This window comes from Enterobacter sp. Cy-643 (assembly GCF_011752815.1).
Lineage (GTDB): Bacteria > Pseudomonadota > Gammaproteobacteria > Enterobacterales > Enterobacteriaceae > Cedecea.
In genome coordinates, this window is the sequence record NZ_VWWV01000002.1 from 916,299 (window position 1) to 973,969 (window position 57,671).

A 57,671-nucleotide genomic window follows, 5' to 3' on the forward strand; every position below is an offset into this window, starting at 1 on the left:
ATATTACTCAGCACAATGTGCTGAAAGCCATGGGGGTACAATATGGTCAGGGGTACCTGTATGGGAAGCCTGTGCCACTGGATGAATTCATTGCCCAACTACAAGGGCCTGGTATGGAACTGTAAGCCACAGACCCGATAAGGGGACTAACGGAGGTTTGTATTCAATACTGATTGCCGTTCAGGCTAATTAAAAGCACATAAAACTAACGTTTTATGTGCTTTTTTTGACGCAGATTATTCAGTAAATGTTACGGTAACACTTTCTTCTGCTTCATATTCAGGCATGAGGGCCGTGATGGTAGTATTTTCTGCCACAGTGTTAGTGAGCGACACCACAACATATCCGCTGCTGTCTGTTTTTTGGACCGCAGGGCTGGTTAATACGGCCTGAGACGATGCACTTTCCGTCTTTAAAATCACATAGGCACCAGCAACGGGTACATTGTTGTTTTTAATATTAACATTCAAGCTATTGACCGCTCTCCCATCAGCGACTGCATTATCATGCAGTACCGCGGAAGAAACAACAACGCCGCTGGTTGATTCAATTCCAGCCCCGTGGAACGTCATATTCAGTTCATTACGCGCAGTTTCATTATCACGGCGCGCAACCGCAATAATTTCGACGTCATTTAGCTCATGGCGCGTGACGCCCACACGACACATGCCACCCTCATCGGTGACCAGGTAAGCAAAAGTATCACCGTCATCAAAAACACCTGCGGTGGCGTCACGGATGACCAGCGTCACGTCGGCGTTCTGAAGCAGTTTATTCCCACGATAGACAACGGCGGTTAATGTACCGCGTTTGCCACCGGCTGGAATAGTGGTATCAATCAGTTCAACACTCAGTGAATCATCATATTTAGCGTTCATAAAAGCACCTTAAATTAAATGTTAGCGGTACAATCAGAGCTTAGGTTTATTGCTATCTACTAAAAATCAACAAAAGTCATCTCTACAAGCTGGTAAGTACCTGAGCTTTGTGGGGTAGTCACCACTACATTCGCCCCCGACACGGCTTTATCGCTGAGAATATTCACATGGGCGGAGTTATCTGAATTGAGCGTAATTTCGACGTTTTCTCCGGCATTATATCCAGCCACTTTTAAAGGCGCTGGGACAGAAACGCGGATAGAGGTGATAGGCTGCCGGTAAAGGGCATGATTCTCATCCATCATATAATCCGACTCGGCTTCCATCAGCAGATAGATGCTGCACGGGGAAACCCCATCCGCCAGCGCCCCCGTGGTATTGGCAATAGCCAGAATACGGCCATCACCGATCTTATAATCGTTAAAGATCATATAGCCGGTTACCGTTTCGCTGACATCATCCATATTCTGGATCATGATATTAACCAGACCGGTAGCCGTAGACTGCACCCGAAAACGTTGAATACCGGATGTGGTCATGGTGAACTCATGGGTATTTGTCCCGCTTTCCAGAATAGTGGCGCTGGTCGGGCAGGAGATGCTGACACGGGTACCGGCTGCAGCCTTAATGTAGCCATAGTTCGCGGATGAAACGTGAATAGAATTATAATCATAGGCAGGAGATCCGCTGGTAGCACGGAATTCAATGCTGCCGGCTTTGCTCATTAGTATTTCGTTCATAGAAAAACCTCTTTATTTCTGATAATAAAATTCACACGACGATTCTCTGCCAGCCATAATGCTGACAGTGAATCCCCACGGATATCTAAGTCTTAATTAAATACCTAATCAAATTTCATATTCAATTTTACGGATGGTGCTCGACTAGCAACAACACCGCCAATATTATCTATTGTTAGCGTAACTGTTTCCTTTACTGTATTGCGAATAAAAATAGTGTGACTCGCCCCAGGCGGTAAATTTGAGCCCCCAATATTAGAATCCATACCGCGATCACCTATTTTTGCAGTACTACTTGATGATTCATACTCGAGATGAACTCTTGATTCAATATCATTGTTAGCGCTATCCGCTAACTTAATATAAACTTCATGATAACTTTTCCCATCAGCAGGGATATCTCCTGAAGTGTTCAGTGATGCAGTGAAGTATTGAGCATAAAGAAATTTAATATTATTAATGGTACAGCTGGCATCCCCTAATTCCCTCACAGCAACAATACTGTAGGTTGAGCCACTTCTTATTGCATAATTAGCCCGACAGGAGACTTCGCACTGGCCGCGCTCATCCGTTACCGCACTGGTTTGAGTCAAAAACAGATGACTGGACTGTGAGGTAAAATTAATAACCTCTCCCACGGCAGGCTCGCCATTCCTGAGAAGAGTAAAAAGCACGGTGTTATAACGACCACTCATTTCCATATTTGAGGCATAAGAGTCGTTTTTCGTTATTGTGCCTGATAGCACATATTTGACCGGATCCGGCACAACCGCTACCTCAGTGAAAAAGAGTGGTGCAGAAATTTTCACCTGAGCATCGTCCTGCAATGTGGCAACCAGCGACACCGCTTCCGGAGTCGTATTTGCCACATAAGCCACTACCAAACCATTGTGGTCTGTGATTTCTGAGCGACTTCTGAGAATGGCGTTGCCCGAAGCACTTTGCACAACAAAGTTAATTGTTTGCCCGGCAACAGCGCCTCCGGACTGATTAGTCAATGTAAACGAAATATAATTTACACTTTCCCCGTCAGCCTCCACCCCGTTTCTGAGAATATTGTAGCTAAGGGAATATTCTGTTTTGGCAAATGTTACTGAGGCTGTGGCGGTGATATTACTATCCTCCACCAGTGTGGCCGTGATACCCACGCTGCCAACGGCGGTATTGGTCACATTGACCTGTGCCTGGCCGGCCGCATCCGTGATGGCCGTCACCGTGCTTAATTGGGCGCTGCCGCCGCTCAGGCTGAAACGGAGTTCCTTACCTGCCACAGGTTTATTCTGGTCATTCACCAGGGTGAACAGAACGGTATTCACCGAGAGGCCATCATTCGCCGCATTATCGCGTATCACCTGACCGTGCAGCTGCAGATTTTTATCATCGCCGCCTTCCACCTCACCAAATACCATCGTGACCGAGCCGCTGGAGGTCACCCCACCCACATAGCAGGTGGCCAGCACCGTCACCTCTCCCGTCCGGATGCTGGTCACCGGCACCGTGCATGTCCCCAGAATATTGGTGGTGCCGGTATACACGGTGCTGCCGTCGCTGAAGCTGGCGCCGGTTCCCGAGGTAATAAGGAAAGTGATATTGATACCGCTTAACAGGCTCCCGGCCTGCGAAACGCGGGCCGTAATCACATTGGTCGCCACCCCGTTCGCATCCGCCCCTGAAGTGGTGCTCAGCGCCAGGTCCGCTCTGACCGATACGTCTTCAGAGGCGCTATCGGTACTTATCGTATTTTCTGACATAGTAAATCATCCTTTGGTATTGATTTAAATTTCGACAGAACATTGTCACGGATTTATTCCGATAATATCTGTCGACTAAATTCTGACTCTTTCACGGTTAAAACATGAATAGTGTTCTATTCACTGCCAGCCACAATACTGACAGTGAATTCCCACGGATATTTCATTCTTAATTCAATGCCTAACCAAATTTCATATTCAATTTTACGGACGGTGCTCTACCAGCAACAACACCGTCAGTATTATTTATTGTTAGCGTAACTGTTTCCTTTACTGTATTGCGAATATAAATAGTGTGACTCGCCCCAGCCGGCAACCTTGAGCCGCCAATATTAGAACTAATAACGCTATCACCTATTTTTGCAGTACTACTTGATGATTTATACTCGAGAGAAACTATTGAGAAAACATCATTGTTATCGCTATGAGCTAATTTAATATAAACTTCATGATAACTTTTCCCATCAGCAGGGATATCTCCTGAAGTTTTCAGTGATGCACTGAAGAATTGAGCATAAAGGAACTTAATATTCTCAACGATACAGCTGGTACCCCCTGACTTTCTGGCAGCAATAATGGTGTAGATTGAACCACTCCTATATATTGCATAATCTGCCCGGCAGGAGACTTCGCACTGGCCGCGCTCATCCGTTACCGCACTGGTTTGAGTCAAAAACAGATGACTGGACTGTGAGGTAAAATTAATAACCTCCCCCACGGCAGGCTCGCCATTCCTGAGAAGAGTAAAAAGCACGGTGTTATAACGACCACTCATTTCCATATTTGAGGCATAAGAGTCGTTTTTCGTTATTGTGCCTGATAGCACATATTTGACCGGATCCGGCACAACCGCTACCTCAGTGAAAAAGAGTGGTGCAGAAATTTTCACCTGAGCATCGTCCTGCAATGTGGCAACCAGCGACACCGCTTCCGGAGTCGTATTTGCCACATAAGCCACTACCAAACCATTGTGGTCTGTGATTTCTGAGCGACTTCTGAGAATGGCGTTGCCCGAAGCACTTTGCACAACAAAGTTAATTGTTTGCCCGGCAACAGCGCCTCCGGACTGATTAGTCAATGTAAACGAAATATAATTTACACTTTCCCCGTCAGCCTCCACCCCGTTTCTGAGAATATTGTAGCTAAGGGAATATTCTGTTTTGATAAATGTTACTGAGGCAGTGGCGGTGATAGTGGCATCCTCAACCAGTGTGGCCGTGATGTCCACACTCCCAACGGCAGTGCTGGTCACATTGACCTGCGCCTGACCGGCCGCATCCGTGATGGCCGTCACCGTGCTTAATTGGGCGCTGCCGCCGCTCAGGCCGAAGCGGAGTTCCTTATTTGCCACAGGTTTATTCTGATCGTTTAACAGGGTGAAGCGGACAGTATTCACCGAGAGGCCATCGTTCACCGCTTCGTCGCGTATCACCTGACCGTGCAGCTGCAGATTTTTATCATCACCGCCTTCCACCTCACCAAATACCATCGTGACCGAGCCGCTGGAGGTCACCCCGCCCACATAGCAGGTGGCCAGCACCGTCACCTCTCCCGTCCGGATGCTGGTCACCGGCACCGTGCATGTCCCCAGAATATTGGTGGTGCCGGTATACACGGTGCTGCCGTCGCTGAAGCTGGCGCCGGTTCCCGAGGTAATAAGGAAAGTGATATTGATACCGCTTAACAGGCTCCCGGCCTGCGAAACGCGGGCCGTAATCACATTGGTCGCCACCCCGTTCGCATCTGCCCCGGAAGTGGTGCTCAGCGTCAGGTCAGCTCTGAGCGATATGTCTTCAGAGGCGCTATCGGTACTTATCGTATTTTTCGACATAGTAATCCCCTTCTTTGAATTTATTTAAAATCAGTAAATGACATATTGACCGTCTGGTAAGTGCCCGAGCTTTGCGGAGAGGTAATAATGACCGCCGCCGAGTCAACGGCCACATCGCTCACGATGTTGACCTGCGCGGAATGATCGGCATTAAGCATCAGCTCAACGCTTTCTCCCGGCCCATGACCCGCCACCTTCAGCGGAAGTGGAACGCTTACCCGTAAAGAAGTTATAGGCTGGCGAGATAAATCATCAGCCGTGGGCTGGTCGTCTGACTGTTCGGCCATCATCAGATAAATACTGCAGGGGGAGACGCCATCCGGAAGGGCACCGCTGGTATTTGCGATGGCGAGGATCTTACCTTCACCCAAACGGTAATTACTGAATGTCATGGTGCCAGTCACGCTCTCGGATGGGTTATCCAGATTCTGCACAAAGACGGTGACCCCTCCCACGGAGGTGGACTGCACCCGAATAGATTTTACGCCGCTCACGCCCATGACGGTGCTGTACGAGGTCGAACCGCTTTCCAGAATAACCGCCCCCTTAGGGCAGGAAACCATCAGCCGGGTACCCGCCGACGCTCTGATGAAACCGTAGTTGCAAGGAGAGACGTGGATAGCGCCGTAATCATAGACTGGCGCACCGTGCGTACTTCTGAAGGCCAGCTCTTTGGGTTTTGCGCCTGATTCAACAATCATGACGCTTTCCGTCAGCGAGACGGACGTTCCCGCAAGGGTCTTGACTGAGTACCCGGCATAGAGGAAGCCAGAATCGCCCACGGCGATGGCCACCCTTCCCGGCACGGCAACAATTTGCGCCTCAATACGGCTCACGGTAAAGGTCTGCTGATAGCTCGCCGCAGCAACATCAGCGCCGGTCTTATCTTTGCCGCTTAACGTCAGCGCGATCTCGTCCCCCATCACCATTGAGTCGTACAAAATACTGATATTCAGTACGCCGTCTGCCTCAATAACGTCAGTTTCAATGGTGCTGTCGTCCGCCTGCGGGAAGGATGGGGCCGGAAGAAAAACAATGCTGGCCAGGTTAATAAAGGACGAGCCGGTATAAGACACTTTGCGCGCCCCGGATGGAGTCCTGACGCGGTACCAGGCATCCAGCCGCCCCATGTAGATAGCCTGGGCAATATCCCGTGAAAGCGTGAGATAAATGACGCCAGTCTGAACGTCGGCCACGGTAACGGTATGGTCCATACTGCCGCTGGCGGCAGGCACGCTGGCATTATCGGTATCAAACCCCTGCCATAGCAGGGTCAAAACGTCGCCTGCGGCCATCCCGCTGTAGCCATTAATATGGACGCGAATGCCCCCGGTAACTTCGTGCTGGGTTAGCCAGCCATCAACCGCATCGGTAAAATGGGGTTTTTCCAAAAAGCTCACGTCGCCATCAAGCATCACTTCAGCATCAAACGACAGGGCTACGCTCCCGTTGGACGCGCGAGTTACGCGGTAAAATGCCATTGCCCGGGCGCTTTCCGGCAGGAAAATCTTAGATTCAGGGATAAGGGTAATATACCCTGAGCTAATATCAGCATTCACAACCGTATGGCTGGCGCTAAAATTAGCCTCAGGGATCACTTCATTATTAGCGTTGAACAGCAGGTAATTGAGTTCGACAATATCGCCTGCCCGAATTCCATTATAAGCAGGAACCTGGATATGTGTTCCTTCATTGGCTAATACGCTGTCCAGGGATAACACATTGTTAACCGCGTCGGTAAAGACCGGCGGGATTAAGGTTCTTGTTCCATCCCGGCTGACTATAGCCGTCGTTTTAGATGATGTGGATGCATTACCAACGACGTCCATCGCGGTATAATAAACAGAATAAACCCCATCCGGAATTTGTGCCTGGGGGACCGCAAACAAACAGTTTTGATTTATAATGCCCGGGTCAACAATTTTGGCCATTGTAACGAGTGTATCAAAATAAATAACAATTTGATCGCCCAGCGCCATATTGCTATAGGCCGGAACCATAACATAAACAGAACCCTGATCCAGATCATCAGCATCGATGATCCCATTATTATTCATCTGCGGCAGCCAGGGCGCACGCAGATCTCTGTTTAGTCTCATCGTATTCTCCCCAGAATTGGGATACTGACACCGGCAGTAAAATACCGGTGTCAAATTTTCTGTTTATTTATTTTTTGGTCGGCGGGATAACGTCTACGTAGTATGTTTTTTCAGTAGAGGCATGAAGTTTTTGGTCTTTTTCAATCACCATTTCATAAGAGATCTTGATGGTCCCCTCGCCCAGGGCATACAGCAGATCTCGCAGGGCATTTCCTTCATCATTGTAATCATCATTCAGAACGATAATGGAATTCTCTGCCCCTTCAGGATCTACCGGGAATGAAAACACGCGACTGGCCGCAGGAATCTCTACCGCACCGCGATAAGATTTCCAGTAAATATTACAAATAGAGTCTTCACGAGCCGCAGCATTCACAACCTTACCTTCATATAATCCATCAAGCTGGACCTCGACCCCAGTGGCGGCCAGGGCGACGTTAATGGTTTGGTTGTTGCTTTCCGCACGGGGGATAGAGACTGGCGGCAGGTCGACAATCGTGGCCGATGAGCTATCCCTGACGACTTCGAGTTCAACAATATTTGAGAATGAAGAGTTTCCGGAATTATCGGTAATATAAAAGGCGCTCGCATGGGTGCCTGAAGTCAGGTATGACTCCGGAACAGAGACGGCAATACTATTGATAGTAGAGCTCTGTTCCGACTGTTTGAGTACGGCATTATCGCCAAAATGAAATCCGACGACGTTACCCACTTCAGGTGAGGCAATTGGCACAATGGCAAAAACCCCCGCGGCAACGTCCGCTTCAGTTACTCTGCCATCCGTTGCGATGGGGAAAGTGTGATTTCTTAGCGTCGGGGACACCATGAAGACAGCCTCTGTCTTACTCACCGATGCTTCCCCGTCGGTTTCGATTTTAGAGACTGTGATCCTGGCAACCTGCGGCACACCTGCTTTAAATTTGATTTTTGCAGTTGCGGCACCTTCGTAATTGGTTTCAAGGGTGATTTTGTTAGAATCACTGCCTACCCAGGTACCCACTGCGGTTTCAACTTCCATGCGCACAGTCACTTCCCGCTGCGGTAGCAATGATTCGGCATCGACCACGCGAGCCGTCACTCCAAACGGAATTTCACTCCAGGTATTTGCCCATGTTGAACTTTCAAACGAAACACCAATAAGATTGGCCATTCGAATCTCCTCACTATTATTTAGGGATAAGTTACAAACAAAATACCATTCCCGGAAAAGCTACCGGTATTTACCGGCGTGCCTTCCAGCTGGCTGGTTAAAACGATTGTGTTATTAAGATCGCCATCAAATACACTTCCCAAAGGCGTGCCATCATTCGTGGTTAAAACAGCAAACATGCCATTTGACAACGGAATCTTAGCGCTCCCTTTAAGCCTCAAAATAAACTGAATTCTGTCTGTGCACTCAACGACCAGTGATTTGGAAATTTTCTTCCCAATAGCGTCCTGAACCGTCAGTGAGCCATAATCAAACTCAAGTGTTTTTGTATCTAATGCACACCACTGATCCACGGGTGGAGTACCAATACACTGGGCTTCACCCACATTCGGGAATTTCCTGTTAACCCAGCTGGCGTTAGTTTGCTGCGGAACTGCGGCGATCATTACACATTCGGAGCCAACATTGGCCCCGCTGTGATTCACCGTATAGCTGCCAGATTCACCGTATCTTTCGATCCATTTTGCACCTAAACAGCTCAGCCGTAACTGCGAGTCAGGGCAGGTACTAGCACTGACGTTAAGTGGGTTTGCCATCGAACCAGTAACAAGCGTTCCTGAGGTGGAACTATGCCGGTGTAAAATACCGATATATCTTTCACCAAAATCATCCAGGCTATCATCAACATCAATAACCCCCCAGGTTCCGACGTAATTTACAGAAGTGGGACTAACAACTTCGACTTTAGTATCTAAAACAATAGGCCATTTGAACGCTAAGGCACTGGTTGAATAAACATTGAACAACAATAAAAAAAACAATGAGTGATATGTTTTTTTATATTTAATGAATGACATTTCATTGCCTGCTTATCAGTGACTAACATTAATCGTGGGGAGAAACCATAGATATAATGGATGAATATGCTCTCACCCGTTCATCCCCTCTGGTCGTCGAGAAATAAGTCTAATTCAATTATGAGCTAAATCCACAAAGAATAGTTTACAGACCCAATATCGATATTTTGAGGATTCAACATAAAAATGCAGCGAACGAAACAGATAAAAACCCCCATAAAAACACAGATAACAGCAAATAATTCTGATTAAAAATTCATTCCAGAGTTAACAACCACCAATAGTGACGAAACAAAAAACACCCCTTAGTTAACAATAGGTTAAATCATATCATTTGGTTTACATTGTATAACGCCCGCCCCTCTTTATTCCGTTAAAAACACCTCAGGCACCATCCATGATACGGTCATATTTACGGACAATGGTGGTCACTGCCGGCCGTCGGCTGGCTGAATATAACGGTTAGCCCGCTTATGAATAGCTGAATAACCTGATACCGGGAAAACACCAGCTGATGAGGGTTCATGAAAATAATATGAAACCGCAATAGTCTATTCACAGACAATTGAATTAACAGGCCAGCACGCTCATTTATTTCGTGAAAATTTAAGCGATATTAATTGGTAATGTTTCGTTCAGAACGGAAACAGATAAACGCCAGCCATCAGACACAACATACAGCTATATTGATTAATCTGTGCTCCAGAGCCCCCCATACCATTTAATGGCATGGGGGTTTACAGCCCAGGTGAAAATCTCATACAAACATTATCATGATAAAAATTTAATATTAACACTTTGATTGCTAGCTGCTAAAAACTATTTTATTCCGTGCAACAAGATTATCATTATCAGCATAGGCACTCACCACTACAGATTCAGCCACGGTATTATAGACATACAGAGTAGCCATGCCGGTATCATCTGTAATAATAGTTCGTTTGGATGGATAAGCGGTGACGCTGTTCAGGACAATAGATATTTCTTTGTTGGCATTTATATCCCGGGCACTCTTTTTCAAGAAGTAGACAATTTCCCAGTACTCAACCCCATCGGCACTAACCTGAAGCGTGTTGTTAAGCACGTAGCCACTCAGGCCAGACAATTCCGACGATTTGGTGAATGATATGCCTGTTATTGCCTGGACAACGTTCTCCCCATAAATCTCAGCTGAGATAAAATAATCGCCTTCAGCCAAAGCGGTACAGCTAACCGCAGCTACGCCATCGGAATCAGTCAATACAAACCTGTCACGTAATGTTAAACCTGTTGAAGGTAAAAACTGAACTAATTTGTTAGTCACGGGCTTATTTAAAGCATTGTTAATTTTTAACTGCACTTTATTTTGACTGGTGCCATCGGCGGCAGATTTATTAACTAGCGTGGTTACCTGTATATTATACAACTCTTCTACCTGAGAGAATTTCAGGGTGTCACTTGTTGAATTAAATGCGTCACTAATGGCTGGCGCGGCAACAATAAGAACATCCTCAGCTACAGTGTTAGTTATTTTAAGCAAAAAATTGCCATTACTGTCCGTCTCAGCATAGGGCGAAGGCAAGGTCGCATTACCAGAAGGGCTGTATACTGAGAAATGAATAAACTGGCCAGGACAAGGGACCTCATTACGCGTCACAGCAAATAAAATAGCATTGTAATCGGTACCGTTAGCAGGAGAGTTATTAACGTGAATTGCAGAGGTAAGTTTCATTACGCTCTCATTATCTGCACGGCTGACTATGTTATTCATCATTACACCTCTTCAGTGAAATTAATATAAGCCGCAACCCAACGCTGCGGCTTAAGAACAGATTAGTTAATGCCTAAATCAACAATAACCAGGGTAAATGACAGGGAAGCAAAAGTAGATAGCTGATAATAAGTGTTAGTCGCCGTAGCCGTGCCGGCGTTAGTACACTTAACCATTCCTCCGTCGTAATTGAAGTCATTGAATAACGCAAAGCTCGGATCGTTAATTATCTGACAGGCAGTTGTACCCTGAACAAAATTGTACCCGCTCTTACATTCGTGCTGTTTAACGGTACCTTTACTGCTGGTGCTTAACAGCAACTGATAGCTGTGGTTCTTAATGAACGAATAATTATTTTCAGTGAATGCATCCAGACCATAGTAGCCGCTTCCTTTTAATGTCCCGGAGGCGACAAACGGAGCTGCTTTAAAATCTACCACGGTGACATCACTGATACCCTCGGCATCCGTGGTGGCAGTTACCGTTACGCTTTCAGCCACGGAGCTGTACACCCTTAGGGTCGCCAGGCCGTTTTCATCCGTGACTAATTTTTTAGAGGAGACATGAGCATTCTGGCTGCTGAGAGTGATATAAATATTCTGCCCTTCCAGAATATTCCTGCTGTTTGTTTTGGTAAGGCTGTACAGGATCTGGCAATAATCGCTATCATCCTGGCCATTATTAAAATCGCCAGCTTCAGCATTGTTTCGCGTAACAACCCCTTTCAGCCCTTTCAGATACTCAGAATTAGAAAATACGATCCCTTCAACGATACAGCTGATATCTGAATGTGAATACAATATTGCTTTCAGCGTGTAGCTGGCGGCAGCTAATGCAGTACAGTGGACGACGGCCTGGCCGGTAATATCAACCGAAACATAGAGAGTGTCGACAGACAGCCCCTGTCCTGGCAGCAGCTGCAAAACCTGCCCCGTGGCTGGCTTACCTGTAGCGGTCTCTGTAACCGAGAAGGTGACCGTGTTTTGGTTAGTTCCATCGGCATAGGCATCATTCTTGCTAACCACCCCGGTAATGGTATACAGAGGCACAACTTCTTCGAAAGTTAGCCTGACCGGTTTGGCCTCCACGCCTAACAGCGCCGCTGCAGCGCTGATAGTCACCGATTCTGCCACAGTATTGGTAACTGTTACGGTAGCGCTGCCGTAGGCATCAGTCACCAGAAGCGATGGCTCTACAATGGCGCTGCCGGTTGCGTTAACAAAAATATACTGCCCTGCGACAGGGGTCGTCCCCGCTTTAAGAGCGTAAACCAGGGTGATACTTTTCTGACCATCAGCCGGAGCGGTGTCAGAGCCAAGGACGGTGGCTGTGAGGGTGTATGTATCTTCAGATATTTCCTCAAAGTAACTCTCAGTTTCTGCCGTGAGATAGCTGGAAAACAGGCAGACGGCCTGGACTTTTACGTTCCCCGGCGCGCTGCTTTTCAGCTCTACAACACACTCACCTTTAGAATCAGTAGTTGCAATAGCCGTTTTACTATCGTTTGCAAAGGAAGCATTGTCTGCCGTTATAATAAATGTAACCTGGACAGCCGCAACAGGGGTCTCACCATTCATTAATGAAGCAGTAATACGGTTAGTATCTGAATTATTTGAAGACGCTCCAGATGTTGAACTCAAGCTAAAGTTAATGGAGTTTAATTTAGAGCTTTCCATTATTATATCCTCTAAGATTTTTAGTCACAGCATACTGGCTATGCCAGTATGCTGGCGTCGATTAACTAGGCAGAAAGATCATTAATAGTCACACTGTATGCCGCCCCCGCACTCATATAATAATAATTGCGGAAATAAGCAGTTGTACCCGCTCGGGTACAGGTGAAAGTACCAGTGCCGCTAAAGTGATGAGCTACCGAGAAACCGGCTCCTACCGTTGGGATCCCCCCTGCGTAATAAGTACAGGTCCCGTTAACATAAACATAGTTCGCAGAGCAGTTGTACTGACTACCAGTTATAGCGGCAATAATTTGATAAGTTCGCCCTGCTTTAAATTCATAATTAGTAATAAATTCATTCAGGCCATGATATCTTGTGGCACTGGCAGTTCCGGTGAATGTCATATTCTTATTTTCAGCCACGAACTCAATGATAGTCCGCTCGCTTAAGCTTTCATTGGCGGTATAAGCACTTACCACTACTGATTCATCCACGGTGTTATAAACGCGCAGTGTGGCGATGCCGGCATAGTCGGTGATAATGGTTCGGGCAGAAGGGAAAGCGGTAATACTGTTAAGCTGAATCTCGATCTTCTGATTCTCAATAACGTCACGCGTACTTTTCTTCGTTAGACGGTACTGAATTTCACAGTAATCGACACCATCGTCAAGGGCTTCATTTTTCAGGATTACACCGGTAAGCGAATCCAACTCTGCCGACTGAACAAAGGTAATGTTTCCAACGGTGTGAAGTACATTCTCACCGTAAAGTACAGCCGTGATACTGTAGCTACTAGCCAGCAAGGCCGAACATCCCAGCGTTACGGTACCGTTACTGTCAGTGGTCGCAAAGGTGTCCTGCAGGGAGAGGTTTGTGCTCGGAATAAACTGCAAGAGTTTCCCGGAGACAGGCTTATTCAAGCCATCCAGCACCTGGAAAAGAACTTTATTCTGGCTAACGCCATCAGCCGCGGTACCGTTCACAGTAATCAGTGAAGTAATGGTATACGCCGTATCAACCTCCACAAAGTTTATCTGTGATGCGACAGACGCAAATAACGAAATGGCTGATGCCGCAGTAACCAGTACCGTTTCAGCCGTGGTATTCGTAATATCAAGAATATAGCTGCCGTTGCTATCAGTCTGGCCGAAGGCTGCAGACAACTTTGCCCCGCCAGAAGTGCTGAAAGCGGTAAAGGTGAGAAACTGGCCGGGAACAGGCACATTGCCCTGCTTCAGGCTATATACGATTCTGTTAGCCGTCACGCCATCAGCCCGAGAATTATCAACCTGTACTGATTCGGTCAGGGTGATGACATCTGCCTTTTCTAAAAATTCACTATTTACATTAGCCATATGAACTTCCTCCACTAAGCATGTACCGTTAACATTAACTAAGCCACTTACTTCACTGCGTAAAGAAACAGTGCAAGTACCCAATGCATTTGTCTTTGCTGCAATAGTTTGAGAACCATTGCTAAATGATGCCCCCGTCACTGAGGTACTGAACAATACGTCGACACCATATTGATGCAAACCATCTGCCATGACATGGGCCGTAATTTCATTTGTATCAATATTATTAGCAAATGCTCCCGCTGTAGACGTTAGCGTAAACTCCACATTTGCTAGCCTTTTATTTGACATAAATAATTCCTTATTGATAGCCTTCATCATAAAAATGAAAGCCAATCAATTATCGATGTATTAATAAAAACTCAGATTGATGACTAGTTAAAACCACTGAATGACAAGTCCACTACTTCATATACATCATCACTATCTTTTGATGTGATAATTACGCTGGCTGAAATAACATCCTGAAGGGATAAAATATTGATCTGGGCTGAACCATCCAGATGTAATGGAACGATAACACTTTCGCCCATACCATAACCCTCAACGTACAGCGGGTACGGCACACTCACCGTAAGCGATGAAATTATAGCTGTACTGTAGGTGTTGTGGCCGGTGGTATCTATCTTGATATAAATACTGCACGGTGTTAATCCATCTGATAATGCATTCGTTGTATTAGCAATAGCATTAACTCTGCCTTGCCCAACTTTATAATTACTAAAGAAAAGGGGATAATCAAATTTCTCAGCACTGTTAATAACATTATATATCTGGAGATTAATATTACCAAGAATAACAGATTGCACTCTAAAGCGTTGCACACCGGAGGCATCAATTGTGAAAGTGAAACTACTATTTCCACTCTCAAGTATCGTAGCCCCTGCAGAGCAAGTTACGTTGTAGGTGTTACCCACCGGAGCTTTAATAAATCCATAGTTAAATGGAGTCACGTTTATCGCACTGCTGTCGTAAACAGGTGAGTTACGGGTTCCTCTTAAGATAAACTCTTGCTTGGGCACGTTCGCTATTAATGCGCTTTGCACATAGGATGAATATTCTCCCGCGGCACTACTGAGAACGCTATAGCGAGCCTCAAGTGTCCCATTGTTACCGACGGCTAAGGCGATATTCTGAGGTGCATTAACTGACTGAGAACCAGCCTGTACGGCTGTAAAAGTGTTCTCATAATCGGCACCGGGCACACTCTCTCCGCTTTCATCAGCCCCATTAATGGTTAATGCTATTTGATCCCCTGGAGAAATAAGCGTGTAGGGTAACAATATTTTTACGGCGTTGTCGGTAACAATATCATTGTATTGAATGATGTTATCTATTGCCTGAGTAAAAATGGGGGCTGGCAGAAGTATTTCACTGAGCAAGTCAATGAATACAGATCCCGTGTACGAGACATGGTAAATACCATTTTGGTCTGTAACTTTATAATAAACATCAAGCAAACCTTGCTCAATGCGCTCGGCTATATAAGCTGACAAAATAATATTTACAACATTATTCCCTACATCACTTGCCGAGACGAAGTATGGCAACCTGCCAGTTATAACCTGTTGACCAGAGTTATCGTACCCGCTCCAGATAAAGGTAATTTCATCCCCGGCAGCCATGTCAGCATAGGCGTTAATATATATTCTGATCCCCTGAGAAATGGTTTGCTTCGTTAACCAACCGTTTATAGCATCCTTAAATATTGGTTTTTCGAGAAAATTGACTTCACCATTCAGCACGACACTGGATTCAAATGAAAGTGCATGACTTCCGTCCGAGCTGCGCGTTACCCGGTAGAACGCAACCGCACGGATACCATCAGGCAGGAAAATTTTGGATTCAGGTATTAATGTCTGGTAACCCGCGAGGAGGTCGGCATACACCACCGTATGCATTTCACTAAAACTAGCTTCTGAAATAAGCTCCCCAACGGTATCGTAGAGTAAATAATTCAGCTCTACGCTATCACCAACCTCCATGCCATTATAAGACGGGACATGAACATGCGTGCCCTCGTTTTGCAATACGGTTTCATGTAAGAGCACGCCATCTGTGGCATCTAAAAATTCAGGTTGCTCAAGTGTGCGAGTACCATCCCGACTGACAATAGCTATTGTTTTGGATGAAGTTGAAGGATTCTGAGCAACATCCGTGGCCGTGTAATACACAAAATAAATACCATCAGGGACCTGGTCTTCTGGAATTAAAAACTCTATATTTTTACCCACTGTCTCAGCGGTGACCACCCGAGCCATAGAGTAGAGCGTATCAAAATGAATAACAATTTGATCGCCCAGCGCCATATTGCTGTAGGCCGGAACCAGGACGTACACGTAGCCATCAACAAGATCATCACCGTCAATAATCCCATTATTGTTCATCTGCGGCAGCCAGGGTGCACGCAGATCTCTATTCCGTATCATCTTGATCTCCCCAATATTGGAATGCTGACACCGGCAGAAGCGCCGGCGCCAGGTTTTCCTTTTATTTATTTTTTGGTCGGTGGGACGACATCCACGTAGTATGTTTTTTCAGTAGAGGCATGAAGTTTTTGGTCTTTTTCAATCACCATTTCATAAGAGATCTTGATGGTCCCCTCGCCCAGGGCATAAAGCAGATCTCGCAGGGCATTTCCTTCATCATTGTAATCATCATCCAGAACGATAATGGAATTCTCTGCCCCTTCAGGATCTACCGGGAATGAAAACACGCGACTGGCCGCAGGAATCTCTACCGCACCGCGATAAGATTTCCAGTAAATATTACATATGGAGTCTTCACGAGCCGCAGCATTCACAACCTTACCTTCATATAATCCATCAAGCTGGACCTCGACCCCAGTGGCGGCCAGGGCGACGTTAATGGTGAGGTTATTACTATCCGCACGGGGGATAGAGACTGGCGGCAGGTCGACAATCGTGGCCGATGAGCTATCCCTGACGACTTCGAGTTCAACAATATTTGAGAATGAAGAGTTGCCGGAATTATCGGTAATATAAAAGGCGCTCGCATGGGTGCCTGAAGTCAGGTATGACTCCGGAACAGAAACGGCAATACTATTGATAGCAGAGCTTTGTTCCGACTGTTTGAGTACGGCATTATCGCCAAAATGAAATCCGACGACGTTACCCACTTCAGGTGAGGCAATTGGCACAATGGCATAAACGCCCGCGGCAACGTCGGCTTCAGTCACTCTGCCATCCGTTGCGATGGGGAAAGTATGGTTTCTTAAGGTCGGGGACACCATAAAGACAGAATCTGTCTTAGTCACCGATGCCTGCCCGCTGGTTTCGATTTTAGAGACCTTGATGCTGACAACCTGCGGCACGCCTGCTTTAAATTTGATTTTTGCAGTTGCGGCACCTTCGTAGTTGGTTTCAAGGTTAATGATGTTAGAGTTACTCCCAATCCAAACGCCTACTGCGGTATCGACTTCCATGCGGACGGCTATTTCACGCTGCGGCAGCAAAGACTCGGCATCAACCACGCGAGCCGTCACTCCAAACGGAATTTCACTCCAGGTATTTGCCCATGTTGAGCTTTCAAAAGAAATACCAATAAGATCTGCCATTATAATCTCCTTACTATTTATTAATGGATATATTAAAAACGCCACCCCGGAAAATCACTATTATTTACCGGCATGCCTTCCAGCTGGCTGATTAAAAAAATGGCGCGTTCAATGCCACCATCAAATCCCCCCTGGAGTGGCATCTTTAGTTGTTTAAACAGTGTCCAGACCATTTGAATACACTGGCGCTGGTTAAATGAACACTGGTTTATAACAAAATCAATAATCAGTCTGTTTTTATCTTTAATGAATGCGACGTCATTGCCTGCTTATCAGTGGCCAATATTAACAATCTGGTGGAATCACAACCCTATGAGATGAATAAACCCATATCATTAATCCCCTCTGGTCGACGAGAAATAAGTTTAATCCAATTATAAGTTAAAGCCACATAGAATAGCTCAGCACAACAAAATCGATATTTTTAGGCTTTAGCATAACCCCCCCTCTGCACAAATGGTTGCAAACACCATAAAGCAGAAAGAATTCAGTAAATAACTCTGCAGTAGAACTTATCTCAGAATTAACAACCACCAGAATTGATGGTATATAAAACAATCATTGGTTAACAACAAGTTAAATACACCTCTTTTGCTTTATATAATATAGTGCCTGACAGTCTTTACTTACTTAAAGACTTTTCAGACACCATTCGTGACACTTTTCATTTTTTTTACAGTCGACAACATTATTTTTTTCCAACTTCATCAAATAATGTCGTGCGGTATAGATAGATAAGTTACATTTATCTGCAATTTCTTTCGTATTTAATACTCTACCGCCTGAGTCAAGCAGACAATCAGCCACGGCATTGAAAGCGTGCTGATTTCTTATGGAACAATCTGAGACATAGTTCTTTCTCCAACTGTCTCTATCTATCTTCCGTGAAACCAAATTTTTTAAGGCTGAATCTGACATGGTCGTTCTCACGTTTCTTATTGCTGCTGAATGACCATTATTCTATTCCTTAATAGCCTCAATCAGTGCCTTGCATCGTCAATAATCAAAAATACAGAACAATATATCGTAAATTCACTATACATACACAACAATCATATTGAAGACGGCGTAATGTTTGATAGCATCATTTTTTTTAATATACTTCCAAACATAGAGTTCCAACTGGATGTTGCAAGTATGTTTTATATATTAAACGGTGATGTAAAATTTAAACCTGAGGACGGAATGATTTGGAAGGAAAAAAACTCAGGAGCCGATGACCCTTTGACACTGACATTAACCGAGTGCCGTTTACTTGAATTTCTTATCAAGGAAAAAGGCCGGGTTGTTTCCAGAAATGAAATTTTTGAAGAGGTATGGGAGAAGTGGGGACTTGAAGGTTCTAATAATAGTCTCAATCATTTCATATCCCGTTTAAGAAAAGTTTTGGCTGCCTGTGAGTTACCTGATGGCTGCATCCAGACTATTCCCAGAATCGGCTTTATGCTGACGGATGAAATCAACATTAAGATGGTGGAAGAAGCTCAACCTAAGGCCAGTGAAATGTCGCCATCTCCCGGCGAAACTGAAATTCTTTCAAGGTCAAAGCTTAAAATTTGGCTAATCCCCGCCTTCACAGCCATATTATCTTTAGCGGTAGTGGCCTTAAGGAATGAGGATCCTGTACCCATTAGAACAGCCTTGATTGGACATATTCTGAACTGCGATGTCAAATCCCTGACACCATCTCTGGATATAAGTAAGCAGTCGTTGCTTAAAAACACAGAAATGATGGCGGCCGCAGTTGGGCTAAACTGTAACTTACCGGGTACAATTTTTGTATTTCTTGACAAAAAATCGATTTTCTCTGAGAGAGGAGTGATTTTTCTTTCTCATTGTACAGGCAAAGAAAATGAAATCACTGATTGCTCAAACTTCATGGATGGCAATTGGAACGGGGTCCAGTAATGAACAAAACATCTCAATACATTGTTGCCAGCATAATTTCCGTCTTAATGATCATTGCGGCTACAGCATACGTTTACTATAAAAAAAATCTTGCCCCCGATCTTACCTGCACCTCTTACTTTCAAAAAACCAACAACACCCCACCACACACTTTCTCTCTGGCCGCCAGCTATGACTTCTCTTTCAAACATGATGGATCAGGCATTATCTCCGCTGGAGGTGATATCGTTTTTGATAATACAAATCACTCTCTCAATCGCCGCGCGTCAGTTAAAATAAGACCCGTACAGGATGGGATATGGCAAATAATATCTATAAAGGAAATGAAGCTGGCTGGAGACACAACGCCTGATGAAGTCTATTTAAAATATTTTTATGATCAGGGGAAAAATTCAGGCCGATATTTTTCGATCAAAAAACTAAATGAGAAATACTGGCTTATTGGGAGCCTTCGCTACCCGGCATTCATGTGCAAAAATGAACGGGAGTAAAAGCAATTAAATACGAATACCAGATCATATGATAACGTGCTCACTGGTATTCCGCTTTGAGGATGGCCTTCGCGGTGAAAGGGCCTTCCGTCAATTCAACACCTTCCCGCTGGACCAGAACGGCCTCAACTTTAGGCAATACAGTTCCGTTAATATTGATTGCGGTCAGCAGCGGAAATGCCTTGCCATCAGCATAGAGTTTTATACCCAAATCGCTTTTTTCTGCCGTTTGTAAGGTGGCGTTGTCGCTATCAAAATCAACGGCCAGACCGGTGACCTTAAGGGTCAGTTGCCATGCGTCATTATATGCATCGCAAGTTAGATCCAATACTATTTCCTGCCGATACTGCCCGCTGGCGACTTTTTTGACCCCAATACTATTACCAAAGTCCACATTAATAACTTCGTTGTTATTTAAACGGCAAGGGGGCGGGGCAATAACCGTTCCAACGATCTCGATGTTATTATCGGCCCCCAGACTCACTGAGGACATAAGAAGCAAAGGCACAGATAAAAAAAGTTTAAAAAAATATTTGATACCGTGAATTGACTTAGTCAGGTACATTTTTCTCTCCAGCAATTACGGGTAGGCAATCTCTAAGGTTAGCGGCGATCTAAATGCGCCAGTTGGCACTGTGGATGTCAGAACACCCAGCCTGGCGACCATATTGATGTATCCTTTCGCCAGATATTGCTCCTCCATCAGAGACCAATCGTTTGGTTTGAGATAGGGATTCGACACGCTATCCAGGTGAATCGCAACCCCCAACCCATCGAGACCGGTCTGAAAATACTGCAATGGAGACTGCGCTGCTGGAGTGCCTGATATTCGCAAATTTAATTTTTGAGCAGCGTTACTCCCGCAGTCCACATCAACTTTAAAAGCTTTGGTTTGGTTCTGTACCCGAGTCGATAAGATCTCCTCGAAATCTACTATCACCGTCGAGTTACCGTTCACAATGCAGGGCTCATCTTCAATTAAAATACCTTTAAAGGTTACCTCTGTATCCCCTCTCGCGGGCAATACAAGACTGCATACAAAAAAAACAAGAGTGCCTGTTAGCCATTGCTTCATCTTGAACTCTCTCATTGGTATTCGAAAACCATAGTGGCGAAACCATTAAATGCTCCGGCGCTTAACTGGCTGGCATCATTGGTGACGGGTACAGCATAGAGTGATGGTTGTGCCGGATAATAAAAATTGATGAATTCACCAGGAATTAACGCTTCCGTGCCCTTGTAAAGCTTGATTCCCAAATTGGGGTAGTTTGTTTTTAATATGTCAGCAGTCCAGGCGGTTTCGCCCCTTATAGCTAACCTGATCGCATAACTCGAGAGGCTTTTACAAGTCAGGTTGTATTTTATTTCCTCTCGGAAATTGATGCCATCTATCTGCCGGGTGACAACGCTATCACCAAAATCTACGGTGATAGTATTTCCATCGGCAACGGTACACTCTGGAGCATCCACCAATATTCCGGTAATGGTGACAATCGTCTGATCGCCCTCTTCTGCTGCAAAAACCGCAAACGATAGCAGGGTGCTCAGCAACAGGCCTCTATTAAAAAAACGACAATAAAAACGCATCACATCACCCTTGCCTGAAAGCCGTAGTCACTGGTTTGTGTCCAACCTGTTTTGGTGCTTCAACAGATCCAGCTTTACAGACAGAATGTTGGCAGGTGAATGTCAGCAATCGTTGGCTGCCATAATCGTTCACAAACATTAATACCGGCGTGGTGCCTAGTTCATCAGCCGGAATTGCCAGGGGCGTCTTGCTTTTCGGCTCAACCATCACAGGTTGAAAATTGCTCATGCCATGCGTCCCGGTCGACTGGCGGGCTTCGACAAAAGTAAAATAATAAGGCGTGGGGTTAACTATTTCGTATTGATTCCCCTGCCTGTTTAAAGTCAAAGTCATTGTGCCTGGCACTGCGTCTGCCATCACATCCACTTTAAGCGCTGCCGGACGATAAAAAATCTTCATCCGGATTTGCATGGCCAGCATCAGGCTATTTTTTTTATCGCTCTTGGGCGGTATTTCACGCAAATTTAAGTAGAACACGCTTTCGCGGTCTTTAGGCAGTTGAGAAACTTCCGGTAATGCCTGAACGCGTACTGCAGTTTTAGACCCGGCCTCAACGCGCTGCATCGGGGGAAGCACCATCAAAGGGCCAGATAATTTTTTTTCCTGTTCATCTTCTATCCATCCCTGGGCCAGGTACGGATCTTGTGTATTACGGTTTGCAATGGTCAGACTTACAGACTTATCGCCTTCATTAAAAATAAGACGTGAACGATCTACTGATAATGCAGCCTGAGCACTAACTGGAATAAGTAAATTTAGTACTAAAAGCGCAAACAGTTTTAGAGCTAGCAACATTCTTAGGTTCATTAAATCCCCCTTGTTGGGTTCCGTTCATGTCGTTTCTGTTTGGTAGACAATTACTTTGATTCCGAGCCGGGGCAAGCTGCCTAAATTTTGAATTCAGCACCAGCAGTAGCCTCAACCGAATCAATAAAACGACCAGATTGTCGGCGTCCATCTTTTTCATCAACCGTACTTTAATAGCACTTTCCTGTTTATCTGCACGCCGTGGTGCAACCCCGATAAGTAAACGGCTTAACAAATATATTTCATTTTTTGTAAAATTTAATGAAACATGCCCCCTGGAAACACAAGTTTTCAGGTAGTTATCATGGCAGTGTTTTAAATATATTTTCATCGACGGAACGGATAAATTAGCATCGACCAGAAAAACCGGCAACCCATCTAATAACCCTGACAAAGCACTTAATTGTCGCTTTCCGCCTACAATCAGAGTGATTTTGTTTCCAAATTCTGGTCGAAAACTCCACGCCATCAGATGCCGCATATCTGGAAAATAAAGCGCGTGTACGTCTTTATTTATCCATGCGCCAGTATTTCTCAAATCGACCAGAACACTTTCGATCCCAACCTTAAAATAATGATTTATCACGCGTTTATCCGTTTCCAGTACAATGCTTTCCCTTTGATGCCTGACTCTCGATTACTGTCCACCCTGCCTTTCTCTTGTAGCTCCAATAGACGTAAACGAGCCCGATATACACTTATATCTAACTTGTCAGCGACCTCACGCGTACTCACCCATTCTTGCCCCGTATGGTGTAATAGCGCCAGTAACGTTAAACACTGCTGAGTCTGTTGATGAAGTATTACGCTGTCTTTACGCATGTCTATTCCTCCTATATATCATGGGCGAACTCCATGGTGCATTAGGATATTCACTCTGCACGACAGGGGAATGACATAAATGCGGTCTTTTTATTCCCCCACCTGAACTGTTTATCCCCGGATTATTTAGCTGACAAACTATTACCCTGGTATAACTTTCATTTCGCGCGGCTTGAAATTATATAAACATAATTCGCTGTACTTTGCCCCCTGCCAAATTTAGGTGGTTGTCTTTAATGTCATAAAAAACATGGCTATTTCTGAGTTATTTTTTAGTGCTATAGCTGGATCTCATTCAGCAATGTCATCAAAAATGTGACAGGTTTTTTATTTCTATAAATAAATCACAAAACTAATTTCAGCCATAAATCCTATTGACTATCCCACCTTATTAATACCTCCCCCTTCGCCAGCCATCCGGGAGACAATTTTGAATGTCGAGCTGATGCGCGGCTATTCATAACGCATGACAAATTCCACAATGGAATAGAATTCACCTGGCTGTACAGGCCCTTCATTTGTGGCCTGTATGCTCGCAAGCCACGTCAATTGATTGGTGCCGGCAGATAACGGGACGGGTTTTTGTTCATCGCCCGGAATAACCGTGTTGCCCTCAGAATCCGTCAACGACAGGCCAATACCCGATGCACCGCCGGTCACCGCAAAGAGAGCGCTATTGGTGGCAACATTCTCGCCGTTAAATTTTACAAATACCTGGCTCCCCAGCGACAGATCGCACTCGCTCAGCTGGATATGAAATAACACCGGTTCTGTCTGGCCGTTGTCCATAATGTTTTTCGCCGCCAGCTCGCCAAAATCGACCGTCAGCCCCTCATCCCCAACCTGTACCCGGCAGGGGGTACTCACCAGTGTGCCGCTGAATTCAACATCGGTTTCAGCTCTCAGCGGCAAGGCGGTCATCATGCTGATTAATGCGACGATGACGTGACGTGAGATTTGACTCTCCTCAAGCAATGATGAAATTGTATGGTAATGAAATAATTTTCTTTTTTTCATTTTTCACACCTCCGATTGAATATATCGTGCTTTTCACTTCATTGGCGCTACGCTATTTTTACCTATTGATTACTCCGAAACACCCTTACCCTGCATATTGATTTAAATCCGCTGCCCGGCAGACCGTTCCCTCACAGCTAAATGGCATTTCCGCTCTGCCACCAAAGTCATTGAGGCTTATAATCCAGGGCTGTGAGGATATATTGCTACGGAAAACCTCACTGCTTTTAGGTGCAATCATCACGGGCTTTATGCCATTCGGGATAAGCTGTTTCTTGCCGCCGGTTATTCCCATAATGGTCATGTAATACGGCGTTGGGTTTTCTACCCGGTAACCGCCGGCAACCTTGTGCAGTATAAGTTTGTCATCCTGCCTGCTGTAACGAACCGGCATAATCCCTGCCGGACGATAGAACAATTTAATTTTGGTTTGTAAGGCGACCTGCAAAACATTTGGACGGTCGCTTTTAGGTGGAATCTCACGAAGATTGAACCAGAACAATGTTTCCCGATCCTGGGGTAAACTTTTAGCCGAAGGCAACGCAGAGACCCGAATGACACTTTTCTCACCCGCTTCTACCCTCTGTAATGGCGGCGTTACGTTCAGGTAATCGGTCAACTTTTGTCCCTGCTCATTTTCCAGCCAAGCCTGAGCCAAATAGGGTTTCTTCTGGCTCTCATTGCTGATATTTAAAGCCATGCTATTTTCAGAACCGGGAAATATAGCCCGGGTTCTGTCCAGTGCAATGGCGGCCTGTGATGGTGTATTACTGCCGAGGAACAATATCCCGGCAGCTAACATCATCGCTCCAGTTCTTTTCATCATGTTGTTCATTACTTTTCGATATATTCATCAGTAAATAAAAATCAGGTTTTTACGCCCGAGCGTGATTGCAGCTTCTTCCTACTAATCTTTAGTGGCCTGGCACGGCAATAAGACCTGCTTCATATCCAGATTTGCCGGCAGGCTCACGTTACACTGAGGCTTACCTTCCCAGTGGAGACTCAGATGCTGACCGGGGCTAACGCCTGAGATCCAGGCCAGGCCCCCCTCACTCACCATTCCAAGTTCTCGCCCTTTTTCATCGCGCACGCTGGCCCCAAAAGGCGGATGTGAGCCATCGGACAGGGCAATAATGGCCACCAGCTTGCTTCCTTTCAGAACGTTAAAGCGTCGATATCCAATTGCCCCTTCGGTCAACGCAGCCTCGGCCACGGGTGAACCGCCCATTTCGACATCATCAGACAGGCGGTTAACGTCTATCCGGGTTGAAGTTCGGTAGTAGCTCGGAACAGAAGGTTCCACGGCAATACCAAATATATTTGTTTTCCCATTTCGCCCCACCGGAATATCAGCTACGCCATCGGTGCTAACCATCATGCGGGTTCCTCCCCGGAAACTACTGCCGTGCAGTGCTACGCCCCTGCCCGTCGCGGTTATTCCCCCGTTGACAGACAGACCCAGTGAGGTATAGGCACTTTCTCTCCAGCCAATATTGGCCGTAACATCTCCGGACGATCCGTAATGGTTATACAGCCCCGTTCCCTGAGCCGTTAAATGTTCGCCGTTGCCGCTGGCTGTGCCGGCGCTAAGGCGATAGCTGTCGTTATTCTCCAGGCGCTGATACCAGCTGGCGTTCTGGCTGAAATCACCATTATTCAAATTGCCGTTGTAGCTTATCGCTCCTCGCCCGAAGGGAATGTTCAGGCTCAACCAGATGGCGTCATCCTTTTTTCCCTCATATTCGCTACGGCTGGCAGAAAGAGAGAGTGAGGTATTAACCAGACGCCCAATATCGAAATAGCGGTTGAGAGAAAGGCTGTAGCGATCGTTATCCGCTTTGTCCCAATATGTCTCATGCGACCAATTCAGATAGGCCGTTAATCTCATGTCCGTAAATGACTTACTCGCCGTTACGGTATAGAGATCTCTGTGGTTTCCTCGCTTCCCATATGCATTGTTGTAGTTTCGGTAGCTTAGAAAATCCGACATGCTGATATAATCACGCTCTGCGAATCGATATCCCGCAAAGGTCACATCGCTATTGAACTCATCAAAGTGCTTGGAATAACTCACCCGGTAAGCTCGTCCCTGCAAAGTATCGTCCTGCGGTAGTCTGGCAATGGACTGAGTTATATCGGCTGAAATCGCACCAAAATGATAAAGATCTCGCCCAAGCCCGATAGCAATACTGTTGTAATCGGAAGAAAAAATACCCCCACCGTACAATGACCAGGTGTTACTGAGTCCCCATGAAATCTCGGCGGTACCAAACAGCGATCCGTCAATGTGGCGACCATAATCTGAAGGCCGTCCAACGGCGAGCTTGTAACGTACCTGACCCGCTCTGGTCAGGTACGGAATACTGGACATAGTGGTTTGAAATGTTTGTACCGAGCCATCCTGCTCTTCAATCCTGACATCAAGCGTCCCATTGATTGCGCTGCCCAGGTCCTGGATGCGGAAAGGCCCTGCCGGAACCGTTGTTTCATAAACTATCCGCCCCTGCTGGCTGACCGTTACTTTTGCATTTGTTTTAGCAATCCCGCTCACTTCAGGCGCATACCCACGTAATTTCGGCGGAAGCTGGCTTTCATCACTCACCAAAGACAAACCTGTGTAGCGCCATGAATCAAACAGATCGGAACTGAGGTAATCTTCACCAACCGTCATCTTTGCCATGAGATTGGGTAATGCCCGAAAAGCGTATATTCTGGTCCAGTCAAAATTTCGCTGGGTACTATTCGCCTCGCCTGTCGTGTGATCGTAATTTCCCTGCCAGTCACCGCGCAGTCGCCACGCGCCCGCATTGGCACCCGCGGTCCCGTTAGAGCTTACGCTTTGAGTCTGGTGCCCATGAACTGGCCGCTGGTTAATGGCATTAATGCTGTAGTCCAGCAATATGCCCGGAATCCCCTCTTCCCAGCGGGAAGGTGGCAACCAGCTCTCATCCTGATATTCCAGCCAGGCCTGGGGGATGGTGATGTATAACGCAGAGGTTCCAAGATCCCCCCGCAATACCACTCCCTCCAGCGCTGAAAAATCAGCACAAAGTCCTTGCGTGTCAAATTTGACCTTTTCCAATGCACTGACTTTTAAACCCAACAAAGCAATTTGCTCCTGGGTCAAACAGGTTTCTACCCTCGGTTTTTCATTTGGGCTATATTGGCTTTTTTCCCGAAAGATAATCTCCTGCTCTGAAATTTTTTTCCCGTTTAAAACCAGCTCGAGCCTGTAACGCCCCGGCATGACGTAACCAGCCTGAGAGAATCGAGATAAATCAATATTATTTCTGTCCTCAGCATCCAAAACATCTGTATTAAACTCAACGGCAATTGCTGAAGAAAAAAAGCTCTGTATGAACAAAACAACAATAACACCAAGAAATCTTTCCCGAATTACAATTGATTTATCCATTTAATTTGCCTGTAAAAACCCTCATCAAATCTGAATGTTGCTGTACACGCATAATTTATTCAGAAAATAAATGATTTTTTGAGTGTAAAAATCTAAAAAATACTGCACGCCAAAAACCGCTAGCGTGCAGATAAAAACTAAGAGCGATTAATCGTACTGCATGGTGAAGTTAGTTGAAGCATAGAACTCACCAGGAACCGCAACGGCACCTGCAAGTCCCTGCAACCATGCGGAGAACAGCAGGGTGTTATCACCTTCGGTTAAGTTTTGAACGAAGGTTTTTTTACCGAGTTCAATCTGAGCGCCTGTAGCAGCCCCAATACCAACCCCAGCACCAGTGGTGCCAATGATACCCAGTAATTTAGAACCTGTTGGGCTCTCACCGTTAAAGGTGATGCTCACGGTGTTAGCCTTATCTTCATCCAGAGTACAGTTTTCAAGCTTAATATTGAAAGCCTGCGCTTTTGAACGGCCTTCGCTCGCCAGCTGATTAACTGTAATCTGGCCTAGATCAACTTCCTGCTCGCTGCTATCCGGGTTAATTGAACAAGCTGCATCAATAATTGAACCAATAAATTTAACTTCGCCTTTCCCTTCGTCGGCGGCCTGGGCGCCCATGGTGAACAACCCCATAGAAAGGGCAATAATTGATGCAATTTTATTAACTTTCATTAATCTAAACCTATATTTAAAATAAATGTAAAAGCCTGCCGGTCAATATTGTTATCAATAATGACGTGCAAGCGCCGTGCCGATTTTCGTCGACAATATATCCCTAATCGTATTTTCTCCGATTTCCCCGGAGCACAGTAATTATTGTCAAACAGTTCGAAACAGGAAAGGCATCCAGGAAAGTTCTGAGATAATCGATTTTATATTCTAAAATAATAATAATCACAGACTAAAAAAATCGCAGAAAACGATCATTTCATATATTGCAGGACATTATGCTAAAACAACAAAAAATATAAGAATTAAAATCCAACTTGAAATGTAAAACAAAAGTAAATTTTTTAAGTCTGTTGTGTAGCAAAATTTAAAGGCAGATCGCAGATATGGCTCCTGCCGTTGATATTTATATTGAAATGCATCTGGTTAACAGCCCTCTCTTCACACAGATAACAAATTGAAATAACTCATTTATTTTTCATGGCGAGACCATAAGATAGATAGCGATCGATAAATAAACATTCATCGTCAGGATAGGTATAACACTGATGATGATGACAGTTATAAAACTCAGATAATTAATTTTATTTTAAGCTATCGCGATAGCAGCCCAAGATTTACCCCTAATCGGCCCCAGAAGTCTAACTATTCTGATTTAAGGTAATTTTTCCCGCTATATGCTAATACAGACTGCCCACACGCGAGAACATTATGAGCGACCACAGCATCTTTGCCGAACAACAACCAGAAGCCTCGATCTCCCAGGCTAAATACTTCTGCCGAGAATGTATAAAGTGCTGGTTTGCGTGGCGCTGGAAAACGTTTCGTTTGTTAAGTGGCGCATGCCCTGGGCCTCATAAAAGCGCCGGGCACCTTCGTTCCCTTCCAGAACCTGTAGCCAGAGATAATGCTGTTCTCGCCGTTGCGCCAGCCGAAGCATTTCTTCGAAAATCAGCTTGCCGTAGTTTTTCCCCGTCTCACCTGGGGCAAGGTAGAGCTTATTAAGCAGGGCGCCGGAAAACGAATGCGCTGGCACCGGCAGGTTCCAGCTGATTTTGGCAAATCCCACCGGCTTTTCTACCTCAGCAATAAACCAGCTGACCTCAGGGCAGGCCAGGCTCTCGGCCAGCGTCTGTGGAGCGTATTCCTCGTCAATAAAAGCCTGAAGCTCCTCAGCAGAAACCCAGTGTCGCTCAAAGTGATGGCGATAACTTTCGCTCCCCAACATCCCTAAGAGCGGCACATCTTCCAGCCTTGCTTTACGTATTTTCATACTCATGCCCTTCCCCCAACAAAGAAGATTTTTGCCATCAAAATTTGAATTTAAGCGATAGCGTCTAATAACTTAACCTTAAAGTAGAGCTCCGCGAAACTTTTCACCTGGAGCTTACTCATTGCTGAACGCTTATGGAGGCTAATCTGCCGAATCGTTATGCTGAGAGAGGCTGCAATCATGGCGGGTTTATAGCCTTTTAACAAAAAGCGAATAACATTTATTTCATCGCAGTCTAAACGGCAGTACGGACAGGAAGGGACGATACGCTGCCTTTTAGGATACAGTATTTTCGCAATGGCTGAGTTGATTTTTCCGCCGATCGTATAACAATCATCGCTCAACGAAATAAAATAGATTTCTTCCCTGTACCAAATATCCTGAAGGAAAGTCTTCGCCCGGTCGGAACAAAATATGATCGACGGCGAAGGTATTCTGTGCCGAAACACGCTGTTATAAAGCGCGTGGGCGTTATTTTCTGTAAAAATAAAAAACGGGATAAAACGCTGCCCGGCGATCCAGATACCCCATTCGGTGTAGTCGAGATGCATTCTTTCTAGCAGCGTTAACAATCCGTCCAGATAAAAACATTCCTTTGCAACGATTCTCATATCCGTCATCACCTCAACCCATAAAAAGCATTCGGGCAGGCGCTAACCTGCCCGAATTTAAGGGCTTAGAAATTGTATTTCATACCAAACATCGCCGCAGTGTCGCTGTAGCCCGCATCCCCTATCTGCACGCCGACATTGCCCCACAGATTCACCCGGGCGCTGATCTGCCCCTCGACCCCAACTTTGGCTTCTGCAATATTGGTCGCGCCATTCTGGCCGATGCGAACCTCATCAAGGGTTGTCGCAAAACTGCGCGTGTTGTGCAGCCAGTTCAGCTCAACAAAGGGCTGGAACTCACGCTGCTTGTGGTCATCGCGTGCGTGGTGGCTTTTGAGCCAGGTTTTAACCCCTAAGCGGGTCAGCACATTCCCGTCCCCTTCCTGGCGGACGCGGGTGCCATTCTCTTCCTGATGCTTGTCTGCACGAACGCCCATCCAGACCGCCTGGGCGTGTGGCTGCACAAACCATTCGTTGACGGTACCCTGGCTGCCCCAAAACTGGCCCAGTTTCCAGGCATAACCTGCTTCCAGCGAGGCGGTTATCCCATGCGACTTATAGGCTTCCGTCGCAAGGCTATCGCCCTTCACTTCGTTATTAAACCAGCCGTACTGAAGCCAGCTGTCCAGCCATGCGCCGGTGCGATCCTCTTCGTTAGCGTACCAGGTGCCATAGCCGCCAATGCTGTAGCCGTCCACCGTGCCTTTCGAGCGATAGCCGCTGGATCTATTCTCCGTCGTGCTGCTGTTTTTCCCGTAACCCGCCATAACCCCGACATGCCAGCGGTCGGTGCCGTCCGTGCTCCAGCGGGCCACGTCGCCACCCATCTGCGTCAGGTAACGGTTACTTTGTGTTTTTAGCTGCCCGCTGCCATCGCGCCAGACATTGTGGCCGCCAACCTGGCGTAGCCAAAGACTGGTCACCTCCCGCTGGCCGGTTAACGCATCAATAAATTGCGTCTCTCCGAGTCGGTTATGCAGGGTCATGATAAACAGGTTATTCGCTGCCGCGAGGTTAGCCGTATAGCTCCCGCCCTCGGGTCGAACGATCGGATCGACTTTCGGTTCGGGTGCCGGTTCGGGTGTAGGTGCAGGATCTGGCCCAGGTGTAGGTTCAGGATCCGGCTCGGGTGTAGGTTCGGGATCCACCGGGGTAAGCTGGCTGGTGAGATACCAGCTGTCGTTTTTTCGAACCAGATCGTAGTCGTAGGCTCCCGCAACAATACGGCCCGCCTTCACGAAGCTGCCTTGGGACGTTCCCTGCACATCAACCAGTTCGATGCCTTCCACGGTACTGGCCCCGTGTCCCCCCAAATTATTCACGCTAACGTGCGTTGTGCCGGGCAGAACGTCGCCCTGAACAATCAGCTTATTCGCCGGAGAATTATCGTCGCCAAGCACGCTGTTCATCACCATCTGCCCGCCATCGCCGGCGTAATCGCCTGCTACGGTAAGCGAGTCGAAATTGTTCTCGTCGGTAAACACGAGCGTGCCATTATTGGTCAGTTGCCCAACGACAGAGCGGTTATTGATATTCCAGCGGCTGCTCTCGTCGAGCATCAGCGAGGATGCATGGGTCACGGCTCCCGTCAGCACGGAGCCGGATGTCAGATTTACCGCCACACTATTGGCCGGATCGTCCACCACAATGTCACCTTTCAGCGCGCTGCTGGCGGCATTAAATGTCACTTTGCTGTAGACGTTGTTGACGCCGCTGGCCCCGTCATCATAGTGCTGCACCGTCATCAGCTGGCCGTTGCCACCGCTGATATCGGAATCCTTGACGTTCAGCAGCAGCTCGGTCGCCGTAACGTCAATGGCCCGAGCCTGGGCGGCATTCAGCCCCACATTTTCCAGCGTCACGGTGTTACTGATAGCCGTTGACGATGAACTGCCATTCACATAGAGGCCGCTCGCGCCCTCTCCTGTGGTAGAAATCGTGCTGTGCCTGACGTCAAGCTCTCCCCCCTGGCTCCAGAGGCCAAAACTTGTTTTGCCCGTAGTTTCGATCTGCACATGGTCCGCTTTGATTTGCGCATTGGGGTAGGCCAGCAGGCCCGGGGCAAGCTCGCCCGACGTCGAGATATGGCTATTTGTTAAGCTGCCTTGCCCACCGCGGGCGGTAAACATGCCCACGCTGCCTTTGCCCGAGGTGGTGACAGACAGGTTATCGCCGGTAATCAGGTATTCGCTGTACAAACCGTGGGCATTATCCCCCAACGTTTCAATGGTACTGCGGGTCATCCGGGCCTCACCCCGCTGGGCATTAACGGCAATAGCGTTATCCCCTTTTGTGGCGATTTTCGCGTTGTTCACTGCGACGGAGGAGTCCCGGGATGCCACCCAGACGGCATCGCTGTATGCGCCTTCGGTAGTGAAAGTGCCGCCTTCAATCGCAATTTTTGCGGCTAAATTCGCGTTAACCGCGTAGCTGTGATCGCCCTCAGTACTGGCAGAGACGTTATTTAGCGTCAGCTCCCCGGCCATCACCCTGATAGCATCACCGCCCTGTGTGGCGATCGCCCCATTGGATGCCTGCACCACCGACGTTCCCTGGTTTGCCGTCCAGTAACCGTCCAGCACCAGACCCAGCGCGTTGTCCTGCCCGGTAATGTTAAATTTATCTAATGTTCCAAGGCTGTCATTGGCAAAGTAAACCCCGCTGCCGCCCTTGCCGGTCACGTTGACCTGCAAATCCTGCACGTTGAATTCGCTATTATCTATCCATGCGCCTCCCCCATTCTTTCCGGAACTATTAAGAACCAATTGAGAGGCGGAGACGGTCGCATTATTTCGCGCCTGGACAATAAAATTGCCTGTAACCTCATTATTCAACGTCGTGTTGCTTAGGGTGCTATTACCGCCGTTGATAATAATCGTGTCATTATTGGCCGCCCACGCGGGCGAACAGCCAGCCGCAAGTACGCTTAAAATACACAGCCGTTGGGGCAGTAAGGGGTTTAATCTCCATTTGATGTATATTTTATACTTCATTTTCAATTCCTTTTAAGTTGATCATTGCCTCACAGGCAAAGGGTGTTTCTTTCATCGCGTCCGCAGCGGGCAATAAATGATGCGAACCGATAAAATTCGGCTCTATTTGCCGCCCCCATTTTTCGGCTGGCGTTACGATAATGCGTGCTAATGGTTTTTCTTGAGCGATTAAGGATCCTTGAAATATCGGTGCTGTTGTACCCCCGACCAATCAGAATCATTACATTATTTTCAGTATCAGAGAGCTGTGCATATTTCTTTAACCCCAGGCTCCAGTAGGCCTCTTCCTTGTTGATGAGCAGGTTATAATCCGAACGCGCAATCGCAAGTATCTTGCCGATCTTCATGGATATGTCGTTAAGCGTTTGGTTTCTGGTTAAAAATGGAACATGGACAATTATTTTTTCATTCTCCTTGTATCCGCCATCAAACGAAACTTCATTATTCCGTTGGTTATTAATTTGAATCGTTACTCTGTCATCCTGAAAGATAATGTTAGCGATGTCATAACTCATTTCTTCGGACGGTAATAAAAAACAGACCTCACCGAGGCTTTCCTCAGCAAGTTGGTTAGTAATTAAGAGGCTCAGTCCCGATGTCTGGTAATAGTTAGAATCCAATAATAATATGTTCAACATACTTCACACCCATGTGTTGCGATTCCCATCCAAGTTGCAGCTACTCCAGGGCATACGAAATGCTTGTCAGAAAAGACAAAGTGAGCGAATAGAAACAACTTATGGTAAGTTAAGCCATTCAGACATAACCTATCCGGCCCCTGACGTAATGCCTTCCTTAAATATTTTCCTCCATACGAAGATGAGAAAGATTAAGCTAACATACTGTTAAAGATAGAAAAACAGCCTATATGATTAAACCAACCAGAGATAGAGACTAATTTTAATGAGACACAAAAATTGGTGCAGGAGGATAAACGCCCCCCCTATTCTTAGATTAAGACTTTGTTGGAAGTCGGACTTAAGTTTACCCTCAACCCATAAAACGATCAAATATATCATTAACATGCGTTTTTTCAAAATTATCGTCTATAAAATAGGCTTAAATATAGTTTTTTAAACTACAAACAATAAAAACAGCCGCGCACATTAATATAATGCGCAGCAATTTATTACACAGGAAGCATGGGGATTTAGCTAATGAGGATATTTTGAGATAAGTAGCCAGGAAAAAAGCCCGACCACATTTCTTAAAGATAAGAACACCCAGAAATGGGCATACCCCAAAGAGTAAATCTGTGATGCACTTATAGCAACTTCAAATCGACTTTTTCAGACTCAAAGTCATAACGACCGCTCATGCATAAATCAACCGGCCTGGGCTGCCAGTATATGAGCCCGCGGATCTCGAACGGTATAACGGCATGCCGGGCTACACCCTCCTTATCCTGCAGCGAGCGGACGATGAGCGTCTCAGGAATAATTCTTGGTTCAAAGCGTAAAATAGTGTTACGAATCGTTTTTTCTATAACACTCCAATTCTTGTGATTTTCCTGGGTGCCTATCAAGGCCGGCACCCCATAATTGAGAACAGACGCCATAATTAGCTTATGTTGCTGCTCATTTAGTCTATCTTCTATATTGGTATGATTAATAAGATCAACAATCTCCTTTTGAACCAGACTCCGCATCCCCTTTATGTCAATTAATCTCGCGCGATCGTGAGGACTTTTGGGTTCATCGTCCTGCAGGCGCTGTAGCAGCGTGGGAAGATATTGCTGCTTTCGTTCTGAGGGATTATTCGAAAACAATGTCGCCAACTTCCATTATTGAACGATCGCTAATATCGGTCACCAGCACTTTACGCCCGGTACCCGCCGAAAGATCTTCAGACAGTGTTATCCACTCTGTTTTCAGTCCCAGTTTATTTTGCTGATCGTCCTGAGGTTCTACGGGATAACGGGCAGGGATATACCCGTGGTATACCTCATCGGCAGCCTTGATGGTTGCAGGCAGCCAAATCAGATCAAGCAAATCGCCAGGGGTGGAAACGCTGAGCGTTTGTATTGAGGCAAACGGCAGCCAACGATAGCCCCCTGCGCAAATAAATTCGCAGACCGGCCCCAGGCGGCCATCGCTGTCGGCTATCCACTTGAATGCCGCCAGCGTGTCGCTTTGCCCTGCGCTTTCGGGCGCAAGCTCAAAGGCCTCACCGCGAGAAAGCGCCGCCAGTCGGGTCTGCCCCTGATAATGCTCGACGTTCGCCTGATGCAGCTTTTCCATCCATAACGGCATTTCTCCCTGCAGCGTCGCAGCCTGCCGTTCACCGGTTAAAACCTGCAAACGCTGCATTTCGCTGAAGACCAGATTTTTATACAGCTCTGTCTGTTTGTGCAGGGCATCGTCCAGCAGCGCCAGGGTTTGCAGCTGCAACAGCGCCTTGTCCCAGCTCCCCTCGACGCAGTAGAGCTTGAACAGCACTTCACGAGCTTTAAGATCCTGTGGATTCGTTTTAACCTGCGCCAGCACCTGCTCTAGCAGCGCATTCAATGACGCGTTTTTAAGCGCCTGGGTAAGTGAAGTAAAATCCTGCATCATGACAATTCCTTTAATTAGTAATAAGAGTCCAGACCCACTTTATTGAAGTCCTGAAATACCAGCTCAGGCACCGTATTTTTTCCTTTAGCCGCAATGTGCTCGGGCGACAGGGCAAGCAGCAAGTCGGTTTTTTCCTCCTCGCTAAAAATGTCATCCGCCGCTTCGCCGCGTTCCAGCTCTGGCCACACCTTCTCCATGAGAAAATCTTTAGCAACAATGCATTCGGTCAGCGTCTTGCCTTTGATTTGCGCGTTGACATCATCAAACCGCAGATCCGTTTTGATGATGTAATCGGCATGCTGAGCCATTCCACCTGAATAGCCGCCATCCTGCTCGCGCCAGATGAGAAAACGCTTGTATTCAACCTCAAGCGTTTTCAGCACATCATTGCCCCCGGCCTGCGCGAGGATAACGTCATTGAAGTAGCGTAAGTCGTTGATGTAATGCCCGCCGTTGGGCAGGATATCTTCAACCTCAGGCACCTTATCCGCAGACTGCCATGCACCGCCGGGGTAAATCAGCCGATAGAAAGTTTGCTCATCGACGTCAGTGCTGTCGTGGCTGACAAAGCCCAGTTTGAAGTGCCCTAGCTGCAGCTGGCTTTTATCGTTCAGCGGCTGGCTGCACCCATAGGCCACTTCGCAGCCATCAAGCAGGCACACATGGTGCAAGCAAAGGCTTAACATCACCGGTCTTGCCAGATGCCAGTAGAAGATGACGGCATCCTTCCCGCAATGGGCGTTATGGATGCCGAAACAGCCACTGGCTACATCAAACACGGCAGCCGTCTCCGCCGTCAGGTTTCTGGGCAGCGCGACAGGCAGGCGTGAAGCTGGCCATTCAAAGTGAATATCCACGGCTTAGCCTATGTAGACATCGCCGGATCCGGTGGCGACAACCGCGCCGCAGCCGGTCACGTCCCCCAGGCGCGCTGCCGGTAAACCGTTGATAAAGACCGACCCGGAGCCTGTCGCTACGGGGGCGGCCCCGTGCCCCAAAGCACAAGGCGCGACGCTCATACCAGCCATTGCTGCCGGCAATCCGTTGATATAGACGTCACCCGATCCACTGCATAATGCTCCGCCATGCGCGGTCGCATCGCCTACTCGTCCTGCGTTTTGCATCGTTCGCTCTCCTTAATAAAACAGTCAGGGCGGAGGCAAATGGACCACCGCCGTAATCATTTGAATGTTAAGGCTCTATTGTTTCACTTCCGGTCGGCGTCTCCGTTGGCGTCTCCGTTGGCGTTTCCGTCGGCGTTTCCGTTGGCGTCTCCGTCGGCGTTTCCGTTGGCGTCTCCGTTGGCGTCTCCGTTGGCGTCTCCGTCGGCGTTTCCGTTGGCGTTTCCGTCGGCGTCTCCGTTGGCGTTTCCGTTGGCGTTTCCGTCGGTGTTTCCGTTGGCGTTTCCGTTGGCGTTTCCGTTGGCGTCTCCGTTGGCGTCTCCGTCGGCGTCTCCGTCGGCGTCTCCGTTGGCGTTTCCGTTGGGGTTTCCGTTGGGGTTTCCGTTGGTGTTTCCGTTGGCGTTTCCGTCGGGGTTTCCGTTGGCGTTTCCGTCGGCGTTTCCGTCGGTGTCTCCGTCGGTGTTTCCGTTGGCGTCTCCGTTGGCGTCTCCGTTGGCGTTTCCGTCGGCGTTTCCGTCGGCGTTTCCGTTGGCGTCTCCGTTGGCGTCTCCGTTGGCGTTTCCGTTGGCGGTTGAGTTGGCGTTATCGTTGGCGGCGGCGGCTCTGGCGTTGGCAGCGGTGGTAAAGGAATAACCACGCCAAACAGAGCCGTAATAGCCGGCAGCCCCGGCAAACCAATCATGCCGCCGCCCCCACCGCCGCCACCGCCGCCGCCGCAGTTGTCACCGCAGTCGCCAGGGTTAATATCCACTTCGCCGCCCTGGATAATCACCTGGTCTGAGCCGACGATTTTGATTTTCTTCGCGGAAATAACCAGCTCGCCCCCCGCGGAAAGCGTCATCGCCCCGCCGGCCACCATGGTGCTCGCGCCCCCAACGGCCAGGGAATGGTAACCGCCTACGTTGACCTGATGTGCGCCCCCAACGGAAAGCGAATGGTAGCCTCCAACGGCAGTCATAAATGCGCCGCCGACGTTGATGCCTTTTGCCCCTAAAACATTGTCGCTTTGGCTGCCGCCCACCTGGATTGCCAGTGCCGCACCGATAATGGCGCTGCTGTTTCCGATAACGTCAGACATGTAGTTGGCCCCGACAAAGAGGTTGCGCGACAGGCCAACATTCACGTTAGAGTTCATGCCTATGGTCTGGTCTTCGTTCTGTTTCGTCAGGCGACTCATGTTGCGTTCAGCCTGCTCCCAGTACTGCTCCAGCCCCGGCTTATCCTCAAAACGGATCCCGTTAAAGTTGCTGCGACCGCCGCCTACGGTGCGGCTAACCAGCCCGCTCTGGGTGGCGTTAACCGGGAGATCCCAGGGCGGCATGGTGACGTTGTTGTAGAGGCTACCGGTGATAAGCGGCCTGTCAGGATCGCCATTGATAAAATCAACAATCACTTCGTGACCAATGCGGGGAATGTAAATCCCACCGAAATTGTTGCCGGCCCAGGCCTGGCTCACGCGCAGCCAGCAGGAGTCCGACTCACGGTTTTTGCCGTAGCGATCCCAAAGAAAACGGACTTTTACCCGGCCATACTCATCGGTCCAGATCTCTTCCCCCGGAGGGCCAACGACGATAGCCGTTTGTGGACCGCTGGTTTTTGGCCTCGCCACCGTCATCGGGTGACGATAAATCTTGGTCGTCGGCTGAACGGTAAAGTTACAGCTATAGAGGAATTCATCGTGCGACGAGAGCTGATCGATTTCCTCAACCCGCAAATGGCTACGCAGCACCATGTACTCACGGTTAGCCTTTTCCACGGGATAGTTAACAAGCTCAAAGACGCAGCCGCAGACAATTCCACGAAGCTCACCGGAACCTTCACAGCGGGAGCCTAAGGCGCCACGCTCTTCCATGCGGACGCGCGCAAGCTGCTCCCCGATGCTCGGCTGTTCGTAATCTCCCGGCCAGTGGAAGATCTCCATCTGGTTGAAGCTGGTCTTCCGCGGTTTGCTGTCCAGCGCCATGATATCGGCGCGTGATTTGGTGAAGTCGTAGTCATTCGTTACCCATTTCCCGGACGTAATGGTCTCCTGGAAATGGAACTGGCTGACATATTCCTGATCCATTTTTGGACGGTCTGAAGCGTACTGAATAACGTGATAAGCCTCGCTGGAGAATCGCTTATGCGCGCCCACGTTATCCACGAGGATCAGTTTATGGCTGCCTTCGCTATGCTCGAAGAACCAATAGATCCCCCACTCTTCCATCAGGCGTTCAATAAAATTGAAATCCGTTTCGCCATACTGAACCTGGAAATCGAGAAGCGGATAATTCCCTGCAAGGCGCTTCTCAAACGGGAAGTTATAGTCGCCCAGCACCTCATCGATAATGGTCACCACCGATTTTTGCTGGAAAATTTTAAAGTCAGCCGTCAGCTCAGCGAGGTGCAGCCAGGGGCGAATAATAATTTCATACAACGCCTGATAGCCGTCGCGGCCAACATAGCGGGCACGCTGAACCATGCCGGAAATTTCACGAATCTCCTGACCGACACCGTGAACGTCTCCCAACCCATTCCCGTCGAGTTCAATATGAACCGTCATCTCTTTACCAATCAGCGACTTCAGGTCGACATTAGAAGCTGACTGCCAGGGTATTTGGGGATTGGCTGGCGTTTTAGCGGTAATCGCGTAGCTGTAGAGGGAGGAAAGTGACTCTTCCCCTTCCAGCTTCGAGATAACCAGCGCGGGTTCCCCAAGCAGCACAGGCATCGCCGGGCTGCTTAATCTAATAGTGCGTGACATGTAATCACCCGATGCGTTGTCAATAACTTAGAAGGATGCGTCGGGCGGTTTAGCCTCAGCGCGTCGTAAAGGGATCCTCTGAGAATCCACTATTTTTCTGTGCCGGCTTTGCCGCCAAATCCAGATACCCGCCTCCTGCTCAATACAGTCGGGCCAGTTCTTCCACGGCATAGCCTCAACACCATCACGGTTATGAATGCGATAATCTTCCTGTGACCCCTCCCTGAGTAACACCTGAGAATGATTTTTGAACTGCCAGGCTGGCGTCAGCACCAGCTTCTCCCAGAGCGGCGAATACGCTCGCCTCAGCGCTTTGACCCACTGCCACAGCGGGCGCCAGTTTTGCCCGGCCACGTCGCTATCGGGCACATTGTTTAAAATCCTTGATGCCCAAAAGGGCAGTGGACATTCATCCTGCAAATTTTTCTTCAGCCACGGCCAGGGCGCTTCGCCATAAATAATGACCAGCGAGGGAACGCCTCCTTTTCCAGGCCGCAGCATAAAAGCACCGCAATAAGCGTCGTACCCTCGCGACGAAGGTGACGAAATAACAAACGACCACGGATAGTGCTCAGGTAAATAGTCGTCCGGTAATGAGGAGCCAATGCCCGGCAGAATCTGTTGGGTAATAATGGAGCGCACCTCTCGCTGCTTTTTCCCTCTTCTGCGAAACAGGCCAGCCCGCGACTCATCAACAAGTAAATACAGGCGTAGCAACATATTTTCCTCTGGCGAATGGTGGAGACGGCTAGGCGTCTCCGGGGCAGCGAAACGCTTTTAAGAGATCCCGGACGGGGATGTCTTTATAGGTCAGGCCTGAAACCTGAATATTTGCCCGTCGCGAATCCAGCTTATAAACCAGCACCGTGTCATCACCTTCGCTGGCCACCATATCGTCGGCGCTGTCCATCCAGCGGAATAACGCCCACGGCCCGCTGAAGCTCAGGGACGAGGTGCCCGCCGTCACGCGCGGAGTCGCATTGATGCTGACCCTTGACGTCATGCGCGAGGCAGGCCAGGCGAGAGAAACAGGGGCAACCGGCCAGTGGGCATAGCTCACCTGCTTGCCGTCAAAATTCATGTTCAGCTGCGTAATGGCCGGATCCAGATAAGGCACCGCAATGTCGAAGGTGAGGGAAAGTTTGCGCCCGCCTTCAGACTGGAAGAACGCGTCGCGAATCTCAGCGGCCTGCTCAAACACCTCCAGAGTGTCTTCGTTACCCTCGACGTCACCCTTAAAGCGCCACGGATGCGAAGAGGTATCCACCTTGTCCGCCAGGTTCTTTTTAAAGTACTCATCCACCAGGCCACCCGCGGCAAAGAAGCGTTCGAAATCAGACGGTTTTACGTCACGCTGGCTCCAGGCAAACGGGTAACGTCCCTGCAATGTTGCGCGGCAAACGCGCCCCAGGTTTTCATCTATCCCTTCGCTGCTTTTGGCGATGGCTTCCTGGTTGGCCCGCGTCCATGCCCCGTCCAGCAGAGGGGCAATCACATTGGGTAAGGGATCGGGCCAGGTTTGCGACTCTGCGCCGATTTTTCTGGCCGTGCCGGATAACGCCACGGCATTACCGTTCTTCAGCGCATCATCGTAAATAACGAACAGCGTGTACTGCTCGCTTAACGCGCCAAGCAGCTTGCTCAGTTCCGCCCCCGGCCCTGCGTTACGCTCTCCTTCAGCCGGTTCACGGCTGCCGGTCACAAACTCGCGTAGTGGAGAAAAGTGGTCATCCACCCGCTCCCGCAGCAGCTTTTTTTCCATCGCGGCATAGGCCAGGCTGACCTTAGCGGCGGCATTCAGGATCCGTCCTTTATTCGGGACATTATCGAGCAGCGATTTATCCTCTTTCCCGACCAGCGTCGTTTCCCGCACCGCCCGGGTCACCAGGCTTGCCAGCGGAGAATCAGAGGCGCTCAGCGCCCGCAGCATATAAATATCTGCCGCCACTCCCGCGCTACCGTAGCCCAGCGGCAGTACGTCCGTTTTGATACGAATATTGCTGAGAAAATCCTGCCAGTGCCGCGTGTACTCATCGAGATAGAGCGCCAGAACCTGCTGCTGTATGGGATTAACCAGCACGCCGTTGCCGGCCATTTTTACCTGCGGCTTTGCCCCCTGGCTGCCCTGCTCTTCCCCATTCCCGGACACCCAGGCATCCTCACGCTCCAGCCACATCAGGCCTGGATCCATTTTTTTTTTAAACACCTCGTAGTAACCCGAACGGGTAAATAGACCGGGAATGGCGATTTCAGCGTGTTCATCAATCACGGAGAAAAGCTCACCGCTGCGTGACTTCGCCATGTCACTGAGCGTTAAATCAGCAGGCGCATCCTGAGCGGCGGCGTCTTTGAGACGCTCATACAGCCGGCTGGCCAGGTCCTGACGCTGCAGTATGGCGCGCGCATATTTCACCAGCCCGTCGTCAGCGGGCTGGCCATAGCGGCGCCATTCCGGAGAAGAAAGCAGATTTCTCAGATGGGAAACAAAGATCTGGCGCTCTTCGTAAGGCTGAAGCTTACCGCGAGCCTCCCACAGATTAGTGATGCTCTCCGTCAGAGACTGACGATCGAATTTGCCCTGTCCAAAAACCTGCAGATACAGCTTCAGCTGGTCATAGATACGTTCAGGTTTTCCGCCATCAACCGCTTCCTGTAACGCCAGCGTGGCCTGCTGTTCAATCTGCGGCAGCAGCAGACGCTGCAGGAAATACTGGTACAGCGAACCGGAGGCCTCAACCACATCCGTGCCGGTGTACAGGCCATAGCGCCAGTCGAGGGTCGGGTTAAAGACGTCGAGAGAGCCATACTCCGGCAGAGACTGCGCCAGCATTAAGGTACGCGGCAGCAAATTATCGTTTGCCGAACTGACGAATCGATTGACCTCGCCGCCCAAAACGGCAACCCGGGTCTTCACCTCGGCAAGGTATTCGCTGTTGTTCCCGTAGCTGTTGTAGAAGCCATTCAGCAGAATAAAGGCGATAACAACGCTAAGCGTGTGGCCCAGCAAACGCTGTAAACGGAACTTCGATTCATTCGCCAGGTTATGGCGCGCCAGGTCTTTGTCTTTGACGATCACGTCACTGAACAACTGCTTAAGGAAGTACTGACGCCCGTATGAAACGTCGCTTATCAGGAAGTCCCTGTCTTTTGGCTGCGCAATCAGGGTGGCCATCACCGGCGGCGTTTTATGCTCCACGTAGTTGAACCACTTGCGCATGATGCTTTGGTTATTCACCAGGCTAAAGTCGACCGGCTGATGGCTGCTACAGAAATAGATCCCACGCAGCAGGGTATAGCTCTGCGACTCGTTGTAGCGGGAGGCAAAGAAGATGTTATGCACCACATCCGCCACCAGGCCGGAGAGCAGATGGAAGTCCTGCGGCAGGGCATACATTTTTTTGCGATCGCGGTTATCGTACTCTTCCTGCTGACGAACGATCATGTCACGCTCGATCCTCTCTTCCAGCAGGGCCAGCTCGTCTCTGATTTGCCCGCTCAGCTCGGATACAGGCTCGGTGCGCGCCTCGCCGTAAGGGAAAGTCACGCCCCAGACCTGCTCACGTTCCTGCTCGGTCAGGATCCTGAAATACTCGGCAAAGCCGGGGAGCTGATCGAGTTTGGTGACGAGGACATAAACCGGGAAACGCACGCCCAGCGTCTGGCGCATATCCTCAATTCGGGCCCGCAGGCTCGCCGCCAGCTCAAAAAGTTCGGCGGTGCTTCGCCCCAGGAGATCGGCGGCGGAAAAAGTGACGACGGCGCCATTCAGCGCTCTGACCGGCCTGTGTTTTTTTAACGCTTTGAGTATGGCCCGCCACTCACTGAGGCTTTGCTCAGGGTCACTGACGTACTTGCCTGCGGTATCCACATAGATGGCATCATTGGCGAACCAGCATTTGCAGTTACGCGTCTGCACGGCGGATTTGCCCACTTGATTAAGCTGCTCCGGCACCGGGAAGTTTTGCCCGGAAGCCAGAATCGCCGAGGTTTTCCCGGCATCATCAGTGCCGAGCACCATGTACCACGGCAGCAGATCGAGCGGCTTACGCGCTAAAATCACACGCTGGAAAAAAGAGAGCGTACTGCGATTTTTGTTCACATAATCGACGGCGTTGCCAATGGCGGCAGCCGCTTCTGACGTATCATTTTCGACCGTAGACGTCTTGCCGCGGGTAAGTTTATCCAGCAGTTTCGGGTTGTCTTTCAGCGCCAGCAGCAGCAACCACAGGCCGTAAAGCAGCGCCAAAAACAGCATAACGGCAATGACCATCAGCCTGATGCTCACCGGCTCCAGCGGATGTTTTTCGCCCACCAGGAGGAACGGCCCCAGCACCCAGACCACCACGCAAAGTGCCGCAATCACCATGATGAAGACCGGCCAGCGTAGCCAGATCCCGGCGAGGCAAAATGCCGCCAGCAGGATAAAAATAATGCGTGACTCAACGCTAAGCAGCGGGCGCGACTCGCCGAACCCAAAGAACGGCCCCAGGAACCAGATAGCGGCAACCAATAGCCCGATACAGCACATAATCAGCAGCGTCTTCAAAAACCGCGCCGCGAAGACTCTATTCAAATAAGACATTGTCGCTCTCGTTAATACGTGACAAAAAACTCTACGCGGCGATTCTTCGCCCGTCCCTGAGCGGTAGCATCAGAGGCCACCGGCTGGCTGCTGCCCACCCCTTCGACTTTCACTTTGCTCTCCGGCACGCCCGCCTCAATAAAGTAGCGGGCCACTTCGGCGGCTCGTTTTTCTGAAAGCACTACGTTGTTGGGTAAGCCCGGCCGGCTGATCGGCGTGGCGTCGGTGTGGCCAACAATCACCAGGTCGCCGTTAACGCGACGGACTTCACGGGCCACGCGTTCAATCACGTTGATCATCTCAGGCTGGACTTTGGTTGAGCCGGATAAGAACAGGGAATCGCCCTTCAACACGACTTTGCTTTGCTTTTGCGTTTCATCCACGCTGAGCAGCTGCCGTTGAATTTCATTGCGGAGCAAAACGCTCAGCCTGAGCCGCATTTTCACCGGCGGCGCGCTGACCTTAACGTTCTTCATCGCATTGATATCGCTTATGATTCTCGTGCTATTCACCAGCAACGAGTACTTACACCAGATAAAGGCCGAGGCCACCAGAATGCCCGCGCAAAGCGCGGTCAGTCGGACAGGCACAATCAGCCTTTCCCGCCGGGCCGGGCCATGAGGCTGAAGCCCGTGCGGCGACAATGCAGGCGGCGTGGTGTTGCGCGTGCTTTGCACCAGGGTCAGCAGGCGCTGGCGGATCTTGGTGAGCTGGCGATCCCCGTCCTCAATGATGCTGTATCGCCCCTCGAAGCCGAGGCCAAGGATGCGCAGCAGGACCTCAAGGACGTCAGCAAACTCGGTCGGGTTCATCGACAGGCGACCGATGAGCAGGAAGAACTTGTTCCCGCCATCGTTATCCCCTTCAAAGTGGTTGAGCAGGTTGCTCTGAGACCAGCCCGCCTCGAGCCCCCACGGCGCGGTGTGTGCCGCTTCATCCAGCGCGGTGCACAGGCAATAGCGAACTATCGCCATTTTTTTCCACGGGATGTTCACTTCATCGCAGACGATGCCGAAGAGATTAATCTGGCTCTTAAGCGTATTTTTGAGGATCTCAACGTGCGTTAAATCGCCAATCTGCTCCGGCATATCGCTCAGCGCACGCAGCAGCGGCTGAGCGGCTTCAAGCAGCGGATTCTCAGCGGCGCTGACCTTGATCATGCGCTGCTGAACGCTTTCGCTTCTTAACGCCCGGTCATCGCCTGTCCTGGTCTCGCTATTTTCCCCGGCGCGGCCCTGAGCCGTCGGCGTGGCTTCCGGCTCCTGGATCCAGTCCCCCTGCTCATCAAGAAGAAAACGGCCCAGCGCCTGAGGAGAGGTATCGTCATCCTGCATTTCCCCCGGCGTTGGCGTAGCGTGCTGATTAATCTCGTCTTTCATCAGGTCCGGATTCCCCAAAGTTCCATTTTCAGGCCAGGGAACTCACCGGCAACGTGCAGCGCCAGCGCGCCGGTTGCCGAGATTTTTTCCCAGAAAGGTCCGTTTTTAAGCAACTCGAAATACACGTACCCGGTGCTGTAGGGAATCTGCCGCGGCGGTACCGGCAGCCCCTGCAGGACCAACCCCGGCAGGTGGGAACGCACCAGCTCGTGCAGCTGCTGTGGCGCGCTGATTTTGGCCTGGGCCTGGAACTGCTGATGCAGCACATCCATCGGCAGCTGCGCGTGAACGGCCAGCACCAGGTTAGAGAAGGAGCGCAGCTCGTTCGGCAGCACGGAAGCCGCCCACACGCCGTTGCCTTTCGCCTGCAGGTCAATGAGCTGGCCCGCACGAACCAGAATCTGGTTCAGCAAATCGTGTACATCATCGACCAGAGGACGGATCGAAGGATAAAGCCGCGCATGATCGTATCCCGGCGCAGGTTTTGGCCGCCGCGTTTTGGTTCGAACAAAGGTCGAAAGCTCCCCTGCCAGCTTGGCCAGCTCTTCATAAAGCACAATGGGCGGTAGCTCGGGTATGTGGCGTAAATGGTCGAGAATCGGCTCGTACTTGTTGAAGATCTGCAGCAGCAGGTAATCAACAATTTCCGCGCTGGCGCTGGCTTTGCCGTCAGAGGAGGAGAGGCGATTAGCCAGCATGCCGGCACGCATTTTTACCAGACCATTAAGGTGCGTAAGCCACTCCCCCAGCAAAGGATTCGCCGCATAGCCGGTCACCGGCGGGATGTAGTCATCCGTATGAAGCAGCACGCTCCCGTCTGGCTGAATCGCTTTGACCCGCGTCAGCGGAAGACCAATCCAGGATTCGGTCATTTCAGTTTCAGAGACCAGCTTGAGCCTCAGTTGGGCAATCTGTACGGGTTTTGGCCCCTGGCGAATGGCGTTGGTATCGCAGAGCTCGGCTTCCTGAGCGCGGAAACGCGCCAGCGAGCTGGCGTCATGCTGGCTGAAGATCGTTTCATCGCTGTTATCCAGACGCAGCGGCACCGCCAGATAGATCATTTTGCCCAGATGTTCAGGCAGGATCGTCAGCGGCTCAGGTAAATCGGCATGATCGGGGACATCGAACGGCGTGCCGTCGGGCAGGACGCCGCGAGCGGCGCGCAGCACCAGTTTGCCGTATGACAAAGCCTCACGATCGATTTCGTACTGCGAGAACCCCCAAAAGAAAGGGCTGAGCGTCGACGCTCTTTTGTGGGCAAAATATTCGAAATAGCGTTCTTGCTGTTGAAAAAGCTGCGGGCGCAAAAACAGCCCTTCACTCCAGACGACTTTATTTGTTCTCATGGTTTAATCCATTTTTTTAATTGTAATTGCTGTTTTTTGGAAATGTGCCTGCAGGGTCAGCGAGTCGTCGCTGAACATGTTCCGCCACCACGATGTTTCCTTTTCCGGTCGCGTCCATGTCGCCAGCCAGATAGCATTATTCAGGTCACGATAAGCACCAATAAACCCCAGGGTTCTGCCGTCACCATCAGGCTTAATTGTGACGCTACGCGACTCACCCGGCTGAAGGATGGCCTCGTACTCTTTTGATATAGCGGTTTGCAGGGTTTTATTATTTCCTTCTACAATTTCAAAAAAATCGGCATTGGTGAAAACATCCCGCTCTTTGACGTTATAAATAAATATGTTGAGCGGTGCCGGATGGCCGCCATCGTTAGGATTAATATCTTTGTCTGCAACCAGATTAATTTTTATTTCACTGCCAGCAGGCTGCTTATCGTTACTGCTGCTGCAGGAAAATAACAAAGTCCCCAGCCCAATAATCAGCAGACACTTCACAAGCGCTACCCGGCAATTCTTTATTTCTGTTTTGCAAAACATATCCCTATCCACGCACTTTATTTCCTGAACGATGTGTGTCGAATTAACGCGCGACCCGCGCAGGGAGCAACATATCCCGCTCCCCCGCCTGGAGAAAGTTTTGCCGCCGAAGCGGCAAAACCCTTGATAACCCGGCAGTATTAGCTGCGCAGGTTAGCTTTAACGTCGTAGCTGGTAGAAATTACGCCGGATTTAGCGCCTTCTGCATTCTGCATCACGTAGTCCTGAGTGAGTTTGGTGAAGGCGAAGGTCACCTTCTCACGTGGACGCGTTTCGTCTTCACTGGAGCCCGCAGTTTCAACGTGAGTAATAATCACATCGGTGAATTTCAGCGTCAGGTATTCCAGCGGATCGCCACCGGCTTTACGAATAACAAACTGAATGTCTTTGATGTGCTTACCGGACAGACAGTAGCTCAGCAGGTTGGTGCTGGCCTTGTCGACATAGTGCTCGAAGCAGAAATCGTCCACCGTAGCTTTACCGGAACCGCCGCCGGAGCCGCTGTGCATATTTGAGTGCTGTGAGCTGGCCCAACGCCATGCGAGCACTTCAATTTCATTTTTATGGGTAGCATCCAGAGACTCGCCTTCGATGCCATCAATTTTAATAAACATATCCTGAGCCATAATATTTCCTTTTCAGCTCTCATTTAAGAGTGTCACACAGTGTGCAACGTTAAAATTAAGTCGTAGAAGCAATTTCATTATGATGAAAATTCTCTACAACATTTTCGGCGCGCAAGAATCCCCGGCGCGGCCGCACCTTTAAAGAATAATGAAGTGATTATTCTTTATTTAAATTGCCTGAATCAGACAACCATTTTTAAATTGCCTTATCAGGCAACGTCTTTCAGCGAAGGTAATTTGGCTACCATACGCAGTGACACCGTCAAACCTTCCAGCTGGAAGTGTGGACGGAGGAAGAACTTCGCCTGGTAATAACCCGGGTTGCCTTCAACATCCTCAACCACCACTTCGGCCGCGGCCAGAGGGCGGCGAGCTTTCGTTTCCTGAGAAGAGTTTGCCGGGTCACCGTCCACATAGTTCATGACCCAGTTGTTCAACCAGCGCTGCATATCTTCACGCTCTTTGAAGGAGCCGATCTTGTCGCGCACGATACACTTCAGGTAATGCGCAAAACGCGAGCAGGCGAACAGGTAAGGCAGACGTGCGGATAAGTTGGCGTTCGCCGTTGCGTCCGGATCGTAATATTCGGAAGGTTTCTGCAGCGACTGGGCGCCAATAAAGGCCGCATAGTCAGTGTTTTTGCGATGCACCAGCGGAATAAAGCCGTTTTTGGCCAGCTCGGCCTCACGACGGTCAGAAATAGCAATTTCGGTTGGGCACTTCATGTCCACGCCGCCATCATCGGTCGGGAAGGTGTGGCACGGAAGATCCTCCACCACGCCGCCGCTTTCTACGCCGCGGATCATGGTGCACCAGCCGTAATGTTTGAATGAACGGTTGATGTTCACCGCCATCGCATAAGCGGCGTTAGACCACACATATTTGCCGTGATCGGCCCCGTCGGTGGTTTCTTCGAAGTTAAAATCATCCACCGGATTGGTATTGATACCGTAAGGCAAACGCGCCAGGAAGCGCGGCATCGCCAGGCCAATGTAACGAGAATCTTCCGACTGGCGCAGCGAGTTCCAGGCCGCATATTCCAGGTTTTGGGTGAAGATTTTCGTCAGATCGCGCGGGTTAGCCAGTTCCTGCCAGGAATCCATCTGCATCACGGACGGCGCCGCGCCGGTAATGAATGGCATATGGGCAGAAGCCGCCACTTTGCCGATGGACGAGAGCAGATCTACGTCCGGCGCGCTGTGGTCGAAATGGTAATCCGCCACCAGGCAGCCGTAGGGCTCGCCGCCAAGCTGGCCATACTCTTCTTCGTAAATTTGCTTGAACAGCGGGCTCTGATCCCAGGCAATCCCTTTGTAACGCTTCATGTTGCGGCGCAGATCGTTTTTAGAGATGTCCATAAAGCGCAGCTTCAGCTTTTCATCCGTCTCCGTGTTGTAGACGAGATAATGCAAACCGCGCCATGCGCTTTCGAGGCGCTGAAACTCTTCGTGATGCAGGATCAGGTTGATCTGCTCGGAGAGTTTCATGTCGATCTCGGCGATGATCGCGGCAATGTTTTTATAGGCGTCATCGGCCATGGTGATCGAGGTGCTTAGCGCCTGCTCTGCCAGGGTTTTTACGGCAATTTCGACCGCGGTTTTCGCCTGATCGGACTTCGGCTTAAATTCACGGGTCAGCAAAGCGTTAAAGTCGCTTTGGGTGGCGGCCTGCGGGGCTGCCTGTTTATTTGTTTCTGCTTGAGTAGCCATTATTATCTCTCTTCATCACTTTTGGGACGCGGCTTCATCAGCCTGTTTTGGCTTTGGCGACGAAGCCAGCGTGTTCAGCAGCGACTTATCGTTCAACACTTTCATCACCAGGCTTTCCGCCCCGGCTTTACCGTCCATATAGGTTTGCAGGTTGGCAAGCTGGGTTCGGGCTTCAAGCAGCTGGGATAACGAATCGACTTTGCGGGCAATGGCGTCGGGGGCAAAATCGTCCATGCTGTCAAAGGTCATATCAACCATCAGCTGCCCTTCGCCCGTCAGGGTATTCGGGACTGCAAACGCCACGCGCGGGCGCATAGCCTTCATACGCTCGTCAAAGTTATCGATGTCGATGCTGAGGAACTTTCTGTCGGCGACCGGGGGAAGCGGCTCAAGTGGCTTGCCGGACAAGTCCGCCAGAACGCCCATAACAAACGGCAGTTCAATCTTCTTTTCACTGCCATAAATTTCCACGTCGTACTCAATCTGTACGCGCGGAGCACGGTTTCGTGCGATGAATTTTTGCGAGTTGCTTTTGCTCATAGTAGTCAATACTCTTTAATAACCGTTTATGGATAAACCGTCGCTTGTCGGATGGTTAACGTTCAAATAATCAGCAAGCCTCCCTGTTATTTATAAACAAGCTCGACCCCCGCCACGGCGTGAACCTGGCCCGCGGTGACGGTCGAGTTCCCTTTTGCGTAATAGCTCGCTGTAAATCTGTGGCTCAATGGTTCGGCCGTGGCGGAAATAACGTAATCCTGCCCTGAATCAGCACTATCAATAATGACCTGCGAACTATTTTCTTTACGCAATCTAATTTGAACGCCGCGGCTTAAGTCCGTTCCGCTGCTATTCACTAAGTTTCCCGTTTCGGTATCAGCTGCAGAAATGGTGCTATTAAAAAATACCGTTATCGTTCTGCTGGCCGGGCAATCCTTGAGCGTAATATCGAACGGAACGCTGCCGGCCTCATTGCCATCGCGGCTAAGCGAGGCCACGGCGACACGCGGTAGCGTCACAATTTCATTGCTGCTGGCGTTATTGATCGCCACATTGCAGGTTTCATCGGTGTAATTACCGGTAAAGAAAACATCTATCGAACAATTCGTTGAGCAGGCGTTCGCCGCTGCGAAAAACTGAGCGCCCACCAGGGCCGCATAGCACAGGCCACGGAAAGTGCCTCGCCCGGCGGCAAGCGTATTCATTAATGACATAAGACCTCTACCTGAGTAATAGAGCCACGCGCGCCCTTCATTTTATTTGCAATATTGCTATCGGAATAAATAGTGCAAAGTCGCTGACCGGAAGCACTTTTTAAATACAGATTATTTTTCTCAGCCTGCCAGCCACGAATAAAGGCCATGCCTCCCTGGCCAATAATGCCGAGGCTGGCGTCACGCTCATCGTAAACGTCCATCCCGATTGGCAGCGGCTCACCCTTGCTATCTTTCACAATCAATACGACCGGCTCACCGACGAGCGTTTTCACATTCACTTTTACCGCCGCACCCATGCGCGGGATGACCGTGCTCTCGCTTTCCAGGACGTCTACCGTGTCCGGCAGGCCGCGGGTATTCACCGCCACAATATTTTCCCGGTAAGGCGTCAGCGAAGGCACAATGGCAAACCCATTGCCATCAATTTGCGACCCATAGCCATTCAGCATTCTCGCGCCTTTGGCGCCGTCCGCCTCAACGAGGGCAAACGGATAGTCGCCCAGGCGAGGCCCGGCAGTGATCCCGCCCTGGTGCGCCACCAGGCTGCCGTTGGCCGAGAACGAGAGCTGGTTCGATTTATTCCCAACGGAGGCCGTGGATCCGAACTGGCCAAACGGCGAGTTGTAGTTCACGTTGCCGTTGAACGCGCTGCGCGTCCCCGCGTTTCTCGCTTTGTTAACGGAAGTCCCAACGCCGTAGCTCAGTTCGTTTTGCTCGCCCTGGCTGCCAATGGCGTTCATCTGTACCGCACTGCCGCCCTGGTTATCGTGGCTGACCGAGGAATAAAGCGAGTTAAACAGCGGTTTGCTGGTCATGCTCGCTCGGCCCAGCGGCACGCTGACGGTCAGCATCACGCTATCGATATTCTCCCCGTCGCTGTTATAGGCCCGGGACGCGGACACCGCCCAGGAGAAATAGCGTTCGGATTTGTTGTACGACAGCATGTACTGGCTGGTGGAAGACCTGTCGTCCCAGTAGCTATAGAAGTTGCCGGACAAATTCAGCCTGGCGCCATTCCACAGCGGCTGCCCGACGCTCACGGTAAAGCGCTCTTTGGTCCGGTAATCAACGATAAAATTATCGCTTTTGGCTCCATAGCGATCTAACGCCGCGTCCCTCAGGCTATAGAACCCTTTCGAAGAGTAGCGGTATGCCGCAAGCGTAACGTCGGTAGACGTCGTATCCAGATATTTACTGAAGCCAACGTTATAGCTATTCCCGGTGGAGACTCTGCCATTACCAAGCTCACTGCGTGCCCGGGTAATATCCATCGAAACCCCGCCCAGCGGCGTGTTGAAGGCATGACCCATCCCCAGCGCGCTGTAGTTATCGGCCAGCTGCCCGCCGCCGTATAGCGTGTACATGTTGCCGATGCCGTACTGGTAAAATCCCTGCGCCAGCCCCGGCTCTTCTTTCAGCGAGTCATCTTTCAATTTGCCCACGGTGACGCCGAAGCGTGATACGCCATCGTGAAGCAGCATCGGCGGTGAGGAAAACGGTACGATCTGGGTTCTCTGGCGCCCGTCAGCCTCGGTCACGGTAACCTGCAGATCGCCGCCATAGCCCATAGCCCCGATATCGCTCAGTTCAAACGCGCCAGGTGGCACGGTCGTTTCATACAGGACCTGCCCTCGCTGCCTGACCTGAACTTTGGCGTTGGTCTCCGCAAAGCCACGCACCAGCGGAGTGTAATAGCGAAGCCCATCCGGCAGCATACGATCGTCGGACTGGAGCTGGACGCCTCTCACCGTCATGCTGTCAAACAGATCGCCGCTGGTTGTGCTGTCGCCCAGCGTGAGCTGGCTTTTTAACACCGGGATATCGCGCTGAAGATACGTAAACAGGGACTGGCTGTGGGACGATTGATCGTTGCTCCAGCTGGTATTGAACCGTTTACGCAGCCGCCAGTCGAAAAAGTTAAGTCCCGTCAGCATGCCAAGATTACCGCTTACGGAATGCCCGTCTTTGCTGTCAAAACGGTTGTTAGTCTGCTGCACATAGACGTTGGCGTTGTAATCCAACAATCCAATGGGTACGCCAGAATCCCACGTATTGGGGTCGGTATAGCCCCTTGGGTACTGAACCGTGGAGGCCTGGGGAACCGTCAAATCGAGATAGAAGTCGCCGGGCTGATAGCTGGCGCTGGCTCCGTCAACCCAGCGGTCAAGCGTGGCACACTGTTTGTCTGCGCCGTCTCCCGCGGTATACGCCGCGCCGTCGAGCGGGTTATGTGACACTTTAATGCCCATTCGACCCAGCTGCTCCTGGCTAAAACAGGGCACCGCCCCAACGCTGCCGTTTACGTCCTTGAACAGAACCTTGTACTGGCCCCGCCCTTCTCCATTGACCGCAACCTGTACGCTGTATTCTCCGGCTGGTGCAGGGTTTCCTTCAAAATACCGAGAGACATCAACGCTCTGCCCATGGATAAAGGCGCTGTTAAATTTCACGCTTTCCGGGCGAGAACTCTGTTCATTTCTGGTCGGCAGGCTGGCGGTATTTCCCTGAGCCAGTACGGAAAAGCTAGCCCCTAAAGAAGCCATAAGGATATGGCGAACAGCAAACGCGACTTTCGATTCGCGCGTGACTCGTCGTGCATATTTCTTGCTTTCTTTTAGTCTCACGTCCCTGACTCCCTGACCACAAAGCGTGGCTATCCGGCCTTAAATAAAAAGCATTTCTGGCTCAGTTGAAAAACCGATGAAATTTATTGCGACTTTCTTTCTATTGTTAAGGTATTTCCCGAGGTGGGAATTAAACGATATTCAATTACGCTGCCATAATCATTAATGACACGAACGATTGCACCGCTAATAGCACCCGATACAGAACCTTTATTTTCTGGTAAAAACACTTTGCTGCTAAAGGGCGCGATCATATCCACTGCCAATGGCTGCTTTACCGTCCCGGACATCAGCGATGCGCTATCAAAAGAGAAATGGTAAGGCGTAGGATTGTTCACTTTTATGCCTTTTCCTGCCCCCAGGTTTTCCCAGGTCAATTTACCAATCTCCTGAGAGCTGCTGCTCTTCAAAACCGACGGACGGTAAAATATTTTAATTCGGGTGCGGAAGGCCAGCTCCAGATGGTCCGTTTCTTTGGCCCCCTCTTTCATCGGCGGAATCTCTAACATATTGAACCAAAATACAGATTCGCGATCCTGAGGCAGATTCATGCCATTGTATATCAGACGGATACTTTGCCCTTTGCCCGGATCAACACGATACACGGGCGGCGTAGTGGTAAAAGGAACTTTTATCTTATTAATGTCGTCATTTTTACCACCATCATCGACCCAAACCTGTACCAGCAAAGGTGACGGGCCTTTATTTGTCGTACGCACCGTCTGCTCTCTTTCACCGCCGGGAAATATAATCCGGGTACCGGATATCGTCATCCCGGAAAACGCCGACTGGGAGACGGCCAGCAGCAGGATAAATAAAGCTGTCAGTTTTGAGAATATTGCATATTGATATTTCATAGCACGGCCCTGCGCGTATAACATCTACCTGATAATGAAAGCAGGTTTTAAGAATGGGGCGATTGCTCGCCCCGCACTTCATTTAGAAGCAAACCTGTTATGGGTATGCCAGGGTGTAGCTAGCTTTCGCCTGAACCAAACCTGCGGTAGTGGCATCGGTCGCATAGTAACCACCGTAGTAACGCATGGTCGCTTTACCGCCAGTTACAGGAGCCGGAGCACCGGTTTCGCCCAGCTTCAGCTGCTGCTCGTCGGAGTTGTAGAGACGAACTTCAACTTTGGTTGCGGCACCGGTGGTCGCGCTGTTGGTCAGGTTACCGGTCTGGCTGTTTACGCCGCTGCTGCCGACGGCTTCGAAGTGCGCCGCCACCTGAGTGATGCCGGTAGGGCAGTTTTCAACGTTCAGATCAAAACCTTTAGAACCCGCGGTTGTGCCGGAGGCATTCAGGGTCTGGATAGACACCTTTGGCAGCTGAACCTGGCGATCGACAGAATCGCTGGCGATGGTGCAAGTTTCGGCAATCAGTTCACCGTTGAAGGTGACGGTGCCCTGCGTTTCATCCGCCGCCAGAGCAGAAGTTGATACCGCAGCCAAAGCCATGGCGCACAGCGTCATTTTAAAATTGCGCATGATATAATTCCCTATATTTCAGTAATTAAAAACTTTATAAACAGTAGATACATAATTCCTGGTGCAACTTTCTTAAATTACGTCGTCGGCAATTCCTCCGTTTGATGGATAAGTTCAATGCCTTTCTCATGTGAATAAGCCACACGCATGGCCACATTTTTATTTTGTGTAGCAGCTGCGCCAGTCGAATTTAAGATAGCTACGCCAACTTTCGGCAAAATGTTTTTCTCAATAAAGCGGATTAGCATCCTTGCCCCGGTTTCCGCCACCGGGCACTGCTCCACAACGTGCTGCACCAGTTCTTCGCTGAAGCTTAATTCAAGGTCATAATTCGCCTTAGCACGTTCGGCAATACGATTAAGATGAATATTAACAATGCGCTGGAGTGAAGATGTTGCCAGCGGTAAATAAGGTATTACGGTAACTCGACCTAAAAATGCTGCCGGGAAGACTTTCAGCAAAGCAGGCTGAATAACCTTCAGCAAACTTTCTTCGCCCGGCATGGTTTCAGGATCCGCACAAGCGCTGCTAATAATGTCGCTCCCCGTATTACTTGTTAGCAATATAATGGTATTACGGAAGTCGATTTGCCGCCCTTCACCGTCTTCCATCGATCCTTTATCAAAGACCTGGAAAAACAATTCGTGCACGTCTGAGTGCGCCTTTTCCACTTCATCCAGCAGAATGACGCTGTAGGGTTTACGCCTGACGGCCTCGGTTAATACGCCCCCCTCGCCGTAGCCCACGTAGCCCGGAGGTGAGCCCTTCAGGGAAGAGACGGTGTGGGCTTCCTGGTATTCGCTCATGTTAATGGTGATAAGGTTTTGCTCACCGCCATACAGCTGGCTGGCAATGGCCAAAGCCGTTTCGGTTTTCCCCACCCCGGAAGGCCCCACCAGCATAAAGACGCCAAACGGTTTTTTCGGATCCGCCAGTCCTGCGCGAGCGGTCTGAATGCTCTGGCTCAGGCAGTCCAGCGCGTACTGCTGCCCGATAACGCGCTCGGCCAAACGCTGCGGCAGCTCCATCACCGCGCTGACGTCATCTTTAAGCACCTGCCCGACCGGGATCCCCGTCCAGTTCGCCACAATCGAAGCCACCACGTCGGCATTCACTTCGGCCTGCACCAGCGGCTGCTCGCCGCGAATTTCGCTCAGCGTGGTTTCAAGCTCTCCTAAACGCTGCTGCAGATAGGCCACCTTTTCCGTTTCTGATACTTCAGTATCTTCAACCGTGGCCGCAAGAAGCTGCTGACGCGTGTCGATAATGCTGGAGACTAGCTCGCATTCCTGGCTCCAGCGGCTGTCCAGAACCTTAGCGTTTTCGGCATGTTCAGAAATCGCGTTCTGGATAGGCTCTCTGCGCTTATCGTCCTCTTTGCCAAAGCCGATGGCTTTTTCCAGCAGCGACAGCTCGGCCTGGGCCGACTCGCTGTGGAACTTCAGCATCTGCAGCTCTGCCGGCGGCGCGTGCTGGGCCACGGCAACCCTGGCACAGGCGGTATCCAGCAGGCTGATCGCTTTATCTGGCAGCTGGCGGGCCGGAATATACCGGTGTGAAAGCCTGACGGCGGCGCGAATAGCTTCATCCATGATCCACACGCCGTGATGCTTCTCCAGCACCGGCAGCAGGCCTCGCACCATCGCAATCGCCAGCGCTTCTGACGGCTCTTCAACCTGCAGAACCTGGAAGCGGCGCGTCAGCGCAGGATCTTTCTCAATATGACGCTTAAATTCGCTCCAGGTCGTCGCGCCAATAGTGCGCAGCTGACCGCGGGCCAGCATCGGCTTCATCAGGTTCGCGGCGTCGCCGGTTCCGGCGTTACCGCCAGCCCCCACCAGCGTATGAACTTCGTCAATAAACAGGATGACGGGCTCAGCCGAATTGACCGCTTCTTCCAGTACCGCTTTCAGGCGAGCTTCAAACTCACCTTTCATGCTGGCGCCTGCGGAAAGGGCAACCACATCCAGCGTAAGCAGGCGAACCTTTTGCAGGGAAGGCGGCACATCCCCGGCCGCAATCGCCAGCGCAAGCCCCTCAACAACCGCCGTTTTACCTACCCCGGCCTCACCGGTGAGCAGCGGGTTATTCTGGCGACGGCGCAGCAGGATATCGACCATGGTGTTGATCTCTTTATCGCGCCCCAGCACAGGATCAATTTTTCCTTCCCGCGCCAGCGCCGTCAGATCGGTAGAATACTGTGCCAGCCCACCGCCCTGAGCGCTGCCCATTGCGTGGCTGGCTTCGCCAGGCACCCCGGCCTCGTCGGACACCGCTGCGCCACCGGCTAAATCATTTTGTTCCGCCGACTCACGGGTGATGTACCCGAGATCCTTACTTAAATGTTCGAGAGGGATTTTTTCAAACGCCGGAGAGATGGCGAACAGCGCACGGCGCAGCTCCATCGTCGTCAGCAGGGCAATCAGCAAATGGCCGCTGCGGATGCAAGTGTTATGGCATTCCAGGCTGGCAAATACCCA

General features: G+C 49.6%; 49 protein-coding genes (2 of these 49 cut by a window edge). 3 read left to right on the forward strand and 46 right to left on the reverse strand.

The window, feature by feature from the left end:
• Positions 1 to 125, forward strand: partial view of an EAL domain-containing protein gene (locus F3J29_RS12640; protein WP_166866489.1) — the 3' portion only. The gene continues 1,327 nt to the left of window position 1, outside the view; the window shows 125 of its 1,452 coding nt (coding positions 1,328-1,452); its start codon lies off the left edge, out of view; the stop codon is at positions 123 to 125.
• Between the two features lie 111 nt (positions 126 to 236).
• On the opposite strand, the gene F3J29_RS12645 is transcribed toward F3J29_RS12640, so the two are convergent.
• The 14 genes from F3J29_RS12645 to F3J29_RS22865 all read right to left on the reverse strand — a co-directional run bounded on the left by F3J29_RS12645 (position 237) and on the right by F3J29_RS22865 (position 18,582).
• Positions 237 to 878 (reverse strand): Ig-like domain-containing protein, encoded by a 642-nt coding sequence (locus F3J29_RS12645; protein WP_166866491.1) that lies wholly within the window; start codon positions 876 to 878, stop codon positions 237 to 239.
• Positions 879 to 937: 59 nt separating this feature from the next.
• The gene (locus tag F3J29_RS12650; RefSeq protein WP_166866493.1) at positions 938 to 1,618 is read right to left on the reverse strand and encodes a hypothetical protein; all 681 of its coding nucleotides are present in this window, start codon (positions 1,616 to 1,618) and stop codon (positions 938 to 940) included.
• Positions 1,619 to 1,722: 104 nt separating this feature from the next.
• Positions 1,723 to 3,369: an Ig-like domain-containing protein gene (locus tag F3J29_RS12655; RefSeq protein WP_166866495.1), complete on the reverse strand. Its 1,647-nt coding sequence runs from the start codon at positions 3,367 to 3,369 to the stop codon at positions 1,723 to 1,725.
• 181 nt (positions 3,370 to 3,550) lie between these two features.
• Positions 3,551 to 5,200, reverse strand: a complete 1,650-nt coding sequence (locus tag F3J29_RS12660) for an Ig-like domain-containing protein (protein ID WP_166866497.1) — start codon at positions 5,198 to 5,200, stop codon at positions 3,551 to 3,553.
• Positions 5,201 to 5,220: 20 nt separating this feature from the next.
• Positions 5,221 to 7,299 carry a hypothetical protein gene (locus F3J29_RS12665; protein WP_166866499.1) on the reverse strand — a complete coding sequence of 693 codons (2,079 nt, stop codon included), beginning with the start codon at positions 7,297 to 7,299 and terminating at the stop codon, positions 5,221 to 5,223.
• A 67-nt stretch (positions 7,300 to 7,366) separates the two neighbouring features.
• The gene (locus F3J29_RS12670; RefSeq protein ID WP_166866500.1) at positions 7,367 to 8,449 is read right to left on the reverse strand and encodes a hypothetical protein; all 1,083 of its coding nucleotides are present in this window, start codon (positions 8,447 to 8,449) and stop codon (positions 7,367 to 7,369) included.
• Between the two features lie 20 nt (positions 8,450 to 8,469).
• A complete protein-coding gene (locus F3J29_RS12675) occupies positions 8,470 to 9,306 on the reverse strand; it encodes an MrpH family fimbial adhesin (RefSeq protein WP_166866503.1) in 837 nt (278 codons plus the stop codon).
• An 805-nt stretch (positions 9,307 to 10,111) separates the two neighbouring features.
• On the reverse strand, positions 10,112 to 11,059 hold the full coding sequence (locus tag F3J29_RS12680; protein WP_166866504.1) for an Ig-like domain-containing protein: 948 nt from the start codon (positions 11,057 to 11,059) through the stop codon (positions 10,112 to 10,114).
• Positions 11,060 to 11,118: 59 nt separating this feature from the next.
• Positions 11,119 to 12,732, reverse strand: coding sequence for an Ig-like domain-containing protein (locus F3J29_RS12685; RefSeq protein WP_166866506.1), 1,614 nt, complete (start codon positions 12,730 to 12,732; stop codon positions 11,119 to 11,121).
• Between the two features lie 65 nt (positions 12,733 to 12,797).
• Positions 12,798 to 14,408 carry an Ig-like domain-containing protein gene (locus F3J29_RS12690; RefSeq protein WP_166866507.1) on the reverse strand — a complete coding sequence of 537 codons (1,611 nt, stop codon included), beginning with the start codon at positions 14,406 to 14,408 and terminating at the stop codon, positions 12,798 to 12,800.
• Between the two features lie 53 nt (positions 14,409 to 14,461).
• Positions 14,462 to 16,516: a hypothetical protein gene (locus F3J29_RS12695; protein ID WP_166866509.1), complete on the reverse strand. Its 2,055-nt coding sequence runs from the start codon at positions 16,514 to 16,516 to the stop codon at positions 14,462 to 14,464.
• Between the two features lie 65 nt (positions 16,517 to 16,581).
• Complete coding sequence (locus F3J29_RS12700) at positions 16,582 to 17,664, reverse strand: hypothetical protein (protein ID WP_166866511.1); 1,083 nt, start codon at positions 17,662 to 17,664, stop codon at positions 16,582 to 16,584.
• 32 nt (positions 17,665 to 17,696) lie between these two features.
• A complete protein-coding gene (locus tag F3J29_RS12705; protein ID WP_166866513.1) occupies positions 17,697 to 17,837 on the reverse strand; it encodes a hypothetical protein in 141 nt (46 codons plus the stop codon).
• Positions 17,838 to 18,294: 457 nt separating this feature from the next.
• The gene (locus F3J29_RS22865) at positions 18,295 to 18,582 is read right to left on the reverse strand and encodes a FaeA/PapI family transcriptional regulator (RefSeq protein WP_166866515.1); all 288 of its coding nucleotides are present in this window, start codon (positions 18,580 to 18,582) and stop codon (positions 18,295 to 18,297) included.
• A 153-nt stretch (positions 18,583 to 18,735) separates the two neighbouring features.
• Here F3J29_RS22865 and F3J29_RS12715 point away from each other — a divergent pair, with 153 nt between their 5' ends.
• Together F3J29_RS12715 and F3J29_RS12720 are read left to right on the forward strand one after the other, a co-directional pair.
• Positions 18,736 to 19,572 carry a winged helix-turn-helix domain-containing protein gene (locus tag F3J29_RS12715; RefSeq protein ID WP_166866517.1) on the forward strand — a complete coding sequence of 279 codons (837 nt, stop codon included), beginning with the start codon at positions 18,736 to 18,738 and terminating at the stop codon, positions 19,570 to 19,572.
• Positions 19,572 to 20,063, forward strand: a complete 492-nt coding sequence (locus F3J29_RS12720) for a FidL-like protein (RefSeq protein ID WP_166866519.1) — start codon at positions 19,572 to 19,574, stop codon at positions 20,061 to 20,063. Before F3J29_RS12715 ends, F3J29_RS12720 begins: the two co-directional genes overlap by 1 nt.
• Before the next feature lie 40 nt (positions 20,064 to 20,103).
• Here F3J29_RS12720 and F3J29_RS12725 read toward each other — a convergent pair whose 3' ends face one another.
• The 32 genes from F3J29_RS12725 to tssH all read right to left on the reverse strand — a co-directional run.
• Positions 20,104 to 20,628: a fimbrial protein gene (locus F3J29_RS12725; protein WP_166866521.1), complete on the reverse strand. Its 525-nt coding sequence runs from the start codon at positions 20,626 to 20,628 to the stop codon at positions 20,104 to 20,106.
• 15 nt (positions 20,629 to 20,643) lie between these two features.
• Entirely contained in the window at positions 20,644 to 21,138 is a 495-nt protein-coding gene (locus F3J29_RS12730) for a fimbrial protein (protein ID WP_166866523.1), read from the reverse strand.
• Between the two features lie 11 nt (positions 21,139 to 21,149).
• Positions 21,150 to 21,650, reverse strand: coding sequence for a fimbrial protein (locus tag F3J29_RS12735; RefSeq protein ID WP_286175383.1), 501 nt, complete (start codon positions 21,648 to 21,650; stop codon positions 21,150 to 21,152).
• 4 nt (positions 21,651 to 21,654) lie between these two features.
• Positions 21,655 to 22,446 (reverse strand): fimbria/pilus periplasmic chaperone, encoded by a 792-nt coding sequence (locus F3J29_RS12740; RefSeq protein ID WP_286175358.1) that lies wholly within the window; start codon positions 22,444 to 22,446, stop codon positions 21,655 to 21,657.
• Complete coding sequence (locus F3J29_RS12745; RefSeq protein ID WP_166866529.1) at positions 22,388 to 23,044, reverse strand: hypothetical protein; 657 nt, start codon at positions 23,042 to 23,044, stop codon at positions 22,388 to 22,390. Before F3J29_RS12745 ends, F3J29_RS12740 begins: the two co-directional genes overlap by 59 nt.
• Positions 23,041 to 23,280, reverse strand: a complete 240-nt coding sequence (locus F3J29_RS22870) for a FaeA/PapI family transcriptional regulator (protein ID WP_166866531.1) — start codon at positions 23,278 to 23,280, stop codon at positions 23,041 to 23,043. The genes F3J29_RS12745 and F3J29_RS22870 overlap by 4 nt, the downstream gene beginning before the upstream one ends.
• A gap of 453 nt (positions 23,281 to 23,733) precedes the next feature.
• Entirely contained in the window at positions 23,734 to 24,297 is a 564-nt protein-coding gene (locus F3J29_RS12755) for a fimbrial protein (protein ID WP_166866533.1), read from the reverse strand.
• Between the two features lie 85 nt (positions 24,298 to 24,382).
• Complete coding sequence (locus F3J29_RS12760; protein ID WP_166866691.1) at positions 24,383 to 25,120, reverse strand: fimbrial biogenesis chaperone; 738 nt, start codon at positions 25,118 to 25,120, stop codon at positions 24,383 to 24,385.
• An 84-nt stretch (positions 25,121 to 25,204) separates the two neighbouring features.
• Complete coding sequence (locus F3J29_RS12765; RefSeq protein ID WP_166866535.1) at positions 25,205 to 27,715, reverse strand: fimbria/pilus outer membrane usher protein; 2,511 nt, start codon at positions 27,713 to 27,715, stop codon at positions 25,205 to 25,207.
• Positions 27,716 to 27,862: 147 nt separating this feature from the next.
• The gene (locus F3J29_RS12770) at positions 27,863 to 28,387 is read right to left on the reverse strand and encodes a fimbrial protein (protein WP_166866537.1); all 525 of its coding nucleotides are present in this window, start codon (positions 28,385 to 28,387) and stop codon (positions 27,863 to 27,865) included.
• Between the two features lie 763 nt (positions 28,388 to 29,150).
• Entirely contained in the window at positions 29,151 to 29,657 is a 507-nt protein-coding gene (locus tag F3J29_RS12775) for a GNAT family N-acetyltransferase (RefSeq protein ID WP_286175359.1), read from the reverse strand.
• 50 nt (positions 29,658 to 29,707) lie between these two features.
• Positions 29,708 to 30,268, reverse strand: coding sequence for a helix-turn-helix domain-containing protein (locus F3J29_RS12780; protein ID WP_166866540.1), 561 nt, complete (start codon positions 30,266 to 30,268; stop codon positions 29,708 to 29,710).
• A gap of 65 nt (positions 30,269 to 30,333) precedes the next feature.
• Positions 30,334 to 33,261, reverse strand: a complete 2,928-nt coding sequence (locus F3J29_RS12785) for an autotransporter outer membrane beta-barrel domain-containing protein (RefSeq protein WP_166866542.1) — start codon at positions 33,259 to 33,261, stop codon at positions 30,334 to 30,336.
• A 29-nt stretch (positions 33,262 to 33,290) separates the two neighbouring features.
• Positions 33,291 to 33,899, reverse strand: a complete 609-nt coding sequence (locus tag F3J29_RS12790) for a helix-turn-helix transcriptional regulator (RefSeq protein ID WP_166866544.1) — start codon at positions 33,897 to 33,899, stop codon at positions 33,291 to 33,293.
• A 626-nt stretch (positions 33,900 to 34,525) separates the two neighbouring features.
• Entirely contained in the window at positions 34,526 to 35,029 is a 504-nt protein-coding gene (locus F3J29_RS12795; protein ID WP_008454385.1) for a type VI secretion system baseplate subunit TssE, read from the reverse strand.
• Positions 35,016 to 35,816: a type VI secretion system accessory protein TagJ gene (locus F3J29_RS12800; RefSeq protein WP_166866546.1), complete on the reverse strand. Its 801-nt coding sequence runs from the start codon at positions 35,814 to 35,816 to the stop codon at positions 35,016 to 35,018. The genes F3J29_RS12795 and F3J29_RS12800 overlap by 14 nt, the downstream gene beginning before the upstream one ends.
• A 14-nt stretch (positions 35,817 to 35,830) precedes the next feature.
• A complete protein-coding gene (locus F3J29_RS12805; RefSeq protein ID WP_166866548.1) occupies positions 35,831 to 36,673 on the reverse strand; it encodes a TagK domain-containing protein in 843 nt (280 codons plus the stop codon).
• A 3-nt stretch (positions 36,674 to 36,676) separates the two neighbouring features.
• Positions 36,677 to 36,940 (reverse strand): PAAR domain-containing protein, encoded by a 264-nt coding sequence (locus tag F3J29_RS12810; RefSeq protein WP_008454379.1) that lies wholly within the window; start codon positions 36,938 to 36,940, stop codon positions 36,677 to 36,679.
• Positions 36,941 to 37,007: 67 nt separating this feature from the next.
• Positions 37,008 to 39,647 carry a type VI secretion system tip protein TssI/VgrG gene (locus F3J29_RS12815; RefSeq protein WP_166866692.1) on the reverse strand — a complete coding sequence of 880 codons (2,640 nt, stop codon included), beginning with the start codon at positions 39,645 to 39,647 and terminating at the stop codon, positions 37,008 to 37,010.
• Positions 39,648 to 39,707: 60 nt separating this feature from the next.
• A complete protein-coding gene (locus F3J29_RS12820) occupies positions 39,708 to 40,400 on the reverse strand; it encodes a T6SS protein Cts1T (protein WP_166866550.1) in 693 nt (230 codons plus the stop codon).
• A 28-nt stretch (positions 40,401 to 40,428) separates the two neighbouring features.
• Complete coding sequence (tssM, locus tag F3J29_RS12825) at positions 40,429 to 44,262, reverse strand: type VI secretion system membrane subunit TssM (protein ID WP_166866552.1); 3,834 nt, start codon at positions 44,260 to 44,262, stop codon at positions 40,429 to 40,431.
• Between the two features lie 11 nt (positions 44,263 to 44,273).
• Positions 44,274 to 45,641 (reverse strand): type VI secretion system protein TssL, long form, encoded by a 1,368-nt coding sequence (tssL, locus tag F3J29_RS12830; RefSeq protein ID WP_166866554.1) that lies wholly within the window; start codon positions 45,639 to 45,641, stop codon positions 44,274 to 44,276.
• The gene (gene tssK / locus F3J29_RS12835) at positions 45,641 to 46,987 is read right to left on the reverse strand and encodes a type VI secretion system baseplate subunit TssK (protein ID WP_166866556.1); all 1,347 of its coding nucleotides are present in this window, start codon (positions 46,985 to 46,987) and stop codon (positions 45,641 to 45,643) included. Before tssK ends, tssL begins: the two co-directional genes overlap by 1 nt.
• A 3-nt stretch (positions 46,988 to 46,990) precedes the next feature.
• Positions 46,991 to 47,527 (reverse strand): type VI secretion system lipoprotein TssJ, encoded by a 537-nt coding sequence (gene tssJ, locus F3J29_RS12840; RefSeq protein WP_008454371.1) that lies wholly within the window; start codon positions 47,525 to 47,527, stop codon positions 46,991 to 46,993.
• Positions 47,528 to 47,667: 140 nt separating this feature from the next.
• Positions 47,668 to 48,153 carry an Hcp family type VI secretion system effector gene (locus tag F3J29_RS12845; RefSeq protein WP_008454370.1) on the reverse strand — a complete coding sequence of 162 codons (486 nt, stop codon included), beginning with the start codon at positions 48,151 to 48,153 and terminating at the stop codon, positions 47,668 to 47,670.
• 209 nt (positions 48,154 to 48,362) lie between these two features.
• Positions 48,363 to 49,862 (reverse strand): type VI secretion system contractile sheath large subunit, encoded by a 1,500-nt coding sequence (gene tssC / locus F3J29_RS12850; protein ID WP_008454369.1) that lies wholly within the window; start codon positions 49,860 to 49,862, stop codon positions 48,363 to 48,365.
• 15 nt (positions 49,863 to 49,877) lie between these two features.
• Positions 49,878 to 50,402, reverse strand: coding sequence for a type VI secretion system contractile sheath small subunit (gene tssB, locus F3J29_RS12855; protein WP_008454368.1), 525 nt, complete (start codon positions 50,400 to 50,402; stop codon positions 49,878 to 49,880).
• Between the two features lie 86 nt (positions 50,403 to 50,488).
• Entirely contained in the window at positions 50,489 to 51,076 is a 588-nt protein-coding gene (locus F3J29_RS12860) for a fimbrial protein (RefSeq protein ID WP_166866558.1), read from the reverse strand.
• On the reverse strand, positions 51,067 to 53,703 hold the full coding sequence (locus F3J29_RS12865; protein WP_166866560.1) for a fimbria/pilus outer membrane usher protein: 2,637 nt from the start codon (positions 53,701 to 53,703) through the stop codon (positions 51,067 to 51,069). Before F3J29_RS12865 ends, F3J29_RS12860 begins: the two co-directional genes overlap by 10 nt.
• A gap of 83 nt (positions 53,704 to 53,786) precedes the next feature.
• Entirely contained in the window at positions 53,787 to 54,542 is a 756-nt protein-coding gene (locus F3J29_RS12870; protein WP_502706564.1) for a fimbria/pilus periplasmic chaperone, read from the reverse strand.
• 115 nt (positions 54,543 to 54,657) lie between these two features.
• Positions 54,658 to 55,191 (reverse strand): fimbrial protein, encoded by a 534-nt coding sequence (locus F3J29_RS12875; RefSeq protein WP_166866564.1) that lies wholly within the window; start codon positions 55,189 to 55,191, stop codon positions 54,658 to 54,660.
• A gap of 77 nt (positions 55,192 to 55,268) precedes the next feature.
• Positions 55,269 to 57,671: the 3' portion of a type VI secretion system ATPase TssH gene (gene tssH, locus F3J29_RS12880; RefSeq protein ID WP_166866566.1), read on the reverse strand. 294 nt of this gene lie beyond the right edge of the window; 2,403 of the gene's 2,697 nt are visible here — the last part of the coding sequence; its start codon lies off the right edge, out of view; its stop codon occupies positions 55,269 to 55,271.

What these genes read in the sequence shown, in the direction of transcription:
- F3J29_RS12780 (WP_166866540.1), bottom strand. Translation starts at nt 30,268, where the DNA reads ATGAGAATCGTTGCAAAGGAATGTTTTTATCTGGACGGATTGTTAACG.
- F3J29_RS12875 (WP_166866564.1), bottom strand. Translation starts at nt 55,191, where the DNA reads ATGCGCAATTTTAAAATGACGCTGTGCGCCATGGCTTTGGCTGCGGTA.
- F3J29_RS12815 (WP_166866692.1), bottom strand. Translation starts at nt 39,647, where the DNA reads ATGCCTGTGCTGCTTGGGGAACCCGCGCTGGTTATCTCGAAGCTGGAA.
- F3J29_RS12645 (WP_166866491.1), bottom strand. Translation starts at nt 878, where the DNA reads ATGAACGCTAAATATGATGATTCACTGAGTGTTGAACTGATTGATACC.
- F3J29_RS12660 (WP_166866497.1), bottom strand. Translation starts at nt 5,200, where the DNA reads ATGTCGAAAAATACGATAAGTACCGATAGCGCCTCTGAAGACATATCG.
- F3J29_RS12860 (WP_166866558.1), bottom strand. Translation starts at nt 51,076, where the DNA reads ATGTCATTAATGAATACGCTTGCCGCCGGGCGAGGCACTTTCCGTGGC.
- F3J29_RS12730 (WP_166866523.1), bottom strand. Translation starts at nt 21,138, where the DNA reads ATGAAGCAATGGCTAACAGGCACTCTTGTTTTTTTTGTATGCAGTCTT.
- F3J29_RS12655 (WP_166866495.1), bottom strand. Translation starts at nt 3,369, where the DNA reads ATGTCAGAAAATACGATAAGTACCGATAGCGCCTCTGAAGACGTATCG.
- F3J29_RS12845 (WP_008454370.1), bottom strand. Translation starts at nt 48,153, where the DNA reads ATGGCTCAGGATATGTTTATTAAAATTGATGGCATCGAAGGCGAGTCT.
- F3J29_RS12735 (WP_286175383.1), bottom strand. Translation starts at nt 21,650, where the DNA reads ATGCGTTTTTATTGTCGTTTTTTTAATAGAGGCCTGTTGCTGAGCACC.
- F3J29_RS12650 (WP_166866493.1), bottom strand. Translation starts at nt 1,618, where the DNA reads ATGAACGAAATACTAATGAGCAAAGCCGGCAGCATTGAATTCCGTGCT.
- F3J29_RS12725 (WP_166866521.1), bottom strand. Translation starts at nt 20,628, where the DNA reads ATGTACCTGACTAAGTCAATTCACGGTATCAAATATTTTTTTAAACTT.
- F3J29_RS12720 (WP_166866519.1), top strand. Translation starts at nt 19,572, where the DNA reads ATGAACAAAACATCTCAATACATTGTTGCCAGCATAATTTCCGTCTTA.
- F3J29_RS12785 (WP_166866542.1), bottom strand. Translation starts at nt 33,261, where the DNA reads ATGAAGTATAAAATATACATCAAATGGAGATTAAACCCCTTACTGCCC.
- F3J29_RS22870 (WP_166866531.1), bottom strand. Translation starts at nt 23,280, where the DNA reads ATGCGTAAAGACAGCGTAATACTTCATCAACAGACTCAGCAGTGTTTA.
- tssL (WP_166866554.1), bottom strand. Translation starts at nt 45,641, where the DNA reads ATGAAAGACGAGATTAATCAGCACGCTACGCCAACGCCGGGGGAAATG.
- F3J29_RS12765 (WP_166866535.1), bottom strand. Translation starts at nt 27,715, where the DNA reads ATGGATAAATCAATTGTAATTCGGGAAAGATTTCTTGGTGTTATTGTT.
- F3J29_RS12790 (WP_166866544.1), bottom strand. Translation starts at nt 33,899, where the DNA reads ATGTTGAACATATTATTATTGGATTCTAACTATTACCAGACATCGGGA.
- F3J29_RS12775 (WP_286175359.1), bottom strand. Translation starts at nt 29,657, where the DNA reads ATGAAAATACGTAAAGCAAGGCTGGAAGATGTGCCGCTCTTAGGGATG.
- tssM (WP_166866552.1), bottom strand. Translation starts at nt 44,262, where the DNA reads ATGTCTTATTTGAATAGAGTCTTCGCGGCGCGGTTTTTGAAGACGCTG.
- tssJ (WP_008454371.1), bottom strand. Translation starts at nt 47,527, where the DNA reads ATGTTTTGCAAAACAGAAATAAAGAATTGCCGGGTAGCGCTTGTGAAG.
- F3J29_RS12680 (WP_166866504.1), bottom strand. Translation starts at nt 11,059, where the DNA reads ATGATGAATAACATAGTCAGCCGTGCAGATAATGAGAGCGTAATGAAA.
- tssC (WP_008454369.1), bottom strand. Translation starts at nt 49,862, where the DNA reads ATGGCTACTCAAGCAGAAACAAATAAACAGGCAGCCCCGCAGGCCGCC.
- F3J29_RS22865 (WP_166866515.1), bottom strand. Translation starts at nt 18,582, where the DNA reads ATGTCAGATTCAGCCTTAAAAAATTTGGTTTCACGGAAGATAGATAGA.
- F3J29_RS12670 (WP_166866500.1), bottom strand. Translation starts at nt 8,449, where the DNA reads ATGGCCAATCTTATTGGTGTTTCGTTTGAAAGTTCAACATGGGCAAAT.
- F3J29_RS12700 (WP_166866511.1), bottom strand. Translation starts at nt 17,664, where the DNA reads ATGGCAGATCTTATTGGTATTTCTTTTGAAAGCTCAACATGGGCAAAT.
- F3J29_RS12740 (WP_286175358.1), bottom strand. Translation starts at nt 22,446, where the DNA reads ATGTTGCTAGCTCTAAAACTGTTTGCGCTTTTAGTACTAAATTTACTT.
- F3J29_RS12820 (WP_166866550.1), bottom strand. Translation starts at nt 40,400, where the DNA reads ATGTTGCTACGCCTGTATTTACTTGTTGATGAGTCGCGGGCTGGCCTG.
- F3J29_RS12755 (WP_166866533.1), bottom strand. Translation starts at nt 24,297, where the DNA reads ATGAAAAAAAGAAAATTATTTCATTACCATACAATTTCATCATTGCTT.
- F3J29_RS12705 (WP_166866513.1), bottom strand. Translation starts at nt 17,837, where the DNA reads ATGGTCTGGACACTGTTTAAACAACTAAAGATGCCACTCCAGGGGGGA.
- F3J29_RS12715 (WP_166866517.1), top strand. Translation starts at nt 18,736, where the DNA reads ATGTTTGATAGCATCATTTTTTTTAATATACTTCCAAACATAGAGTTC.
- F3J29_RS12810 (WP_008454379.1), bottom strand. Translation starts at nt 36,940, where the DNA reads ATGCAAAACGCAGGACGAGTAGGCGATGCGACCGCGCATGGCGGAGCA.
- F3J29_RS12675 (WP_166866503.1), bottom strand. Translation starts at nt 9,306, where the DNA reads ATGTCATTCATTAAATATAAAAAAACATATCACTCATTGTTTTTTTTA.
- F3J29_RS12800 (WP_166866546.1), bottom strand. Translation starts at nt 35,816, where the DNA reads ATGATGCAGGATTTTACTTCACTTACCCAGGCGCTTAAAAACGCGTCA.
- tssK (WP_166866556.1), bottom strand. Translation starts at nt 46,987, where the DNA reads ATGAGAACAAATAAAGTCGTCTGGAGTGAAGGGCTGTTTTTGCGCCCG.
- F3J29_RS12665 (WP_166866499.1), bottom strand. Translation starts at nt 7,299, where the DNA reads ATGAGACTAAACAGAGATCTGCGTGCGCCCTGGCTGCCGCAGATGAAT.
- F3J29_RS12695 (WP_166866509.1), bottom strand. Translation starts at nt 16,516, where the DNA reads ATGATACGGAATAGAGATCTGCGTGCACCCTGGCTGCCGCAGATGAAC.
- F3J29_RS12690 (WP_166866507.1), bottom strand. Translation starts at nt 14,408, where the DNA reads ATGATGAAGGCTATCAATAAGGAATTATTTATGTCAAATAAAAGGCTA.
- tssB (WP_008454368.1), bottom strand. Translation starts at nt 50,402, where the DNA reads ATGAGCAAAAGCAACTCGCAAAAATTCATCGCACGAAACCGTGCTCCG.
- F3J29_RS12685 (WP_166866506.1), bottom strand. Translation starts at nt 12,732, where the DNA reads ATGGAAAGCTCTAAATTAAACTCCATTAACTTTAGCTTGAGTTCAACA.
- F3J29_RS12760 (WP_166866691.1), bottom strand. Translation starts at nt 25,120, where the DNA reads ATGAAAAGAACTGGAGCGATGATGTTAGCTGCCGGGATATTGTTCCTC.
- F3J29_RS12770 (WP_166866537.1), bottom strand. Translation starts at nt 28,387, where the DNA reads ATGAAAGTTAATAAAATTGCATCAATTATTGCCCTTTCTATGGGGTTG.